This window comes from Streptomyces sp. NPDC101776 (assembly GCF_044766845.1).
Classification (GTDB): Bacteria; Actinomycetota; Actinomycetes; order Streptomycetales; family Streptomycetaceae; genus Streptomyces.
The window spans coordinates 1-56,159 of the sequence record NZ_JBIWMV010000014.1 but is presented as its reverse complement, the minus strand read 5'-3'; the positions used below and the strand labels follow the sequence as shown (position 1 = coordinate 56,159).

At 69.7% G+C, this 56,159-nt stretch carries 53 protein-coding genes and 1 pseudogene (1 of these 54 running past the window's edge); 17 read left to right on the top strand and 37 right to left on the bottom strand.

The features are described 5' to 3' along the window. Both ACIRRY_RS33870 and mscL read left to right on the top strand, forming a co-directional pair. Window positions 1-384: the 3' portion of a hypothetical protein gene (locus ACIRRY_RS33870; RefSeq protein ID WP_403980363.1), read on the top strand. Its footprint begins 195 nt before the window's first position; only the last 384 of its 579 coding nucleotides appear in the window; its start codon lies off the left edge, out of view; its stop codon occupies window positions 382-384. 159 nt (window positions 385-543) lie between these two features. After that, a complete protein-coding gene (mscL, locus tag ACIRRY_RS33865; RefSeq protein ID WP_403980361.1) occupies window positions 544-1,005 on the top strand; it encodes a large conductance mechanosensitive channel protein MscL in 462 nt (153 codons plus the stop codon). A gap of 83 nt (window positions 1,006-1,088) precedes the next feature. On the opposite strand, the gene ACIRRY_RS33860 is transcribed toward mscL, so the two are convergent. Further along, window positions 1,089-1,277, bottom strand: coding sequence for a hypothetical protein (locus ACIRRY_RS33860; RefSeq protein WP_403980359.1), 189 nt, complete (start codon window positions 1,275-1,277; stop codon window positions 1,089-1,091). A gap of 49 nt (window positions 1,278-1,326) precedes the next feature. Between ACIRRY_RS33860 and ACIRRY_RS33855 the strand changes: the two genes are divergently transcribed. The 4 genes from ACIRRY_RS33855 to ACIRRY_RS33840 all read left to right on the top strand — a co-directional run bounded on the left by ACIRRY_RS33855 (window position 1,327) and on the right by ACIRRY_RS33840 (window position 6,402). Beyond that, on the top strand, window positions 1,327-2,559 hold the full coding sequence (locus ACIRRY_RS33855; protein ID WP_403980357.1) for a low temperature requirement protein A: 1,233 nt from the start codon (window positions 1,327-1,329) through the stop codon (window positions 2,557-2,559). A 452-nt stretch (window positions 2,560-3,011) separates the two neighbouring features. Next, window positions 3,012-4,040: a P1 family peptidase gene (locus ACIRRY_RS33850; protein WP_403980355.1), complete on the top strand. Its 1,029-nt coding sequence runs from the start codon at window positions 3,012-3,014 to the stop codon at window positions 4,038-4,040. 231 nt (window positions 4,041-4,271) lie between these two features. Beyond that, window positions 4,272-5,498 (top strand): Ig-like domain-containing protein, encoded by a 1,227-nt coding sequence (locus ACIRRY_RS33845; protein ID WP_403980353.1) that lies wholly within the window; start codon window positions 4,272-4,274, stop codon window positions 5,496-5,498. Window positions 5,499-5,655: 157 nt separating this feature from the next. Beyond that, window positions 5,656-6,402 carry a DUF6227 family protein gene (locus ACIRRY_RS33840; RefSeq protein ID WP_403980351.1) on the top strand — a complete coding sequence of 249 codons (747 nt, stop codon included), beginning with the start codon at window positions 5,656-5,658 and terminating at the stop codon, window positions 6,400-6,402. A gap of 13 nt (window positions 6,403-6,415) precedes the next feature. Here ACIRRY_RS33840 and ACIRRY_RS33835 read toward each other — a convergent pair whose 3' ends face one another. The 8 genes from ACIRRY_RS33835 to ACIRRY_RS33800 all read right to left on the bottom strand — a co-directional run bounded on the left by ACIRRY_RS33835 (window position 6,416) and on the right by ACIRRY_RS33800 (window position 15,568). Continuing rightward, a complete protein-coding gene (locus ACIRRY_RS33835; RefSeq protein WP_403980349.1) occupies window positions 6,416-6,670 on the bottom strand; it encodes a hypothetical protein in 255 nt (84 codons plus the stop codon). Between the two features lie 93 nt (window positions 6,671-6,763). Further along, window positions 6,764-8,830, bottom strand: coding sequence for a fructose-specific PTS transporter subunit EIIC (locus ACIRRY_RS33830; RefSeq protein ID WP_403980346.1), 2,067 nt, complete (start codon window positions 8,828-8,830; stop codon window positions 6,764-6,766). Between the two features lie 160 nt (window positions 8,831-8,990). After that, complete coding sequence (gene pfkB, locus ACIRRY_RS33825; protein ID WP_403980344.1) at window positions 8,991-9,938, bottom strand: 1-phosphofructokinase; 948 nt, start codon at window positions 9,936-9,938, stop codon at window positions 8,991-8,993. 12 nt (window positions 9,939-9,950) lie between these two features. Then, window positions 9,951-10,712 (bottom strand): DeoR/GlpR family DNA-binding transcription regulator, encoded by a 762-nt coding sequence (locus tag ACIRRY_RS33820; protein WP_403980342.1) that lies wholly within the window; start codon window positions 10,710-10,712, stop codon window positions 9,951-9,953. 208 nt (window positions 10,713-10,920) lie between these two features. Next, window positions 10,921-11,406, bottom strand: a complete 486-nt coding sequence (locus tag ACIRRY_RS33815) for a hypothetical protein (RefSeq protein WP_403980340.1) — start codon at window positions 11,404-11,406, stop codon at window positions 10,921-10,923. Window positions 11,407-11,465: 59 nt separating this feature from the next. After that, window positions 11,466-12,503 (bottom strand): Crp/Fnr family transcriptional regulator, encoded by a 1,038-nt coding sequence (locus ACIRRY_RS33810; protein ID WP_403980338.1) that lies wholly within the window; start codon window positions 12,501-12,503, stop codon window positions 11,466-11,468. Between the two features lie 2 nt (window positions 12,504-12,505). Next, a complete protein-coding gene (locus tag ACIRRY_RS33805) occupies window positions 12,506-12,673 on the bottom strand; it encodes a hypothetical protein (RefSeq protein WP_403980336.1) in 168 nt (55 codons plus the stop codon). A gap of 1,326 nt (window positions 12,674-13,999) precedes the next feature. Beyond that, on the bottom strand, window positions 14,000-15,568 hold the full coding sequence (locus ACIRRY_RS33800; RefSeq protein ID WP_403980334.1) for an MFS transporter: 1,569 nt from the start codon (window positions 15,566-15,568) through the stop codon (window positions 14,000-14,002). Between the two features lie 91 nt (window positions 15,569-15,659). Here ACIRRY_RS33800 and ACIRRY_RS33795 point away from each other — a divergent pair, with 91 nt between their 5' ends. Then, the gene (locus ACIRRY_RS33795; protein WP_403980332.1) at window positions 15,660-16,625 is read left to right on the top strand and encodes a helix-turn-helix transcriptional regulator; all 966 of its coding nucleotides are present in this window, start codon (window positions 15,660-15,662) and stop codon (window positions 16,623-16,625) included. A 160-nt stretch (window positions 16,626-16,785) separates the two neighbouring features. Here ACIRRY_RS33795 and ACIRRY_RS33790 read toward each other — a convergent pair whose 3' ends face one another. Both ACIRRY_RS33790 and ACIRRY_RS33785 read right to left on the bottom strand, forming a co-directional pair. Beyond that, window positions 16,786-17,508, bottom strand: a complete 723-nt coding sequence (locus tag ACIRRY_RS33790; RefSeq protein ID WP_403980330.1) for a TetR/AcrR family transcriptional regulator — start codon at window positions 17,506-17,508, stop codon at window positions 16,786-16,788. Between the two features lie 478 nt (window positions 17,509-17,986). Then, the gene (locus tag ACIRRY_RS33785; protein WP_403980327.1) at window positions 17,987-18,985 is read right to left on the bottom strand and encodes an RNA polymerase sigma factor RpoD/SigA; all 999 of its coding nucleotides are present in this window, start codon (window positions 18,983-18,985) and stop codon (window positions 17,987-17,989) included. A 212-nt stretch (window positions 18,986-19,197) separates the two neighbouring features. Here ACIRRY_RS33785 and ACIRRY_RS33780 point away from each other — a divergent pair, with 212 nt between their 5' ends. After that, entirely contained in the window at window positions 19,198-19,728 is a 531-nt protein-coding gene (locus ACIRRY_RS33780; protein ID WP_403980324.1) for a GNAT family N-acetyltransferase, read from the top strand. Window positions 19,729-19,748: 20 nt separating this feature from the next. Here ACIRRY_RS33780 and ACIRRY_RS33775 read toward each other — a convergent pair whose 3' ends face one another. Further along, window positions 19,749-20,552, bottom strand: a complete 804-nt coding sequence (locus tag ACIRRY_RS33775; RefSeq protein WP_403980321.1) for a dioxygenase — start codon at window positions 20,550-20,552, stop codon at window positions 19,749-19,751. A gap of 98 nt (window positions 20,553-20,650) precedes the next feature. Here ACIRRY_RS33775 and ACIRRY_RS33770 point away from each other — a divergent pair, with 98 nt between their 5' ends. Beyond that, complete coding sequence (locus ACIRRY_RS33770) at window positions 20,651-21,157, top strand: MarR family winged helix-turn-helix transcriptional regulator (protein ID WP_403980319.1); 507 nt, start codon at window positions 20,651-20,653, stop codon at window positions 21,155-21,157. Window positions 21,158-21,269: 112 nt separating this feature from the next. Here ACIRRY_RS33770 and ACIRRY_RS33765 read toward each other — a convergent pair whose 3' ends face one another. Both ACIRRY_RS33765 and ACIRRY_RS33760 read right to left on the bottom strand, forming a co-directional pair. Further along, window positions 21,270-22,829: an MFS transporter gene (locus ACIRRY_RS33765; RefSeq protein ID WP_403980317.1), complete on the bottom strand. Its 1,560-nt coding sequence runs from the start codon at window positions 22,827-22,829 to the stop codon at window positions 21,270-21,272. Window positions 22,830-22,978: 149 nt separating this feature from the next. After that, entirely contained in the window at window positions 22,979-23,623 is a 645-nt protein-coding gene (locus ACIRRY_RS33760; RefSeq protein WP_403980315.1) for a TetR/AcrR family transcriptional regulator, read from the bottom strand. A 277-nt stretch (window positions 23,624-23,900) separates the two neighbouring features. On the opposite strand from ACIRRY_RS33760, the gene ACIRRY_RS33755 reads away from it, so the two are divergent. Both ACIRRY_RS33755 and ACIRRY_RS33750 read left to right on the top strand, forming a co-directional pair. After that, the gene (locus ACIRRY_RS33755; RefSeq protein WP_403980312.1) at window positions 23,901-25,184 is read left to right on the top strand and encodes a M6 family metalloprotease domain-containing protein; all 1,284 of its coding nucleotides are present in this window, start codon (window positions 23,901-23,903) and stop codon (window positions 25,182-25,184) included. 240 nt (window positions 25,185-25,424) lie between these two features. Beyond that, window positions 25,425-27,095: an IclR family transcriptional regulator C-terminal domain-containing protein gene (locus ACIRRY_RS33750; RefSeq protein ID WP_403980310.1), complete on the top strand. Its 1,671-nt coding sequence runs from the start codon at window positions 25,425-25,427 to the stop codon at window positions 27,093-27,095. A 387-nt stretch (window positions 27,096-27,482) separates the two neighbouring features. Here ACIRRY_RS33750 and ACIRRY_RS33745 read toward each other — a convergent pair whose 3' ends face one another. The 12 genes and pseudogenes from ACIRRY_RS33745 to ACIRRY_RS33690 all read right to left on the bottom strand — a co-directional run. Further along, window positions 27,483-28,760 carry an ATP-grasp domain-containing protein gene (locus ACIRRY_RS33745; RefSeq protein ID WP_403980308.1) on the bottom strand — a complete coding sequence of 426 codons (1,278 nt, stop codon included), beginning with the start codon at window positions 28,758-28,760 and terminating at the stop codon, window positions 27,483-27,485. A 60-nt stretch (window positions 28,761-28,820) separates the two neighbouring features. After that, a complete protein-coding gene (locus tag ACIRRY_RS33740; protein WP_403980306.1) occupies window positions 28,821-29,093 on the bottom strand; it encodes a hypothetical protein in 273 nt (90 codons plus the stop codon). A gap of 444 nt (window positions 29,094-29,537) precedes the next feature. Then, complete coding sequence (locus tag ACIRRY_RS33735) at window positions 29,538-30,848, bottom strand: acetyl-CoA carboxylase biotin carboxylase subunit family protein (RefSeq protein ID WP_403980304.1); 1,311 nt, start codon at window positions 30,846-30,848, stop codon at window positions 29,538-29,540. 56 nt (window positions 30,849-30,904) lie between these two features. Beyond that, window positions 30,905-31,870, bottom strand: coding sequence for an aspartyl/asparaginyl beta-hydroxylase domain-containing protein (locus ACIRRY_RS33730; RefSeq protein ID WP_403980301.1), 966 nt, complete (start codon window positions 31,868-31,870; stop codon window positions 30,905-30,907). Window positions 31,871-31,967: 97 nt separating this feature from the next. Beyond that, complete coding sequence (gene asnB, locus ACIRRY_RS33725) at window positions 31,968-33,770, bottom strand: asparagine synthase (glutamine-hydrolyzing) (protein ID WP_403980299.1); 1,803 nt, start codon at window positions 33,768-33,770, stop codon at window positions 31,968-31,970. 3 nt (window positions 33,771-33,773) lie between these two features. Next, window positions 33,774-35,042 carry a hypothetical protein gene (locus tag ACIRRY_RS33720; RefSeq protein ID WP_403980297.1) on the bottom strand — a complete coding sequence of 423 codons (1,269 nt, stop codon included), beginning with the start codon at window positions 35,040-35,042 and terminating at the stop codon, window positions 33,774-33,776. A 40-nt stretch (window positions 35,043-35,082) separates the two neighbouring features. Then, a complete protein-coding gene (gene sbnB / locus ACIRRY_RS33715) occupies window positions 35,083-36,090 on the bottom strand; it encodes a 2,3-diaminopropionate biosynthesis protein SbnB (protein WP_403980295.1) in 1,008 nt (335 codons plus the stop codon). Between the two features lie 75 nt (window positions 36,091-36,165). Beyond that, window positions 36,166-37,146, bottom strand: coding sequence for a 2,3-diaminopropionate biosynthesis protein SbnA (gene sbnA, locus ACIRRY_RS33710; RefSeq protein WP_403980292.1), 981 nt, complete (start codon window positions 37,144-37,146; stop codon window positions 36,166-36,168). Further along, entirely contained in the window at window positions 37,143-38,579 is a 1,437-nt protein-coding gene (locus ACIRRY_RS33705; protein ID WP_403980290.1) for a M20/M25/M40 family metallo-hydrolase, read from the bottom strand. Before ACIRRY_RS33705 ends, sbnA begins: the two co-directional genes overlap by 4 nt. After that, entirely contained in the window at window positions 38,540-38,791 is a 252-nt protein-coding gene (locus ACIRRY_RS33700; RefSeq protein WP_403980863.1) for an NAD(P)-dependent oxidoreductase, read from the bottom strand. The genes ACIRRY_RS33705 and ACIRRY_RS33700 overlap by 40 nt, the downstream gene beginning before the upstream one ends. A gap of 731 nt (window positions 38,792-39,522) precedes the next feature. Beyond that, complete coding sequence (locus ACIRRY_RS33695) at window positions 39,523-39,963, bottom strand: transposase (RefSeq protein WP_403980895.1); 441 nt, start codon at window positions 39,961-39,963, stop codon at window positions 39,523-39,525. Window positions 39,964-40,118: 155 nt separating this feature from the next. Beyond that, a pseudogene (locus ACIRRY_RS33690) lies at window positions 40,119-40,352 on the bottom strand (transposase family protein); the annotation flags it as partial. Between the two features lie 108 nt (window positions 40,353-40,460). Here ACIRRY_RS33690 and ACIRRY_RS33685 point away from each other — a divergent pair. Beyond that, entirely contained in the window at window positions 40,461-41,888 is a 1,428-nt protein-coding gene (locus tag ACIRRY_RS33685; RefSeq protein WP_403980287.1) for an MFS transporter, read from the top strand. Window positions 41,889-42,494: 606 nt separating this feature from the next. Then, window positions 42,495-43,247, top strand: a complete 753-nt coding sequence (locus tag ACIRRY_RS33680; RefSeq protein WP_403980285.1) for an SDR family NAD(P)-dependent oxidoreductase — start codon at window positions 42,495-42,497, stop codon at window positions 43,245-43,247. Here the strand turns inward: ACIRRY_RS33680 and ACIRRY_RS33675 are convergent. Then, window positions 43,184-44,071: a LysR family transcriptional regulator gene (locus ACIRRY_RS33675; RefSeq protein ID WP_403980283.1), complete on the bottom strand. Its 888-nt coding sequence runs from the start codon at window positions 44,069-44,071 to the stop codon at window positions 43,184-43,186. The genes ACIRRY_RS33680 and ACIRRY_RS33675 overlap by 64 nt on opposite strands. A gap of 513 nt (window positions 44,072-44,584) precedes the next feature. Beyond that, a complete protein-coding gene (locus tag ACIRRY_RS33670) occupies window positions 44,585-45,289 on the bottom strand; it encodes a TetR/AcrR family transcriptional regulator (protein ID WP_403980280.1) in 705 nt (234 codons plus the stop codon). A gap of 145 nt (window positions 45,290-45,434) precedes the next feature. Here ACIRRY_RS33670 and ACIRRY_RS33665 point away from each other — a divergent pair, with 145 nt between their 5' ends. Both ACIRRY_RS33665 and ACIRRY_RS33660 read left to right on the top strand, forming a co-directional pair. Then, complete coding sequence (locus ACIRRY_RS33665; RefSeq protein WP_403980277.1) at window positions 45,435-46,109, top strand: SDR family NAD(P)-dependent oxidoreductase; 675 nt, start codon at window positions 45,435-45,437, stop codon at window positions 46,107-46,109. 438 nt (window positions 46,110-46,547) lie between these two features. Beyond that, complete coding sequence (locus ACIRRY_RS33660; protein WP_403980273.1) at window positions 46,548-47,501, top strand: alpha/beta hydrolase; 954 nt, start codon at window positions 46,548-46,550, stop codon at window positions 47,499-47,501. Window positions 47,502-47,872: 371 nt separating this feature from the next. On the opposite strand, the gene ACIRRY_RS33655 is transcribed toward ACIRRY_RS33660, so the two are convergent. Together ACIRRY_RS33655 and ACIRRY_RS33650 are read right to left on the bottom strand one after the other, a co-directional pair. Then, window positions 47,873-48,343: a cupin domain-containing protein gene (locus ACIRRY_RS33655; protein ID WP_403980270.1), complete on the bottom strand. Its 471-nt coding sequence runs from the start codon at window positions 48,341-48,343 to the stop codon at window positions 47,873-47,875. 122 nt (window positions 48,344-48,465) lie between these two features. After that, a complete protein-coding gene (locus tag ACIRRY_RS33650; RefSeq protein ID WP_403980267.1) occupies window positions 48,466-49,056 on the bottom strand; it encodes a YceI family protein in 591 nt (196 codons plus the stop codon). A 100-nt stretch (window positions 49,057-49,156) separates the two neighbouring features. Between ACIRRY_RS33650 and ACIRRY_RS33645 the strand changes: the two genes are divergently transcribed. Then, entirely contained in the window at window positions 49,157-50,014 is an 858-nt protein-coding gene (locus ACIRRY_RS33645) for a helix-turn-helix domain-containing protein (RefSeq protein ID WP_403980264.1), read from the top strand. Between the two features lie 66 nt (window positions 50,015-50,080). Beyond that, window positions 50,081-50,530, top strand: a complete 450-nt coding sequence (locus ACIRRY_RS33640) for a hypothetical protein (RefSeq protein ID WP_403980861.1) — start codon at window positions 50,081-50,083, stop codon at window positions 50,528-50,530. Here ACIRRY_RS33640 and ACIRRY_RS33635 read toward each other — a convergent pair whose 3' ends face one another. The 7 genes from ACIRRY_RS33635 to ACIRRY_RS33605 form a co-directional block, all read right to left on the bottom strand. Next, window positions 50,531-50,965 carry a nuclear transport factor 2 family protein gene (locus ACIRRY_RS33635; protein WP_403980261.1) on the bottom strand — a complete coding sequence of 145 codons (435 nt, stop codon included), beginning with the start codon at window positions 50,963-50,965 and terminating at the stop codon, window positions 50,531-50,533. Beyond that, window positions 50,962-51,858 (bottom strand): hypothetical protein, encoded by an 897-nt coding sequence (locus ACIRRY_RS33630; RefSeq protein WP_403980259.1) that lies wholly within the window; start codon window positions 51,856-51,858, stop codon window positions 50,962-50,964. The genes ACIRRY_RS33635 and ACIRRY_RS33630 overlap by 4 nt, the downstream gene beginning before the upstream one ends. A 326-nt stretch (window positions 51,859-52,184) precedes the next feature. Continuing rightward, complete coding sequence (locus ACIRRY_RS33625; protein WP_403980257.1) at window positions 52,185-53,225, bottom strand: LLM class flavin-dependent oxidoreductase; 1,041 nt, start codon at window positions 53,223-53,225, stop codon at window positions 52,185-52,187. A gap of 14 nt (window positions 53,226-53,239) precedes the next feature. Further along, complete coding sequence (locus ACIRRY_RS33620; protein WP_403980255.1) at window positions 53,240-53,878, bottom strand: NAD(P)-dependent oxidoreductase; 639 nt, start codon at window positions 53,876-53,878, stop codon at window positions 53,240-53,242. A gap of 86 nt (window positions 53,879-53,964) precedes the next feature. Then, a complete protein-coding gene (locus ACIRRY_RS33615) occupies window positions 53,965-54,336 on the bottom strand; it encodes a DoxX family protein (protein WP_403980252.1) in 372 nt (123 codons plus the stop codon). A gap of 82 nt (window positions 54,337-54,418) precedes the next feature. Then, the gene (locus ACIRRY_RS33610; RefSeq protein ID WP_403980250.1) at window positions 54,419-55,099 is read right to left on the bottom strand and encodes an SDR family NAD(P)-dependent oxidoreductase; all 681 of its coding nucleotides are present in this window, start codon (window positions 55,097-55,099) and stop codon (window positions 54,419-54,421) included. A gap of 26 nt (window positions 55,100-55,125) precedes the next feature. After that, the gene (locus tag ACIRRY_RS33605) at window positions 55,126-56,064 is read right to left on the bottom strand and encodes an NADP-dependent oxidoreductase (RefSeq protein WP_403980247.1); all 939 of its coding nucleotides are present in this window, start codon (window positions 56,062-56,064) and stop codon (window positions 55,126-55,128) included. Window positions 56,065-56,159 lie beyond the last annotated feature (95 nt).

Genomic DNA, 56,159 nt, shown 5'->3' with positions numbered 1-56,159 from the left:
ACCGCCGCCGCGCTCCTGGCGGCCGGCCCGCGTGACGCGACGGAGGCCAGGCACAGCGAGCGGCCTCGCGGGCACCCGGTGGCCGATCCGGTACGGCAGCGCCGGGCGGTCGAGTGGGTGTCGGCACCGGTGCGGATCGCAGACGCCGGTACGGTCCGGCTGCTGCGGGCCGGCGACCGGGTCGATGTGATCGCCGCCGAGGAGTCGGCGGCGGGCGGTGCGGCCCGGGTGGTCGCGCGCGGGGTGCGGGTGACGAAAGTGCCCGAGCCGCTCGAAGTGGCCGACGGCGGCGGGGCGTTGGTGGTGCTGTCGGTGCCGCGCTCCACGGCGGCGCGGCTGGCCGGTGCGAGCGCCACGGCACGGTTGGCGGTGACAGTGTGTTGACCCGTGTTCTCCGCATCGTGAGCCGCACTCTCCGGCGCCTGTGCGAATTCGTGTCAAGTCCCTCGTTCGAGTTACTGAATTGGACACGACGGCCGATCCTTGACGTAGGTTGCGGAGCTGTTGGTTCCACCCCCTGCGTGTGCGAGAAGAGGCTCCGAGTTGAGCGAGCAGAAGAAGGAACCGAGCGTCTGGCAGGGCTTCAAGGCCTTCCTGACGCGCGGGAACGTCGTCGATCTGGCAGTCGCGGTCGTCATCGGCGCCGCCTTCACGAACATCGTCAACTCGGTGGTGAAGGGGATCATCAACCCGCTTGTCGGGGCGATCGGGACACAGAACCTGGACACCTACAGTTCATGCCTGAGCAGCACCTGTTCGGGCGACAAGGGCATCCAGCTGATGTGGGGCTCCGTCCTGGGGGCCGCCCTCAGCTTCGTGATCACCGCAGCGGTCGTGTACTTCCTGATGGTGCTGCCGATGTCGAAGTACCTGGCCCGGGCGGAGGCCCAGCGCAAGGCCAAGGAGGGCACGCACGAGGTCATCGAGATCACCGAGCTGGAGGTCCTGAAGGAGATCCGCGACGCGCTCGTCGCGCAGCGCGGCGAGGGGCACCGGGAGCCGTAGCCGAGATCTCGGAGCCCGGCCCCGGCTCACGCGTGGCCGACGGCTCGGGCCGCCCGGTCGATGGCTCAAGCCCGGTCGACGGCTCAGATGTGGTGGGGCGGCTTCTCGTCGAGGAAGCGCTTCAGGTCGGCCGCACTGTCGGCCGCGCTGTCGCCCTCGGTCCGCTCGCCCCACCCGCGGTCCGTGTCGTCCGAGGACGGCCGGCTCAGCGGGTCGTCGAAGACCAGCGTGGACTTCGGATCGCGCGGGTCGGAGGCGGGGGCGGTACTCATGCCTCCAGGGTACGACCCCCGGCCGACGTTATCTGCTGTGCTTGGCCTCATGACGTCCGAGATTCAAAGACCCCAGCGGCCCCAGCAACCGCTCCGCCTCCTGCGCCCGCTCACCGCCCGAGGCCGGGACGAACCGCACCGGGTCGCCTCGCCGCTGGAGCTGTTCTTCGACCTGTGCTTCGTCGTGGCCATCGCGCAGGCGGGCGTCCAGTTGGCGCACGCCGTCGCGGAGGGGCATGCGGGCGAGGGTGTACTGAACTACGCGATGCAGTTCTTCTCGATCTGGTGGGCCTGGATGAACTTCTCGTGGTTCGCCTCGGCCTACGACAACGACGACGTGCTGTACCGGGTCGTCACCCTGGTGCAGATCGCCGGAGTCCTGGTCCTCGCGGCCGGGGTCGCGCGAGCCTTCGAGCACCACGACTACCTGATCGTCTGGCTCGGCTACGTGATCATGAGGCTGGCGATGGCCACGCAGTGGCTGCGGGCGGCGCGGGCCGCGACCGGGCCGGAGCGGACGATGGCATCGCGGTACGCGGGCGGCGTGCTGCTCTGCATGGCCGGCTGGACAGGCCTCGTGGTCCTGCCGGAACCGGCCCGGGGTTGGGTGTTCCTCGTGATGGTGATCGCCGAGCTGTGCGTGCCGCGCTACGCGGAGAAGGACTTCCCTACGCCGTGGCATCCGCACCACATCTCGGAACGGTACGGGCTGTTCACGATCATCGTGCTGGGCGAGACGATCGCGGCGGCGACGGTCGCCGTGCAGTCGGGAGTGGACGAACACGACGCGCTGGGCGAGCTGTTGCCCATCGCTGCGGGCGGGTTGCTGATCGTGTTCGCCGCGTGGTGGATCTACTTCGTGGTGCCGATCCACGGGCATCTTCGGTCCAACCGGCAGGCGTTCCTGTGGGGTTACGGCCACTACCTGATCTTCGCCTCCGCGGCCACGATCGGCGCGGGCCTGGAGGTGGCGGTCACACAGGCGGTGGGCAAGGCACACATCTCCACGCTGGCGGCGTCCGCCGCGGTGACCCTGCCGACAGCGCTGTACCTGCTCAGCGTCTGGGTGCTGCACGCCCGCCACTACAAGGTGGGCATCACCCAGCAACTGGTGCTTCCGGTGGCCGCGTTGCTGGTGATCTGCTGCACCTTCCTGGGGGACTGGGCGGTGCTCGCGGCGGGCCTGGTGTCGGCGCTGACAGTCGCGGTCGGGGTGACACTGACAGCACGGACGGCTGCCGCCGGGGGAAGCGGGGCCGTGGCACCGGCGACGGCGGACTGACCGCCACCGGACCGGCCGGACGCGCTGGGCCGACCGCCCCGCCAACGCCAACGCCAACGCCAACGGCAACGGCAACGGCAACGGCAACGGCAAAACACTCTGGCCGAACCGTCAACGCAACAGCCACACACGCTGAGCCGGCCGCCATCGCATCAGCCACGCGTGGCGGCCCAACTGCCCCCGGATCAGCGGCAGGTACTGAGTCGATCATCCCCGGACCAGCGGCGCGTACTGAGCTGACCGTCACCCTCGGGTCAGCCGCCGATGCCGAACCGCCCCCCGCCGCCAAAACAGCCGCCGCGCAGGGCCAACCCCACACCCAGCCAACCCTCAACACCCAGCCAACCCCCACCGAAACACCCGCCCAAGCCGAACCGAACATCCCCACATCACCGGCCCGCCCCGCGTCGCCCATCCCCGGATCAGGAGCTCGCTGGGTGAGACTGAGCCCCATGACAGTTGACGCGTTGACGGATGTGGCCGGGGTGCGGGTGGGGCATGCGACGCGGGTGGGGGACGGTTGGCTCACCGGTACCACCGTCGTGCTCGCGCCGGAGGGTGGGGCGGTGGCCGCCGTGGATGTGCGCGGTGGTGGGCCCGGTACCAAGGAGACCGACGCGCTCGATCCGCGCAACGTGGTGCAGCGGGCCGAGGCGATCGTCCTGACCGGCGGCAGCGCGTACGGGCTCGATGCCGCGTCCGGGGTGATGGCCTGGCTGGAGGAGCAGGGGCGCGGGGTGCGGGTCGGCGTGGATCCGTTGCACGTCGTGCCGGTGGTGCCCGCGGCCTGTGTCTTCGACCTGGGGCGGGGCGGCGACTTCAGGGCCCGGCCTGACGCGGCCACCGGGCGGGCCGCGGTCGAGGCCGCCGCGATCAGCGGGCCGGGGGTGCGGGTGCGCGAGGGCTGCGTGGGCGCCGGCACGGGCGCCGCGGTCGGGCCGATGAAGGGCGGGATCGGGACCGCGAGCATGGTGCTGGAGTCCGGGATCACGGTGGCCGCGCTCGTGGTGGCCAACGCGGCGGGGTCGGTGCTGGATCCCGAAACGGGCGTCCTGTACGGGGAGTTGTTCCAGGGGCGTGTGACGTATCCGGAAGCGAGCGTGCACGAGGCCGCGCGCCGGCGCCTCGCCGAGACCGCCGCGAAGAACGCGCCTCCCCTGCTGAACACCACGCTCGCGGTGGTCGCCACCGACGCGGACCTGTCGAAGGCGCAGGCACAGAAGTTGGCCGGCACGGCGCACGACGGCATCGCACGCGCCGTACGCCCGGTGCACCTGCTGAACGACGGGGACACGGTGTTCACGATGGCCACCGGGGCCCGTCCGCTCGACGCCGAACACCCCCTCGCCCTCAACGACATCCTCGCGGCCGGCGCGGAGGTCGTGACCCGGGCGATCGTTCGCGCGGTGCGTGCCGCCGAGCCGGTGGACGGGCCGGGTGGGACGTGGCCGTCGTACGAGGAGTTGTACGGGAGGCGGTAGGCGGTAGACGCGTCCTGTGGCGGTGGGCATCCGGGGTTTCCAGAGGTTCGTCCCGGTGTTTGTCGCGGTTCTGTCACCGGATGGCGTTCGTGGGGAACGGCGGGAACCCGTGCGGGGGCGGGGACCCTCTTTGTCCACGCATCGCAGCGGATCAAGCATCACGCACAACGCGTCACCACCGCGCGCCGCGTACTTCCGCACTCCGCACACCACTCGAACCTGGAGCAGCCCGTGACAACGCCGGACATAGCAGCGCGGCGCGTACTGGGGGCCATCGCCGCCCTGGTGGTCGGCACCCTCACCCTCAGCGCGTGCGGCGGGAACGCCAGCGCGGACACCGACACCAACAGCAAGGGTGGCGGCGGGACGTCCGTGAAGACGTCGACCGCGAAGATCGTCATCTCGGCGAAGGACGGTTCGACGAACGCGTCCATCAACGCGACCGGCGTGCGGGTCAGCGACGGCAAGCTGACCGACGTGAAGATGACGGTCTCGGGGTCGGGGCAGGCGGTGGACGGGGCGATGTCCGCGGACGGCGCGAGCTGGAAGCCGAAGGAGCAGTTGGAGCGCGGGACCAAGTACCAGATATCGGCCACCGCGAAGGATGCGAGCGGCAAGACCGCCGCCGCCAACTCCATCTTCACCACGGTCACTTCGGGCAACAGCTTCATCGGGACGTACACGCCGGACAACGGGACGACGGTCGGTGTGGGGATGCCGGTGTCGTTCACGTTCGACAAGGCGATCAGCGACCAGAAGGCCGTGCAGTCGCACATCACGGTCACGTCCAGCAGCGGGCAGCAGGTCGTGGGGCACTGGTTCGGGGCGCAGCGGCTCGACTTCCGGCCGCAGGACTACTGGAAGGCCGGTTCCAAGGTCACGATGAAGATCGACCTGGACGGTGTGCAGGGCGCGAACGGCGTCTACGGCGTGCAGAAGAAGACGGTGAGCTTCACCATCGGCCGTTCGCAGGTGTCCACGGTCGACGTGAACACCCAGACCATGACGGTCGTTCGGGACGGTCAGACCCTCAAGTCGCTGCCGATCTCCTCGGGCAGCCCCGAACACACCACGTACAACGGGCAGATGGTGATCTCCGAGAAGTTCACGCAGACGCGGATGAACAGCCGGACGGTCGGGCTTGGCGGCGAGTACGACATCCCGGACGTGCCGCACGCGATGCGGCTGACCTCGTCGGGGACGTTCATCCACGGCAACTACTGGTACAACCAGGCGAATCCGCCCTTCGGTCAGACCGGCACCAGTCACGGCTGTGTCGGGCTCGCGGACGTGCAGGGCGCGCAGGGCGCGACGAACGCCAAGTGGTTCTACGACAACTCCCTCATCGGGGACGTCGTGATCGTGAAGAACTCCCCCGACAAGACGGTCGCCCCGGACAACGGGCTCAACGGCTGGAACCTGGGATGGAGCGAGTGGACCGCCGGAAGTGCCGCCTGACCGGCGGGTTTTGACGGAACTTCGGGCCGCGCGGGAACATCTCGCGCGGCCCGCGCGTTTTCCGGGCATACGTTTTCTCGGTTCACAGGAATGATGTCCGACCGAGGGGCTACGGTATGCACCCACAAGGTGACATGCAGCAACGCCGGGAGAAGCCTTGAGCGTTCCGTACGACACGGCAGCGTACGAACAACCCGAGTCGCCCGAGTCTCCGCAGGAGACCCTGGAGCGACTCCTCGGCCGTGCCCTGAACTCCTTCGAGCTGCCGGACGAGACGATAGGGCGTCTGGACTGCGCGCTGGCGCACGACAGTTCGCTGCACTCCGCGCACCACAGCGCCGGCCTGCACCGGGAGACGTACCGGCACACGTGGTTGCTCGCCGACGGTTCCGCGCTCACCCTGTGGGAGCTCGTCCACAACACCGTGCTGGGGCGTGAGACGCAGCACGAGGTGTACGTGGACGAGGAGGAGCTGCGCACCGCGACCGCGCGCCTGCCGCTGCCGCCGGACACCCCGGAGTTCGAACTGCCGGTGCTGGTGCAGTTGTCGCCGATCCCGGAGCCCCGGCACACCTACGAGTCGGACGACTCCGCGGACCACGCGCGCAGGTTATTGCGCCGGGCGGAGAACACGGACCGGCCGGACGAGGAGACGGCGGCACTGTTGGAGACGGCGTTCGCGCACCAGATCACGCAGGCCTTCGGCCGCCCGTTCCGAGCGGGCCGTACGGCGGTGTGCTTCTCGCTCTACGAGCACGCGTTCCTGTTGTGCGACGGCGCGGAGGTCTCCCTGTGGGAGGTCGAGCACACGGCGACCCCCGACGGACGTCACATGTGCGAGGTGTACGACAGCGAGGACGCGGCCCGGGACGCGATGGAGCGGCGGGCGGCGCGGGTCTTCTGACCCGGGGAGAGGTTCAACGCCCGTCGCTGAGCTGTCGTACCAGACCCGCGAAGGCGTCGTGCTCCGCAGGGGTCAGTTCGACGGACTCCAGGTGGGGAGCGGTGTCGCGCTGGTTCGGGAGGCCGTAGAGCGGTTGGGCCGCGTGCCATGCGGTGGGCTCGACGAGGGAGCGGCGCAGGATGCGGGTGAGGCCGAGCACCCAGGCGACGGTCGCCAGGGCGAGGACGGCCACACCGGTCAGCTGGAGGATCGAGACGTGCGCAGGCATGTGTTCCAGTAGACACCACGGTCCGGGACCGTGGTCCCGGACCGTGACGTATCTCGCAGTTGCCGTGAACACCTCACGGGGGCCCAAAAGTGGCTAGACGGCGACCGGCTGCTTCGTGTCCGCCGTCGGGGCCGGTATGTCCTCCGGCGCTCCGGGCGCCGTGCTGCCGGCGGCCGGCTTGCGCATGCCCTTCAGGACGACGACCAGGGCCGCGGTGACGCACATACCGACCGCGATGGCGATCAGGTAGAAGAACGCGTGCCCGATCAGCGGGACCACGAAGATGCCGCCGTGCGGGGCGCGCAGGGTCGCGCCGAACGCCATCGACAGGGAGCCGGTGATCGCGCCGCCCACCATCGAGGACGGGATGACGCGCAGCGGGTCGGCCGCCGCGAACGGGATCGCGCCCTCGGAGATGAAGGAGGCGCCCAGGACCCAGGCGGCCTTGCCGTTCTCGCGCTCGGTCTCGGTGAAGAGCTTGCCGCGCACGGTCGTGGCCAGGGCCATCGCCAGCGGCGGGACCATGCCGGCCGCCATCACCGCGGCCATGATCTTCATCGCGGAGTCACTCGGGTTGGAGACCGCGATACCCGCCGTGGCGAAGGTGTACGCGACCTTGTTGACCGGGCCGCCGAGGTCGAAGCACATCATCAGGCCGAGCAGGGCGCCCAGCAGGATGGCGTTCGAGCCGCTGAGGCCGTTGAGCCAGTCGGTCATGCCCTTCTGGGCGGAGGCGATCGGTTTGCCGATCACGACGAACATCAGGAACCCGACGATCGCCGTGGAGATCAGTGGGATCACCACCACCGGCATGATCCCGCGCACCGGCGCCGGGATCTTCACCTTCTGGATCGCCAGCACCACACCACCGGCGATCAGACCGGCGGCGAGACCGCCGAGGAAGCCCGCGTTGATGGTGGAGGCGATCATGCCGCCGACGAAACCGGGCACCAGACCGGGCCGGTCCGCCATGCCGTAGGCGATGTAGCCGGCCAGGACCGGGACCAGGAAGCCGAAGGCCACGGCGCCGATCTGGAACATCAGCGCGGCCCAGCTGTCGGTCTGCGTCCACACGAAGTGCTGCATGACCGACGGCGCGGACTTGATCTCGTAGCCGCCGATCGCGAAGCCGAGGGCGATCAGCAGACCGCCCGCCGCGACGAACGGGACCATGTAACTCACGCCGGACATCAGCCACTTGCGGAGCATGGAGCCGTAGCCCTCGCCCGCCTCGCCGCCGCGCTCGACCGGCGTGGGCGCGGATCCGCCGCTGACCTCGCCGCGCTCCGCCTTGCCGCGGACCTCGGTGATCAGTTCGGCGGGACGGTTGATGCCCGCCTTCACACCGACGTCGACGGTCGGCTTGCCGGCGAAGCGTTCCTTCTCCCGTACGGGTACGTCGTGGGCGAAGATCACGGCGTCCGCCGCCGCGATCACCGCCGGGTCGAGCCGGGTGAAACCGGCCGAGCCCTGCGGCTCCACGGTGAGTTCGACGCCCGCCGCGCGACCGGCGTTCTCCAGTGCCTCGGCCGCCATGTAGGTGTGCGCGATACCGGTCGGGCAGGAGGTGACGGCGACGATACGGAACGCACGGTCGTCGTCGGACGCGGGTGCCGGGCTCGTGGTGCCCGTGGCGGCGTCGGCGGAGGCCGCCGCCGACGTCGCCACGGAGTCTGTGGTGCCCGCGGAACCGGCCGCGGCCTCGGACCCGGCCTCGGGTGCGTCCCCGCGGATCAGGGCAGCGGCGCTCTCCGCGTCGCCGACCGCGCGCAGGGCGGAGGTGAACTCGGCGTTCATGAGCTGGCGGGCCAGTGCGGAGAGGATCGTCAGGTGGGCGTCGTCGGCGCCGGCGGGCGCGGCGATCAGGAAGATCAGGTCGGCGGGGCCGTCCGGGGCGCCGAAGTCGACACCCTCGGCGCTGCGCCCGAAGGCGAGCGACGGCTCGGTGACGTACGCGCTGCGGCAGTGCGGGATGCCGATGCCGCCGTCGAGGCCGGTCGGCATCTGCGCCTCGCGGGCGGCCACGTCGGCGAGGAAGCCGTCGAGGTCGGTGACCCGGCCCTGGGCGACCATGCGCTCGGCGAGGGCACGTGCCGCCGCCTCTTTGGTATCGGCGGACAGGTCGAGGTCGACCAGGTCCGCGGTGATCATCTCGCTCATCGCGGGCTCCTTCGCACGCGTATCGCCCGGGGGGTGTCATGGGCGGGGGTGGGGACGGGGGTACTGCGGTGGGTCGGGGAGAGGGGGAGGGCGGCGGTTAAGGGGAAGTGCCGTCGCTGGGTGGCCGGTTCGAGGGGTGACCCGGACGCCGTGGAAACGTTCATGACACCGGCTCCGTCAGGACGCGGTCCACCGGGACGTCCGCCGTGACCGTCACCGCGGCCGGGTCGAGGTCGGCCGGGGTGGGCATCACGCTGCCGGGGAGCTGGACGGCCGCCGCGCCGTGGGCGACCGCCGAGGCCAGGGCCTCCGGGCCGTGGCCGCCGGCGATCAGGAAGCCGGCCAGCGAGGAGTCCCCCGCACCGACATTGCTGCGTACGACGTCGACGCGCGCACTGCCGTACCAGGCGCCCGAGGCGTCCACGAGCAGTTGCCCGTCGGCGCCGAGGCTCGCGAGGACCGCGCCCGCGCCCAACTCCCGCAGTTCTTCGGCCGCCTTGACCGCGTCGCCGATGGTGGCCAGCGGGCGGGAGACGGCCTCGGCCAGCTCCTCGGCGTTGGGCTTGACCACGTCCGGGCGTTCGCGCAGGGCCTCGATGAGCGCGGGTCCTGAGGTGTCCAGGGCGATCCGGACGCCGGCCGCGTGCGCGCGGGCGACCAGGTCGGCGTACCAGGACGGCGCGAGGCCGCGCGGGAGGCTGCCGCAGCAGGCGATCCAGTCGGCGTCACGGGACTGCCGGCGGACCGTCTCGAGGAGCAACTCCTGTTCGGCGGCGGTCAGTTCGGGGCCGGGGGCGTTGATCTTCGTGAGGACGCCGTCCGCCTCGGCGAGGGCGATGTTCGAGCGGGTGGCCCCGGCGACCGGGACCGGCGCGACCTCGATGCCCTGCGCGTCGAGCAGGTCGGCGACCAGCGCGCCCGGGGCACCGCCGAGCGGCAGGACGGCGACCGTACGGCGGCCCGCGGCGGCGACCGCGCGGGAGACGTTGACGCCCTTGCCGCCCGGGTCCATGCGCTCGCCGGTGGCCCGTATGACCTCGCCGCGGTCCAGCGAGGGGACCTCGTAGGTGCGGTCGAGGGACGGGTTCGGGGTGACCGTGAGGATCATGCGCACTCGTTTCTAGACACACAGCACTTCCGTGCCGCCGCGCTCCATGGCGGTGGCGTCTTCTGGGCTCAGCCCGCTGTCGGTGATCAGGAGGTCCACATCGCTCAGGGCGCCGAAGCGGGCGAAGTGCTCCTGGCCGTGCTTGGCGGAGTCGGCGAGCAGCACCACGCGGCGGGCGGCGGCGACCGCCGCGCGCTTCACCGCGGCCTCGGCGAGGTCGGGCGTGGTCAGCCCGTGCCCGGCGGAGAAGCCGTTGGCCGCGACGAACACGACGTCCGCGCGGATCTCGCCGTACGCCCGCAGCGCCCAGGCGTCCACGGCGGCGCGGGTACGGTGCCGCACGCGCCCCCCGACGAGGTGGAGCTGCATGCCCGGGTGGTCCGCGAGGCGGGCCGCGATGGGCAGGGAGTGGGTGACGACGGTGAGCTCGGCCTCCAGCGGGATGATGCCCGCGAGGCGGGCCACCGTCGTACCGGCGTCGAGGATCACCGTGCCCTGCATGGGCAGTTCGGCGAGGGCCGCCTTGGCGATCCGGTCCTTCTCGTCGGCCGCCGTCGACTCGCGCTCGGCGAGGTCCGGCTCGAAGTCGAGCCGCCCCGCGGGTATGGCGCCGCCGTGCACCCGGCGGACGAGTCCCGCGCGGTCGAGGGCCTTCAGATCCCGGCGGATCGTCTCCGCCGTGACCTGGAACTCCTCGGCCAGCGAGATCACGTCCACCCGGCCGCCGTCACGGGCCAGCCGGAGGATCTCCTGCTGCCGCTCCGGTGCGTACATGTCCGTTCGCCTCCGACCTGTGCCCGAACTTGTGGTTTCGCTCGGAGGCTACGCCCAGATTTCGAGAAAGTAAACAGGTTCGGGCATCAAGTGGACATGAACGGGCAGAGAGGGATGCAACCGGCCGTGGTGGAGGAGGAGATCGGCTGGGGCGGTGGACGGGATCAGTTGTGGTGGTGGGTGGGATCAGCCACGCCGGTGGGCGGGATCAGCCGCGGCGCAGCTCCTTGATCTTCTTCTCGGCGGCGAGGATGGCGCGCACCAGTTCCCCCCGGGCGGTCTCCTGCCGCATGGCCTGGACGAGTTGGGCGCGGTGCTCCTGGACGGTGATGCGTACGGCCGTCGGGTCGGGCTCGGGCAGGGCGGTGGCGACGTAGCCCTTCACGCACTCGACGACCTTCCTCAGCTCGGTCCGGACGGCCTCGGTGTTGTCGGCTATCCCCTCGATCAGGTTGCCGATCTGGGAGATCTCGGCGAATTCGTCGGCGAGGCAGGGCTTCCGGGTGAGGCTGCACTGGGCCTTGTAGAGATCGGCGAGCCACTCGGCGGGCTTGTCGTACTCGGTGTTCGTCTCGTCCCTGCGACGCGTCCTCCGCGTCCAGGCGAAGACCTGCCTCTGGTGCTGGTACGCCAGCAGGGCGACGCAACCCCCGCCGGCGGAGAGAGTGGGCACCAAGAAGGTACTGATCGTCATTCGGTGATCCGATCGGGATGGAGCGCGAGCGGGGAGGGGGAGAGTGCACCGGGGCGGGGTCAGACCCCGGCGGCGAGGTGGCGCAGCGCGTCGACGTCGTGGACGAGGAACTTGCGGTAGCGGGCCTCGACGATCCCGTGGTAGCGCAGGGTCCGCAGCGCATTCTCCGTGGTGGAGACGGCGAGTTGGAGGGCGGCCGCGATGTCCTTCTGACCCGGGCCGGTGATGGTGGTGGAGCCCGTCCGGGGGTCGGGGACGCCCGCGGTGTCGGCGAGATGCGCCAGGAGCCGGCTGGTGCGCTCCAGGGGCGGCCGCGTGGTCAGGGTGTAGACGAGTTCGTCGTTGCGGTTGCGGTCCTCAAGGCTGCACAGGAGGGCGACCTTGGCCTTGGGCCTGTTGCTCAGCAGGACGTTGAAACGGCGCGCGCGGCAGGGGATGACCACGGTCCTGGCCAGGCACCTGGTGCGTACCGCGGATTCGAGGGCGATGAGCTTGGCCTCGCCGACCAGTTGGCCACCGCCCCGGAACCGGGTGACGGTGGGGGCGTTCTCCCGGTCGCCCAGGGGGAAGCGGTCCTGTCGTACGACGCCGTCCCAGATCATGTACACGTTCCGGTCGTCCGGGCCCAGCGGCAGGTACTCGTCCGGGCCGAAGCAGCGGCCCCGCAGGTCGTCCGCCAGCAGAAAACGCCAGTCCTCGGCGGACAGGCGTTGCAGGAAACTTCCCTCGGGCTTCTTCTCGTGGTCCTGGAGGAGGTCGGTCGGGCGGTTGGTGTCGGTGGACCAACTGGAGTCGGAGGAGCGGCCGGAGCCGGAGGACCGGTTGGTATCGGTGGACCGGCCGGAGTCGGAGGACCGGCCGGAGTCGGAGGACCGGCTGACATCGGAGGACCGGCTGACATCGGAAGACCGGTCGGTGTCCGCCCGCCGGTCGGTGTCCGCCCACCGATCGGTACCCGCCCGCCGATCGAAGTCGGTCGGCCGGTCGAAGTCGGTCGGCACCTTGATGTCGGTCGAAGGGTCGGCGTCCGCCGAACCGTCGTTGTCGATGGGCCAGTTGAAGCCGGCCGGCCAGTTGGGGTCGGAGTTCGAGGGCACGCTCACTCCCCCGTACCGACGACCGCGCCGGCGGCCGTGGCGGCGCGTGCACCGGCGTACGCGCCCTGATGCGCGCGGTGGTGACGGTGTGTCACGAACTGGGGGCCGCGAGTGGCGCGGAGGCCGCGGCGCGACAGCGGGAATACGCCGTCGTCGTTGACGGTACGCATCAGGTCCATTCCTCGTAGTGGCTACGGGTGGAAGCCCCGCTGGTCAGCGGGGTTCCGGGTGGTGGGTCCGGAGGATTCCGGGAGGTGTGGCACCGTCAGGCTGGTGAGGTCCGGCGGGTGGAAACTGTGATGCGAGACAAGACGGTACCCCTCGCCAGGAGTGAAGAGCCAGTCGTGTTTTCGAGGGCGCCCACGAAGAATGTGGATCTTGCCGACAACCCCTTGCCGTGGGGCTTTATTACAGAAGATCGCGGGTACTTTGAAGGGGAAAGCAATTACCTTTCACCTCATTGCCTATCGCGACCGCCCCGGCTGTCCGGGCCCCTTTCCAGGGAGGCGGGGGACTCTTCTCGGGTGACCGAGATATGACGCCCGCACAAACCGACGGTAAAGACAGGAGGCCCCAGGGGAACCACCCCCAGGACCTCCCGGAATGGTCCGGACCCACCAAGGATCAGACCGGTGCCCAGTAAACACCACGGATGCCGTTTGGGTCACTCCCCGTCCGACAACATCAAGCCCGCAGCGGTGGACAGCCGGACAGAACCCCTACGGGCGGGGTTTGTCACCGACCGCACACCTCCCCGTACGCGCCGTCGGAACACCTCGACCGGCCGCGCTTTTTGCCCTCTTTGCCCCCACGCGAACAAGGCATCCTCGCCCTCCACGGGGACATGACAGCGTTATCAAATGATTGCCAACGATCAAGAGTAAACAGATTCGGCCAACACCAACCCGCCCGACCGACACCCCCGGCAATCAGAAGCGCGCCCGGCAAAACATACGGAGCGAGCCGCTCCGACCCGCTCGATTAACCGGACCCCGTCACGGGAATTTCTTTTCGCGCGGCAATCCGAGCCGACAGGAAATGCGGTGGGCCGGGGCGGTAAGCGGAACCCCCGACCGAAATCAACGGTTCGCCGCCGCACATCGTAAAGGTCGACGAATGGATAAGGGCACTGTCCCCGGTCCGCCCCCGGTGGCGCGCCGGCACCCTCGCCACCCGCACCCGGCCCGCCCGTCACATCGTCAACTCACGCACTGTCAGTTTTCTTGCGGCACAGGCGAGTTGGACACACGGTGAGTACACGAGACACCCGAAGTCGGCGTGTTCCCCACAGAACCGTTCATTCAGGGACGTAGTGCGGCGTTCGCCCTGGAGAGCGCCGTCGGACCGCCCGGCGTACGCCTCCTTGCGAGCACCGGCGTACGCCATCGTCCGGGAGTTCACGTCGAGCGCCCCGCCCCCGTACTGCTTCGGGGCGGGGCGCTGTCGTACACCGGAACGCTTTCGCGAGTCGGGCGGGTCGGGTCGGGTAGGCGGCATCAACTCCCGCTCGGGGAAGCCGACTTCTCCAGGGCTTCCGACTCTTCCATGGCCGCCGACTTCTCGGCCGCCGCCCGCTTCTCCACCGCAGCCGCCCGCCCCGGCAGCGCGAACATCAGCAGGAAGATGACGCCCATCACCGCGGCCACCCAACCCAGCGCGTTCTGGAAGGCGTTGACGAACGCCGGGCCGACCTCGGCCGGGGTCAGCCGGTCGCCGATCGAGCCGAAGAAGACCACCGACACCAGCCCGAGCCCCAGCGCATTGCCCATCTGCTGAACGGTGTTGATGAGTCCGGACGCGGAACCCGCGTGCTCGCGCGGCACTTCGGAGAGGATCGTGTCGGTCAGCGGGGCGAAGATCAGGCCCATGCCGGCGCCCATCACGACGAGCGGCAGCGCCATCTGCCAGGAGGCGATGGCCAGTTGGTACCGGTCGGCCTCCCAGAGGTAGAGCAGCACGCCCACGACCATCACCAGCGCGCCGGCCTGGAGCACGTTGCGTCCGCCGACGCGCGGGACCAGCTTCTGCACGGACATCCCGGCCGCCACCGAGACGGCGATCGAGAACGGTACGCCGGTCAGCCCGGCCCGCAGCGGGCTCCAGCCCAGCCCGATCTGCATGTACAGCGTCCAGACCAGGAAGAAGATGCCGAGCCCGATGCCGAACACGGTCTGCACGGCGATACCGGCCGCGAAGCTCTTCACCTCGAACAGCGACAGCTCGACGAGCGGGGCACCGTCCTTCGCGGCCTTGCGCTTCTCGTACGCCACCAGTCCGGCGAAGACCCCGATCGAGCCGGACATCGACACGAACCCCCAGGCGGGCCAGCCCAGTTGGTCGCCCCGGGTGAGCGGGTAGAGCAGCATCAGCAGGCCGAGGGTGACCAGGGCGACGCCGACGAGGTCCAGCTTCAGGGCGCGCGCGGCCTTCGACTCCGTGATGAAGCGGCTGCCGAGGACCAGGCCCGCGATGCCGACGGGCAGGTTGATCAGGAAGATCGGGCGCCATTCGAGGCCGAAGAGGTTCCACTCGGTGAGCAGGGCGCCGAGGAGTGGTCCGGAGACTGCCCCGAGTCCGACGATCGCGCCGAACAGCCCGAACACCTTGCCGCGTTCGTGCGCGGGGAAGGTCGCGTGCACGATCGACAGCACCTGCGGCACCATCATCGCGGCCATCCCGCCCTGGAGGATGCGCGAGGCGACCAGCATCTCCGGGTTCGCGGCGAAGCCGCACAGCGCGGAGGCGAGCGTGAAGCCGCCGATCCCGAGGAGGAACAGCCGCTTGCGGCCGTAGATGTCGCCGAGCCGCCCGCCGGTGATCAGGCCGGCGGCGAAGGCGAGCGCGTAGCCGGCCGTTATCCACTGGATCTGGCTGAAGGACGCGCCCGCGTCCCGCTGGATCGAGGGGATCGCGACATTGACGATCGTCACGTCGACGAGGTCCATGAAGGCCGCCGTCATCACGATCGCGAGGGCGAGCCAGCGCCGCCGGTCGCCTGCGGCGGGCGTGGGAGCCTCGGGTGCTGCGGGGGCCGGGCTGTCCACAAGGGTTTCGGTGGAGGTCATGTCTCGAAGCTAGGACCTCATTAGGTCAGATCGTGTCCTAGTTCTGCGGCATCCTCGAATCCATGGCGAAGACGGCGACGACGGAGAACTCATGACGACGGACACCCCGGCCCGGCTCCTCCAGCTTCTCTCCCTCCTCCAGACGCCCCGCGAGTGGCCCGGCGGCGAGCTGGCCGACCGGCTCGGGGTGTCCCGGCGCACGGTCCGCCGCGACATCGACCGGCTCCGCGAGCTCGGCTATCCCGTGCAGGCGACGCTCGGTTCCGACGGCGGCTACCGGCTGGTCGCGGGCAAGGCGATGCCCCCGCTGGTGCTGGACGACGAGGAGGCGGTGGCGATCGCGGTCGGGCTGCGCGCGGGCGCCGGGCACGCGGTGGAGGGCGTGGACGAGGCGTCGGTCCGCGCCCTGGCCAAGCTGGAACAGGTCCTCCCTTCCCGGCTGCGGCACCGGGTCGCCACCCTCCAGGCCGCCACGACCCCGCTGACCAGTGGCGACGGCGCGAGCATCGCCCCCGAGACGCTCACCGTGATGGCCTCGACGGTGGCCGGGCAGGAGCGGCTGCGCTTCGACTACCGCGCGGGCGACGGCACGGAGTCGCGCCGCGTGACGGAGCCGTACCGGCTCGTCTCGACCGGCCGACGCTGGTACCTCGTCGCCTACGACCTCGATCGCGAGGACTGGCGGACGTTCCGGGTCGACCGGGTGAGCCGACCGTTCGCCACCGGGGCGCGCTTCACCCCGCGCGAGCTGCCGACGGGCAGCGCGGCGGAGTACCTGCGGCAGTCGATGTACCACCGCCAGGAGACCTACGAGTACGTCGTGACCGTCGCCGCCCCCGCCGACGCCGTCACCGCACGCGTCCCGGCCTGGCTCGGCACCCCGGAGCCCCTCGACGACCAGAGCTGCCGCCTACGCGCCACGACCGGCGACGCGGTGCACTGGCTGGCCGTACGACTGGCCATGCTGGAGTGGGAGTTCACGGTGCACGAACCGGCCGAACTGGTCCGATGCGTAAGGGAGTTGGGGGAGCGTCTCAGCCGCGCGGGCGGCGCGTGAACCGGTCTCGGGCCGGGGCCGGCGCCTGCCCTCCATCCCCCTTGGAGAAACGGCTCAGCCGCACGAGAGCGCGCGAGCACGCTTCAGGCCGGCCCCGACACCCACCCGAACTCCCCCCGGAGGGAACCGCTCAGCCGCGCAGGCGCTACCTGAACGCGCCTCACACCCTCCCCGGCGCCCGCCCCATCTCCCCCCACGGCAGGTGCCGCAACACCCGCAGGTTCCGTAGCGCCAGCTCCGCCGGGCCGGACCGGGCGTCCGTTCCGGTCGGCTCGTCCTCGAACGCCCAGCCTTCAACAGCCGTGCGTACGGCCGCACTTGCGACGGCGGCGGCGAAGCGTAGTTCCGGGGAGGTCGCGGGCGGGAGTTGCGCGGTGTTGGCGTCTTCGGCCTTGGCCATGCGTTCCGCGAGGACCTCGCCCAGGGCGCGTTCGCCGGTCTGGCAGACCTCCGCCCAGACCTTGCGCAGGCCGGAGCTGGACTCCGCCATGCGGATCAGTGGGCGGACCCAGGTCCAGGAGTTGACGGAGACGCCGACTCCGGGGGTCAGCGTGTGGAGTGCCCCGTGTTCCAGGGCCTCCGGTACCGACAGCGCGGGCGGGGCCACGCGGACCGCCTCCGCCCAGCGCTCGGCGCCGGCCGCGTAGAGCGGGGCGACGGCCTCTTCCTTGGTGGCGAAGTAGCGGTAGAAGGTGCGGGGCGCGATGCCCGCGGTCTGGGCGATGTCCTCGGCGCGGGTGGCCCGCAGCCCGTGTTTCACGAAGAGTCCGGCCGCCGCCCGGGCGATCTCCATCCGGGTCTCGGCCTTGCGCCGCTCGGTCAGCGAGAGCGGGGCGGAGGGGGAGACGCGGCGGGAATCGGATGCTGGGGTGGGGCTGCTCACTTCGGCAGGCTATGCCTCTGTGGCACAATCTGCCATTCGGCGGGCCACCCCGGGGTTCAGGTACGGGGTGCCCCGCCGTCCTGGCGTGCCCGACACCTCAACCGCCACTCGCCCGACTTCTCCCCCACCTGTCCCGCTGTCCCTTGTACAAGAAGAACCGGACCTCGGCGCCTGGGGGGACAGACACCGAAGTCCGGTTCGGGAGAGTCCCGGCGCCGGGGGGGGATTGCGTCGGGACTTGGCTCAGGGGGGCCTGGAGGCAGCGGCCGTGACCCCCAACTCCTGGGCCCTGGAGTCTTGTTCCCAGAGCTCCGCAGGTTGAAGCGGCGTTCCACGGCCATGTTTGCGCGGTCTCCCGCCACCGGGCGCACGCGGACCAGCGCGCACTGCATTCGTGCACGCCCCCGCGACTGCCGGGCCGGGGGCCGGAGGCTCACGCCCCCGGCACCATCACCCCGCACTCACGACCGCTCGCCGCCTACGCCGCCGCGTCGAACCCGGTCTGGCTCGCCAGCTTCTTCAGCTCCAGCAGGGCGTGCTTCTCGATCTGACGGATGCGCTCGCGCGTCAGGCCGTGCTCCTTGCCGACCTCGGTGAGCGTGCGCTCCCGGCCGTCCTCCATGCCGTACCGCATCTTGATGATGGAGGCCGTACGCTGGTCGAGGCGGCCGATCAGGTCGTCCAGTTCCTCGCTGCGCAGCAGGGTCATGACGGACTGCTCGGGCGAGACCGCGGAGGTGTCCTCCAGGAGGTCACCGAACTGCGTGTCGCCGTCGTCGTCCACCGACATGTTCAGCGAGACCGGGTCGCGCGCCCAGTCCAGGACGTTCGTCACGCGCTCCGGGGTCGACTCCAGCTCGGCGGCGATCTCGGCGTGCTCGGGCTCCCGCCCGTTCTTCCGGTTGAACTCGCGCTGCACGCGCCGGATCCGGCCCAGCTCCTCCACCAGGTGGACGGGGAGCCGGATGGTCCGGGACTGGTCGGCGATGGAGCGGGTGATGGCCTGGCGGATCCACCAGGTCGCGTACGTCGAGAACTTGAAGCCCTTGCGGTAGTCGAACTTCTCGACCGCGCGCACCAGGCCCGCGTTCCCCTCCTGGATCAGGTCGAGCAGGGGCAGGCCGCTACGGGGGTAGCGACGGGCCACGGCCACGACCAGCCGGAGGTTCGACCGGATGAAGACGTCCTTGGCCCGCTCGCTCTCGGCGACCAGGGCTTCGAGCTCCTCGCGGGAGGCGTCCGCCTGGGACCGCTCCTCGCCGTCGAGGACCTGGCGCGCGAACACGCCCGCTTCGATGGTCTGTGAAAGCTCGACTTCCTTGGCGGCGTCGAGCAGCGGTGTGCGCGCGATTTCGTCGAGGTACATGCCGACCAGGTCGCGGTCGGCGATCTCGCCGCCATGGGCGCGAACACTGCGCGCCACGCCGGAGGTCTCGCCGGAGGCGGACTTACGACGGGCTACGGCACGGGTTGCCATGCGTGCTCCCTTGCGAATGGGGGTCCCCCCAGGCCCTTTGGCGCTGGGGGAGGGTCAGCAGGTGTTCGTCAGGTGTTCCTGTGATGCCTCGGCACTCTTCTCGGGTGCCCTGCATCTGATGGAAACAACGACTGGAATCCGGACAGAATTCCCAACCCGTTCCCCTATTTTTCTGATCTTGCAGTACCCTGTCCGGCCACAAGGAGGTAACGATGCTGTCGGAACGTACAGAGGTGCAGGTCAGGCCGGGAGTCGACAGTGACCTCGACGCCCTCACCGACCTCTACAACCACTACGTACGCGAGACGCCGATCACTTTCGACACCGTCGCCTTCACACCGGAGGAGCGCCGCCCTTGGCTGCTCTCCCACCCTGAAGACGGGCCATACCGCCTGAAGGTTGCCGTCGACGGGACCTTCCAAGGAAACTCACAGCGAATCCTCGGGTACGCCACATCCAGCCCTTACCGGACGAAGCCCGCCTACTCGACCTCGGTCGAGCTCACGGTCTACCTCGCCCCGGACGCCGCCGGCCGCGGCATCGGAACGCTGCTCTACGAAGCCCTGTTGGCGGACCTGGCGACCGAGGACGTCCACCGGGCGTACGCGGGCATCGCACAGCCCAACGAAGCGTCCACGCGGCTGCATGAACGCTTCGGGTTCCGGTACATCGGCACCCACCGGGAGGTGGGCCGCAAGTTCGGCCGCTACTGGGATGTCGCCTGGTACGAGAAGGAGTTGTAGGTCCCACAGGTCCTACGGCATCAGCCGAACTGCACCGACCGCTTCGCCATCCCCATCCAGAAGCCGTCGATCACGGACGGGTTCAAGGCCTCCGGGGCGTCCAGCTCGCCGCTCGCCTCCGCCGCGCCCATGGTGACGAACAGCGGGGCGAAGTGCTCGGTGCGCGGATGGGCGTAGCGCCCGGCCGGTGCCTTGTGCAGGAAGTCCAGCAGGCCGTCCCAGTCGCGGGCCTCCAGCGCGCGCCTGCCCCAGTCGTCGAACTCGGAGGACCAGGTGGGCACTCCCCCGCCGGTGTGGCGCAGCGCGGCGAGGTTGTGGGTGAAGAAGCCGGAGCCGACGATCAGGACGCCCTCGTCGCGCAGCGGCGCGAGTTTGCGGCCGATGTCCATCAGCTTCGCCGGGTCGAGGGTCGGCATCGACACCTGGAGGACCGGGATGTCGGCGGCCGGGAACATCTCGACGAGCGGGACGTACGCCCCGTGGTCGAGGCCGCGGTCCGGGACGTCCTGTACGGGGATGCCCGGGGCACGCAGCAACTTCCTTACGGACGCGGCGAGTTCGGGGGCACCCGGGGCGTCGTAGCGGACCTGGTAGTAGTGCTCGGGGAAGCCCCAGAAGTCGTAGACCAGGGGGACCGGGTCGGTGGCGCCGAGGGCGAGGGGGGCCTCCTCCCAGTGGGCGGAGACCATGAGGATCGCCTTGGGGCGAGGGAGGCCGGCGGACCAGGCGGCGAGTTCGCCGGGCCAGACCGGGTCGTCCGCGAGGGGCGGCGCGCCGTGGCTGAGGTACAGGGCGGGCATGCGCTCCGGTGCGGCGGTGGACATGTCGGTCACTCCCCATGCTTGAACTCTCAAATTCCCTGTACCGAAGCTTACGCCTCGTTTGTTTAACTTTCAAGGAGAGCTCTCGTACAGTGGAGTGCATGAACACGGCACCCACTTCCGCAGAACCCCGCTGGCTCACCGCCGAGGAGCAGCAGGTCTGGCGCTTCTACATGCACGCCAGCACCCTCCTGGAGGACCATCTGGACCGCCAGCTCCAGCGGGACGCGGGCATGCCGCACATCTACTACGGCCTGCTCGTCCAGCTCGCCGAGACGCCGGGCCGCCGGCTGCGGATGACCGAGCTGGCCATGAACGCGAAGATCACCCGCTCCCGGCTCTCGCACGCGATCGCGCGGCTGGAGAAGAACGGGTGGGTGCGCCGCGAGGACTGCCCCTCCGACAAGCGCGGCCAGTTCGCGGTGCTGACCGACGAGGGCCACGGCGTGCTCAGCCGTACCGCGCCGGGCCATGTGACCGCCGTACGGCAGGCGTTGTTCGAGCGGCTGAGCCCGGAACAGCAGAAGTCCCTCGGCGAGATCATGGAGATCGTCGCCGAGGGACTTCAGCCGAACGAAGCGGGCGCGGATCTGCCCTGGCTCCGCTGAGCCGCTCAACTCAGCTTGAAGCCAGGGCAGTTCCTGGGAGTCGTACGTACGGGGCGTCCCCTTCCCCGTACGTACGGATGGTGCGAAGGGGGTACGACCGGGTCGGGCGTCGTCAGTGGGCGACGACCGGGATCTTGAACTCGTCCTCGACGCCGTCACCGGAGGCGACCGGGTCCGAGCTCTGCTTGCCGGCGTTGACGAGGACCGAGACGATGACCGCGGCCGTCACCAGCATGCCGACGGCGAACCAGATGGCGTTGGTGTAGCCGTGCACCTGACCCTGTAGCGCGACGAGCTGCTGCTGGGTCTTGGAGGTACCCGCGCCGGCGATGTGGTCCTTGATGTACGCGGTCGTCGCGGAGGCGGCGATCGTGTTCAGCAGGGCCGTACCGATGGCGCCGCCCACCTGCTGCGAGGTGTTGACCATCGCGGAGGCGACACCCGCGTCCCGGGGCTCGACGCCCAGGGTGGCCAGGGACATGGCCGGCATGAACGCCGTACCCATGCCGAGGCCGAGCAGCAGCATCGCGGGCAGGATGATCGAGGCGTACGACGAGCCGATCTCCAGCTGCGTCATGAAGAGCATGCCGACCGCGGCGACCAGGAAGCCGGGGCCCATGAGCAGGCGGGCCGGCAGGCGGGTCATCAGGCGGGTGCCGATCTGGGTCGAGCCGACCATCATGCCGACGATCATCGGCATGAAGGCGAAGCCGGTCTTGATCGGCGAGAAGCCCTTGACGACCTGGAGGTAGTAGGTGAGGAAGAGGAACGTGCCGAACATCGCGATGATGGCGATGCCGAGCGAGAGGTAGATACCGCCGCGGTTGCGGTCGGTGACCACGCGCAGCGGCAGCAGCGGGGCCTTGACCTTCGCCTCGACGACCACGAACGAGATCAGCAGAACAGCGGACGCGATGAACAGCGCGACGGTCGAGGAGTCGCCCCAGCCGTTGGACTCGGCGCGGGTGAAACCGTAGACGAGCGAGACCAGGCCGAGGGTGGAGAGCAGGACACCCGGGATGTCGAGCGGGTTGCGGTTGCGGCCGCCCTCCGGCTCGCGGATGACGAAGTACGCGCCGAGCGCGGCGACGATCGCGAACGGGATGTTCACGAAGAACGTCCAGCGCCAGTCGAGGTACTCGGTCAGCACACCGCCGAGGATGAAGCCGACGGCGCCGCCGCCACCGGCGATCGCGCCGTAGATACCGAACGCCTTGGCGCGTTCCTTGGCGTCCGTGAACATCACGGCGAGCAGGGAGAGCGCGGCGGGCGCGAGCAGTGCGCCGAAGGCGCCCTGGAGGGCACGGGCGCCGAACATCATGGCGCCGGTGGTGGCCACACCGCCGAGGGCGGACGCGGCGGCGAAGCCGGTCAGACCGACGACGAAGGCGCGCTTGCGGCCCCACAGGTCGGCTATGCGACCGCCGAAGAGCAGCAGACCACCGAAGGCGAGGGCATAGGCCGTGACGACCCACTGCCGGTTGCCGTCGGAGATGCCCAGGTCGGTCTGGGCGGACGGGAGGGCGATGTTCACGATGGTCGCGTCAAGCACGACCATCAGCTGGGCGAGCGCGATGAACGCGAGCGCCTTCCAGCGGTTGGAATGGGCTTCGTGCTCGGCCTCGGAGGCCTTGTCGAGAGCGCCGGGGGCGCTTCGAGCTGTTTCAGACATGGCGGTACCCACTTCGGGACTTCGTGACGGAAAAATACGGAAGAAGGACGTGGAAAACGTTGGAAGGACGTGGTCGGGGACGGCTCGTCTACGTCGACGAGAGCCGGAAGCCTGTTGTTGAGACTGGCGTGACGCTCTGAACTGATCGGTCAGGGCTGCCGGAGATCCTCCATCGTCGCGGCCGTACCGGGCAGGACCGAGCGGGCCGGAGCCCGCAGTCCGTCCAGGAACAGCTGCAGGTGTCGGTGTACGAAGCGGTCGGCGCTGAGGCAACCGGTGCCGGCCGGGGGCCGGCTGAGCTGGGCCACGGCGACCATCACGTCACCGACACCCACGTCGGACCGGAGCTGCCCGGTCTCCCTGGCCCGTTCCATGACCTCGCCGATGAGCTCCTCCACCCGCTTGCGGGCGGCTTCCAGATCCGGATGGAAGTGGTCGAACGTGCTGGCCATCATCGGGCACAGCGCGCCGACCCGTTCGTCCGCGGAGTCGTGGACGAAGCGCTCCAGCGCGGCGAAGGCGTCGCCGGTCTCGGCGAGTGCCACCTCCGCGCCCTCCGCGATCCGGTCCATGACCGAGCAGACGACCTCGCGGACGAGGGCGTCGCGGTCCGGGAAGTTGCGGTACAGCGTGGCGTTGCCGACGCCGGCCCGGCGGGCGATCTCGTCGAGCGGCACATCGGGCCCGAACTCGACGAACATCTCGCGGGCGGCGGTGACGATCCGCTCCCGGTTGCGCAAAGCGTCGGCGCGCGGCCGGGTCACCTTTCGCTGTACGGGGGTCGCGGTCGTCACGGCGTACTCCTTGGATTACTCGGGGCGATCCGGGGAGGCAGTCCCCGTTTCGCTCGGACACATGACCAAACGGGGAAACGGTCCCCGGTTATTTCCCACTCAGTGGGACATTTGATGTGACCTGGGTCACATTCCGTTTGGACCCCTCCTCAGCTCCGTCTTCCGGAACCACACGGTCGGTCTCCTCCAGCGCGCGCCCTCGCCCCCCACGACTCAGGGTGATCGAAAGGGTGCAGCCGGAGACCGGCGGCTGCCGTGGCGCGAAGGGTCTCCCTGCATGCAGCCCAGCCGTCGGATACGCCCGCGCCGCGTGGCCGCCCTCGCGTCCGTGACCGTCCTGACCCTCGCGGTCAGCACCTCGGCCGGCACCGGACACCTCACCCCGGGCACCATGACGGCGGCGGGCCCGGTCGCGCTCGCCCGCACCTCCGCACTCGGCCCCTGCATGATCAACGGCCCGCTGGACGTCCAGATGTCCGAGGGCATCCCCACCCCCGGCGGCTACTCCCGCTCCACCGGCACGGTCCACGCCCTGACCCTGATGGTCGACTTCTCCGACGCCCCCGGCCAGGGCAGCGCCATGGACCGCTACCACGAGTTCTTCCCCAAGACCCAGGAGTGGTTCGCCACCAGCTCCTACGGCCGCCTCGACTACCGCCCCGAGACCCCGGTCACCCACTGGCTCCGCATGCCCAAGTCCTTCAGGTCCTACGGCATAGAGCGCGGCGCGCCCTTCGACCCCGGGTACCGGCAGCTCGTCCAGGACATCGTGGCCGCGGCGGACCCGACGGTGGACTTCCGCCGCTACGACCTCCTGAACGTCCTGGTCACCCCGAACGCGGGCCCCTCCGCCCTGGACACGGTCCTGTCGGTGACGTTCGCGGGCAACACGGAGGCCCCGGTGGCCGACGGCGTCCCCGTCTCCAACGCCTCCTTCGTCTACTCCCGCCAGGACGACGGCTCCGGCTCCTACGCGCAGACCGGCTACCGCGTCCTCCCGCACGAGAACGGCCATGTCTTCGGCCTGCCCGACCTCTACACCCAGGAGGGCGGGGGCGCGGTCGGCCACTGGGACATCATGAGCGAGGACTGGGGCGCCAACAACGACCTCCTCGGCTGGCACAAGTGGAAGCTCGGCTGGCTGGACCCGGCCCAGGTGAACTGCGCGATGAGCAGCGGGACTTCGGAGTACACGCTGACCCCGCTGGAGCGGCCGGGCACCGACGGCACCCGACTCGTCTTCGTCCCGCTCTCCCGACGGACGGGCTACGCCCTGGAGCTGCGCACCCCCGAGGGCAACGACGAGGCGGTCTGCCGCCCCGGCGTCCTCATCTACAAGGTGGAGGCGGACGTCGACACGGGGATGGGCCCGGTGAAGGTGTACGACGCCCACCGGGACAGCGGGGGCTGCACCCGAAGCCCCAATGTGCACGCCGAACTGTCGGACGCACCGTTCACGGCGGGCGAGATCTTCCGCGATCCGGGGCGGGGCGTCCGGGTGGCGGTCGTGGGGGCGGACACGGCGGGGAACTATCGGGTGACGGTGACGCGGACGCGGTAGCGGTGGAGCGACTCGGGGGCGGTCACGGGTGGCACGGTCGCGGTCGCCCGGCCCGGGTGGTGGAGCACGGCACTGTGGAGCAGAGCTCTGTGGAGCACGGCTCTCCTAAAGCCGGTGTCGCGGGTTCGGCGGCACCCGACTGGCCCGACAGGAGCGGGCTCCCGGTAGCGCCGTCGGCGATGACCGCACCGGCCGCGGGCTTACCGTAGGGCTGCCCGAGATCGTCGTACCGGAGAATCGATGCCCGCCGAGCCCACGCTGGACGACCGTGCCGCCGCCGTGCCCGCCGAGGCGGTCGCGCCGTTGATCCGCGGGGTCGCGGTGGTGCGCCAACTGACCGATGCGGGCGGTGTGTTGAGCCTCAGCGGACTGGAACGGGCCACCGGGCTCGCCCGTTCCACGGTCGACCGGATCACCGGGACGCTCGCGCGCATGGGCTACGTCCGTCTCGACGGCCGGGACGCGGTTCTCACGCCTCGGATCATGGAACTGGGCAACGCCTATCTGGCCGCCCTGCGCCTGCCCTCCGTCCTGGACGCCCGCGCGGACGCCCTCGCCGACGAGTTGGACGAGTCGGTGTCCTTGGCGGTCCCCGACCGGGACGGCATCCGCTTCATCCACCAGGCGACCCGCCGCCGCGCGATGTCCCTCAGCTTCCGCATCGGCGACCTGCTGCCGGCCGAACGCACCGCGCCGGGCCCGCTGTTCGCGACGGAGTGGACGGAGCCGGACTGGGCGCGCTGGCGGGAGCGGCGGACGGCGGACCCGGAGGACCGGGAGTTCCCGGCCGTACCCCCGCGGTCCTCGTCCTCCCCGGGCCCCGACTTCGAACGGGCGGCCGCGCGGGCACGCCAGGACGGCTGGGCGCTGGACGACCAGTTGATCGAACCGGGGCTGGTGGCGGTGTCCGTGCCCGTGCGGGACCCGCGTACCGGCACGATCGCGTGCGTGGCGAGCGTCGTGAGCCACACGAGCCGGCACACGGCGGCGGAGCTGCGCAGCACGCTGCTGCCGCGGCTGCGGGCGGCCGTCGGGGCGATGGAGGACGATCTGCGCGCGCTGCCCCGGACCGAGTCCGCCGCCGCCCCGTCCGGGCTCGCGACCTGGACGGGGGCCTCGAAGCAGGAACTGGGCCGGGAGTTCGTCGAGTCCCTGGCCCGCGGGCTCACGGTCCTCACCGCGTTCGGCGAGGGCCGCGCCGAGCTGACCCTGACGGAGGTCGCCCAGGCGACGGGCCTGCCCCGGGCGACCGCCCGCAGGGCCCTGATCACCTACGAACACCTGGGCCTGGTCGCCCCGTCCGGCGACCGCCGCTTCACCCTGACACCCCGGGTCCTGTCCCTCGGCTTCCCGCCCCTCTCCCGTACGACCCTCGCCGACCTGGCGCTCCCCCACCTCACCGCCCTCACCGCCCGCATCCACGAGTCGGCGTCCCTGGCGATCCTCGTGGGCGACGACATCCAGTACACGGCGAGGGTCGCGACGAGCCGGGTGATGAGCGTGAACATCGCGGTCGGCACGCGTTTCCCGGCGTACGCGACGGCACTGGGCCGCGTGCTGCTGGCCGACGCCGACCCGGCCCGGCTCCGGCAGGCACTCGGCGGCCTGCGCCCCCTGACCCCGCGCACCCTGACGGACCCGGCGGCACTGACGGCGGCCCTGGAAACGGTCCGCGCGCAGGGCTACGCCCTGGTGGACGAGGAACTCGAAGCAGGCCTCCGCTCGATCGCGGTACCGGTCCACGACCGCACGGGCCGGGTCGTCGCCGCGCTGAACACGGCGACCCATGTGGCCCGCCGGTCGGTCGAGGAGTACGTCCGGGACATCCTCCCGGAACTGAGCACGACGGCGAGCGCGATCGAGGGGGATGTGCGGGTGGCGGGGCGCTTCACAGGTCTGCCGACGTCCTGACCCTCCACACCCACGGAACCGAACGGCACCCTGTCCTGGGCCGCCTTGCGGGGTGGTTCCCGTCCCGCCTTCGTGGGCCTTGCGGAAAATTGACAAGCCGCAGGCCAGGGTGGCCCTCTCGCAGAGTCGGTCGGGAACGCGGCTCCTTGATTCCGGGAACGCGTCCGGCGTCGGTGCGGGTCAGCATGGTCGCAGCGCGCCGCTGAGAGACGTCGCGGTTCTCGGCCTGGTGTGCCCAGGCGTCGGGGGCTCGGGCAGAGCCGCCAACGGGCTGACACACCCGAGCCACACCCGGCACCCTGGGCCTGCCGGTCCTACGAGGGACCGGGACCAACCCCGCCAACCACGTAAGGAGAACACCTCGCAGTCATCGGGCCCGTGGCTTCATCAAACTGATTCCCTGTCAATGATTGCCTCATACATCGAAGCCTCAATTTCTCGAACCTGACGCACCCGACCGTTGAGCTCTTCCTGAGTTTCGGCAGTCAGGAGGACCACTCCTGCGGCAGTGATCGCATCCTTCGTTATCATTTGGCGGTCACCCGGCGCATACTGATAACTGATGTGCATCACGCCGCCGACGCTGAGGAATTTGGAGAGATCGGCTTCTCGAACTCGCCCCTCCGTCTTGGCAATCAGGTACACGTAGGCAGCCCGCTGGGACCGCGGGACAGGCGGCAGGAGTTCCCGAGCTTGAGTGAACGCGACGGGGTTCAGTGAAGCCTGTACCAGCCACCTGACCTGCGAGTGCCCCAGGCAGCTCTCGACAACATACGGATCGGCACCACCCGCGATACGCGCTCCGACCTCGATCAATACGGGCCCCCTGTCCGTAAGCATCACCTCGGCATGGAAAGGACCGTTCACAAGCCCGAGTGCGCGGCATGCGTCACCGACGTACTCGACTATCTCCGTAAAGCCCGGATCTTCTTCACAGAAGAGGTACTGCGTGTCGTAGACATGAAATCCGTGGTTGTCGACCTTGTCGGATTGCCATGCATCCGTGAAGGAGTAACGCCCTTGGCAGGCCATGCCGTTGATCACATACTCGACACCGACCAGAAACTCCTGGCATACCGCCGCATCGTTCCGGTTCCCGAACAGGTCGGTACTCCCGATGATTACATCGAGGGCTTTATGGGCTTCAGCCTGCGAGTGACACACAAACACGGATTCTGTCGCCGCACTGAGCAGCGGCTTGACCACAACGGGATATGCCTCATGTGAGGTCAGCCAGGCATCAAGTTCCTCCGCATCGGTGACGCGAGCCTGCTTGATGCTCGCCACGCCCGCCTGTCGGAGCTGGTCCTGCATGTCGAACTTGTCGCGCCGCGCCATGGACAGTTCCGCGTGATTGCGAAATGGCAGGTCCAAGCTGTCTGCCAGTTGATCGGCAAGGAGTACTCCACCCTCACTCCCCGCCAGCACAATCCGCGTGGACGCCGCACGCAGAGTCTCGACCAATGCGCTGACGTCGCCATCGTTGACCAGGTGAATGTCGGCGCGGGCCGCCGCCACTTCGTTGTCACGAGAAAAGGGACCAACCGATCCAGACTGAACGTGAACGACTGGATATCCAAGAGCTTGGAAGGCCGGGATCAGGTATCGGCCGCCCGAGTAGGCGTCCACAATTACTACGTGTTCTTTTTGGGTCAGTGTCGGCATGGTGACTCTTTCGTTCGGAGCGTTGGATGTGCAGATGGAGCGGGAACGGGACAGGACGTGCTACTCGGGGCGCGCGATGCGGTACCGGGTCATCAGCAGGGCGGCGAGAGTGCCGTCCCGCAGCAGCTTGGGCAGTTCAGCCAGGGGCACCACGGCACGAGGTTCGAGGGACGGCACGAGGAAGATCACAGCAGCGAGTATCAGGACGCCGATCCCGGCGATCGCCCAGAACGCGATACGCCAGTTGGACCGACCGATGAAGGTGCCGAACGGCACGCCGAGGACGGATGCGATGGAGATACCGCTGAAGACGACCTGGTTGAAGTGCCGCACGGCACACCTCGGTGAGCGAGCGCGGGAATCCGGTACTCGGGTGTGCCGGCGGAGTGATCCTGCAAGGGCATGGCCGCGGCGGCCATGCCGCCGCGGCCGATCGTCTCCGTGATCGGACTCCCGCCGCCGGCGTACGCCGGGTCGTCGGTCGTCCGGCCGTCACAGAATCGGCCCCGCAGGGTGGCCTCCGGCGCCAGAGGAGCCGTGAACCGGCACCGCCCGAGCCCGAGGACCCGTAGCCCGAACCGCTTGCCGTCGAGGTGTGTCACGGTGACAGGCGGGCCGCCGACGACACCGGAAGCATCATCGGCAGCGGCCTTCGCGGCCGCCCCGGCACGGGTGGCCCGGAGACAAGAATCGTCCGCGCGGCAAATCGGGCCACCGCCTGTGCGTCGGCGACGTCGCACACCGCACGGGCGGTGTCGGCAGTGCCGGTGCGGCCGGTCAACGCACGACTTCTTCCGGCGCCTCGACAGGCACGGTATGGATCGTGATGGACCAGGTCGCCCCGAGCACGGCGGCGTCGATGTCGTCGTCGAGCGGAGCGTCCACAACGACGGAGACCGACCGGCCTCTGGAGTCGGACTGGTCACCCAGCACGTCGCCGTGGTGCCGACTCACCAGGACCGCGTGCCCCCGTGCCGGTGCCTCCTTCGGGATCGGCAGCAGGTCCGGCCACTGGCCCCGCTCACTGACCCAGTGCACGGGTACGCCGTCCGCGGTCACGTCCGCGAGGAGGCCCCGGGGGTGGTCGAGATAGGCCTGCCGGGCCCGACGCCGCGGTGACGCGATGACCGGTTCGATACCGAGCACGAGGTCCAGCAGGGCCGCATCAAGATCCATACCAGTGGCCAGCCGCCACAGGCGCGTGATGGCGTCACCAGGCGGCCGGGCAGCGGCCTCCATCAGGACGACCCGGTCATCGGTGGTCAGCCGGAACTCGGCGTGGCTCATGCCGGTGCCGAACCGGACAGACCGCAGGAACTCCGCGTTGGCCCCGAGCAGCAGCCGCTCCTGGTCCGGGGTGAGATGGGGCGCGGGCGAGGTGTGGCCGGTCTCGGTGAAGAACGAGGTGTCGGATTCGTTGGTGTCCTTCGCCGTGATGCCCGCCCACAGCACACTGCCGTCACGTACCAGTGTCTCGACGGAGAACTCACGGCCTTCGATCCGCTCCTCGAGCAACAGCAGCTCGTCCGCACCGTAGTCGGGCAGGAGCGGGCGGATGCCGGCCGGCCCCATGACCGCTCGGACACCCGAACTCGACATCCGCGAGGCCGGTTTGAGTACGGCGGGGAACACCTCCCAGCCATCCGCGGCAGTACTGCGCGTCGTATCCAGCAGGGTCCATCGCGGGGCCAGGGCGGGCGCTGCCAGACGCTGGAGCACCTTGTTGCGGCAGACCTGCGCCGCATGCGTCCCGGGACCGGGCAGGCCGAGGGTCTGGGCAAGAGCCCCGGCGGCTTCCACGAACACCTCACCGACGTTCAGCACCGCACGCACCGCGTGTTCGCGCAGCCATGGCGTGACCGCGCGCAGCACCGTCTCGAGCGATGTGTCCGTGACGTGGCGAAGGCCCTCGTCCGGGATGCGGGAGAGCGGGTGTGCCGGGTCACTGCGGTGCCGGGCTAGTTCCTCGGCGGGTGTCTCGGGCCCGAACACGAACAGCGGTGTCACGCCGCGCTGTTCGGCCAGGTCCAGAAGACGTAGATGCTTGGCCAGTACGACCAGGTCGGTGATGACGACAACGGCTGTCATGGCTTCCCTCAGTCGGGTGCGGGACGCGAGCGCGTCGCGTCCCGCACGGTGGTGGATCAGGCGGAGAGGCGTTCGGCGGACAGGGTCAGCTCGCGGACCTGGCTGCCCTCACGGGTGCGCAGGACGACCCGGGGGTCCGGCCCGTCAGGAAACACCTGGATGGTGCGCTCCTCGCTCCAGCCGGCGAAGCGGTATTCGTGTTCACCGATGTGCACCAGCGCGAAGACCCGGTCACCCGGCAGGCGCAGGACCATGTGCTCGCCGTCCTCTGCAAGGGTCGCCGTCTCCTGGGGCAGGTCGGCCGAGAGTGCGGTGTCGTCCTCCCACAGGTGGAACGTGGCAGGCAGGGAGAAGCGGGTGGTTCCGAGCCGTCGGCGTTCTTCGACGGTCTGCGGCCACTCCTGACGGTTGAAGAGGATCTCGCCGTCGCGGAAGTACTCCTGCCAGGCCTCGGGGAAGAGAGCCACCAGTCCCGGGGTGACCAGGACATCGATGACCAGGTGCACCCGGGCGTCGCTCCCGCTGTTCTGTACGCGGTGGGTGCGGCTGAAGTCGCCGAACCAGAATTCGCCCGGCTGCCAACGGTGCTCGACACCGTCGAGGACGAGCACGGCTTCGGGGTTGGTCACGACCGGCACGTGCAGCCGGCCGACACCCCAGCGCGGCCCGTACTTGGGGTCGGTGTGGTCGATTCCGACTGTGTCCGGGCCGAGCGCCATGAACCGGACCGCGTGCAGTGGAGCCGGGATGGACTCCAGGATGTCGCGGACGTACGGGATGCGGTCGAGCCAGACGGTGTCCGCGAAGTCCTGCGGACCGGGACCGCCCGGGTCGGTGCGGTCGCCATCGCCGCCGGGGCTGCGCAGGGCGAGGCAGCGCCAGTCGACGTCGGTCGAGGCGCCGACGCCGTCCTCGGTGTAGACGCGCTGCTGGTCCCAGGTGTGCTCACGCACCGAGGTGAGTTCGCGCAGCAGCCGGTCGGCGTCGAAGGTGCGCTTGAGCCGGGCTGCCTCAGCCGGCATGGGCACGGTGCCCAGAAGTGATGCAGAGGGTGACACGGCGGTTCCTTTGCTCAGTTACGGATTCGGACAGGCAGGTGGTCGGTGGAGGGCCTGGGCGTCAAGCGTGGGCAACGGCGGCCTTCTCGCGGGCCGTGCTGTCCTCTTGCAGTTGGTGCCAGCGCTCAAGCATGTAGAGCGTCCACAGCGCGTAGCTGTGCTCGGGGCGGAAGTCGTGAACCGTGGAGCGCAGGGCATCCGGGTCGAAGTAGCCACGTTCCAGGGCGGCTTCGGATGTCAGCGTGTCGCTGATCGTGGACCGCAGCTCCGTGCCCAGCCAGCTCTCCAGGGGCACGGCCAGTTCCTGCTTGCGGCGGTCCAGGACCTGTCGGGGCAGGTAACGGGCGGCCACCCGCTTGAGCGGGGCCTTCTCCTCGCGGCCGACAAGCTTGCGGTCCGCGGGAATACGGGTCACGAAGTCGATCAGCCGGTGGTCGAGCAGAGGGCTGCGGGGTTCGACGGAGTGCGCCATCGACATCCGGTCGATCTTCACCAACTGGGCGTCGGACAGCCAGAATCCGCTGTCGACCTGCATGGCGCGGTCCAGGTCGGGGACCGAGGGGTCGGTGCGGTCGAAGCGGGCCCGCAGGTAGTTGTGCGGCTGGCGCGGCAGCCGTGCGGCGAAGTCGGCCGCGTACAGTCGACTCTTGAGCGCGTGGGGAACGCCGTCCAGCAGGACGCCCTCGTAGCGATCGGCGAGGCTCCCTCCCGCTGAGAGGTCGCGCAGCCGCTGATACCGGCCGTAGCCGCAGAAGATCTCGTCGGATCCGTCACCGGTCAGCACCACGGTCACGTACTGCCTGGCCAACTTGTACATGCAGGAGGCCGCGATCGCGGAGGGGAAGGCGTACGGCTCCCCCATGTGGCTGAGGATGGTGTCGACGGCCTCCATCGCGTCCTGCGGACCGATCTGGTACGTGTGATGCCAGGTGCCGCAGTGCTCGGCCATGGCGCGGGCGTGCACCGACTCGTCGAAGGCAGCGTGCTCGAACCCGACGGAGAACGTGTGCAGGGGCCCACCGAGCTGCTTGGTGGCCATGGCCACCACGAGGCTGGAGTCGAGCCCGCCGCTGAGCATCGCGCCGAGCGGCACCTCCGACTCCAACCGGTCCTGCACGGCCTGCTGAAGCAGCGCATCGATGCGCTCGTCGATATCGGCCTGCGGCAGGTCGGTGAGCTCGGCGGTGAAGTCGAACTGCCAGTACCTGCGGCGCCGTTCGGGCCGACCCCGTTCCAGGACCAGGGTCGTCGCCGGCTCCAGTTTGCGGACGTCCTGGTAGATCGTGTGCGGTGCGGGGACCACCCGGTAGCCGAGGTACTGGTCCACGGCGAGGGGGTCGATGTCCCGGCCGATGCCGGGGTGCAGCATCAGCGCGGGCAGCTCCGAGGCGAACGCCACCGAATCACCATCGGGCTTCGCGTAGAACAGCGGCTTCTTGCCGACCCGGTCGGTGGCCAGGACGAGCCGGTCGGCACGGGTGTCGTACACGGCGACGGCGAACATGCCGTGCAGCCGCTCGACGAAGTGCTCACCCAGTTCCTGGTAGAGGTGCGGCAGTACCTGCGCGTCGCTGCCGCCGTGGACCGGGCGTCCTCGCGAGGCGAGGAAGGCGCGCAGTTCCTGGTGGTTGTAGATCTCACCGTTGAGGACGCAGACGACCGTGCCGTCGTCGCTGAAGACGGGCTGGGAGCCGTCGTGCAGGCCGATGACCTTCAGCCTGCACATCGCCAGGGAGGCGTCCGATGTGGTGAAGGACCCCGTCTCGTCCGGGCCTCGGTGCGTCATGGCCGCGCAGGCGGCGAGGGCGTACGAGGTGTGGGCAGAAGCATGTCCCAGGGACACTGTTCCAGCTATTCCGCACACCGGTCAGCCCTCCTTCAGGTCGAGGCGTCGCTTGGCCTGGCCCGACCGCAGTCCGTCCGGCGTGACGGCCTGCACACGCACCGGTCCGACCAGTCCGGACGCGATCATCTGCGCGACATCGGGAGCCCGCCGGTCCACGGCCGCGCGGACCGCGGCTACCTGGTCGTCGTCCACCGTTTCGGCGACGACTCTGATGACCAGGCCGTCGTCGTCACCCGCCTCGAACGGGCGGCCGGGGAAGACCTCCGCCATGATCTGCGTCAAGTCGTGGTTGCTGATCCGCTCACCGTGCTTGAAGTCGCCGGCGAGCCGCCCGTCGATGCGTTCGAACGCGAACACCTCGCGGCCCTCGTGATGGATGCGGCGCAGACCGGTGACGGCGTCGCCGGTCACGTAACGCACCGCGGGGAAGTAGTCGCGGGTGAAGGACGTGAGCAGGAGCGCCCCGCTGCCTTCCTGCCGGGACGGGACCAGTTCGTTCTCGGTGTGCCGGCTCAGCTCTTCGGGAGTCAGGACTTCGGGAACGATGTGGTCGTGGAAGTGGTACAGGCCCGTCTCGGCGCACGAATGCCCGATGGCCCCTATCTCGATCGAGCCGAACACGTCCAGGACGTCCTCGGGCCGCAGGCCGAATCGTTTCGCCACGTGGGCACGCCATGCGGGGGGCGCGACATCGCCCACGACCATGATCTTCTGCGGCCGGATGTCCAGAGCGGGCCGGGCTTGGAGGAGCCGGTCGAGGATCATCGGCATGGTGAAGAAGACGTCGGGTCGCCACGCGTTGAGTTTCGCGACGTGCTCTTCCACAGGACGGGTGAAGTCGATGTCGTGAGCCTCGTAACCGAGTTCCACAAAGACACGTCGGGCCGAGGCGGCGGCATGGCCGGTACCGAGGTCCGCGACGGCCACCGCGCCACGCGGTACCACCGCGGTGAACTCCCCGAACAATGCGCGACGTTGGGCGATGTACGCGTCGTCATCGGCGGTCGAGTAGAGGATGCGCTTGCGCTGTCCGCCGGAGGTTCCCGAGGTGTGGTACGCAGAGGCATCCGGCAACTGGGGGTAAGCGGCGGTGTAGTAGTGCGCGCCGAGCAGACCGGTGTCCACGAGAGGAAGATCGGACAGGGCTCCGGAGCCCAGGGCTCCGCGGCGCAGGAGGAGTTCGCGGTACCAGGGGAATCGCTGAGCGTGGCCTGCCGCGAGGGCGGCCAGTTCCGCGCTCTGCGCGGATCGGGAGGCGTTGAGAGCGGCAAGGGAAGTGGTGTTCGGCATGGCGGCCTTTCGTGAGACGGGAAGTAAGCGCGTGCGAGCGTCAGCTCCAGCGCTCCGTCTCGCCGAAGAAGTCCGGCACCGAGACCGCGAGGCCCTTGTCGACGGCCTGCCGGTAGAGGCGCTGTCCGACGGCGAGGTCGAGGACACCGAGGCCGAAGGGCGAGAAGATGCGCGGTCGGTCGGCCGCGGGGGCGACCTCGCCGCGGATCACGTGCGCGAGGGTGCCGTCGATGAAGTCGCGGTGCCCGAGCTGCTGTTCCGCCAGGTGCGGGGAGGTATTGGCCGTCAGACAGTGGTCGACGTCGTCGAGGATGTTCTGCGCACCGGCGATGACGTCCGCGCCGAGGTCTCGCAGCGAGATGTTGAGGACGGTCTGTCCGGCGGCGAAGGCATCGGTCCGGGTCACCCAGGGCTCGGGCGCGGTCGTGGCGAAGACGACGATGTCAGCGTCTGCCGTGGCCTGTTCGAAGGAGTCCGCGCGCTCGGCACCGTATCCGAGTTCACCGATGTGCCGGGTGAGCGCATCCGCGTAGGAAGGGTTCTGGTCGTGCACGACGAAGCGGTTCACGGTCCACGACTGCCCGGCGAAGAATTCGGCGATGTTGCGCGCGATGATCCCCGCGCCCACCAGGCAGATCCGGTCCGCGGTACGGCCACCCGTCAGTTCCTGGGCACCCAGGACGGCAGACGCGGCGGTGCGGGCGGAGCTGATCTGGGACGCCTCCAGGCAGGCGAAGGGGTAGCCCGTCTCGTAGTCGTTGAGCAGCAGTGTGGCCGAGGCGCGTGGAATGTTGCGCTCGATATTGCGCGGGTAACTGGCGATCCACTTGATCCCTGAGACGCCGTAGTCGCCGCCGAGATGGGCGGGCAACGCGATGATGCGGGCGTCCGGCTTCTCCGGGAAGCGCAGGAAGTAGCTGTTCGGGTTGACCGAATCGCCGTCACCGTGGGTGAGGTAGGCGGAGCGGACCGTCTCGACGATGTCGGGACGCGAGGCGTCGATGAGGGTGCGCAGGGCGGCGCCGCCCACGACATGGAAGTCGAACATGCAGAGGTTTCCCTTGTCTCGTTGCTGGTCTCAGCAGGGGTGCGGGTCTGGCCTGGCGGGGACCCAGGCATCGGGTCACACGGCGACGGGACGTCCGGCGGAGTCGTCGAGGACACCCGCGCCGAAGGTGTCGGCCACCCACATGTCGTCGTAGATCGTCTTGACGTAGCGGTCGCCCATGTCCGGGGAGAGCGCCACCACGCGCGAGCCGGTGGGGACCGTGTCGGCAATCGATTCCAGGGCGGCGAGCACCGATCCGGTGGAGCCGCCGAGCGGCAATCCGTGTTCACGGGCCATGCGTCGGCACATGCGTACGGCGTCGCGCTCGTCGACGAGGACCACCTCGTCCACCTGCTCGGGCCGGCACAGTTCGGGACGGCGGCTGGTGCCGAGGCCGGGGATGTGGCGTGGGCCGGGCGGACCGCCGAAGGTGACCGATCCGGCGGTGTCCACCGCGACGATCCTCGTCCAGGGGGAGAACATACGGAAGTGACGCGTGCAGCCCATGAGGGTGCCGGTGGTTCCAGCGCCGACCAGCAGGGTGTCGACATGCCCGATGTTCTTGAGTATCGAGGTGGCGGTCCGCCGCGCATGTGCCTGCGCGTTGGCGGGGTTGGCGTACTGGTTGAGCCACACGAGGTTCGGGTCGGCCTCGGTCATCTCACGGATACGGGCGATACGGGTGCCGAGATAGCCGCCGTTGTGGTCCCTCTGCGTGACCTGGAGGACCTCGGTCCCCAGGGAGCGGATCAGGGCCAGACTGTGCGGGGAGATGTTCGGGTCGGTCACGCAGGTGAAGTCATATCCGCGCGAGGCGGCGATCACGGACAGGGCGATGCCGAGGCTGCCGGAGGAGGACTCGACGATCCGGCCGCCGGGCAGGAGCACGCCCTTGCGTTCGGCGTCCTCCACCATGCCCAGCGCGGACTTGAGCTTTACCGACCCGGCCGGGTTCATCCCTTCCAGCTTCAGGAAGAGGTGACGGTCCGGCAGGAGGCCGTCCAGTTCGAGGAAGACCTCGTCGGTGACGATTTCGCAGGCGTGCTGGTAGATCATCGGTCCTCCTGCAGGCCGGCCGACGACGGACGGGGAGCGTCTTCACCTGATCTGCGCGGGTTCGCCCGGAGGGTGGCAAGGCGGCGCAGGAAGAGGACTTCGGCATGAGCCAGCGAGGCGATCTCGCTCGGGCTCACGCTCTCGTCCGTACCGTGGATCTGCGAGGGCGGGTCCTCGACGCCGCACAGGAGGATCTCCGTGTCCGGATAGAGCGTCCGGAAGACGGAGCAGACGGCGATGGAGCCACCGGCCCCCACGTCGCGGACCGGTACGCCGAAGGCGTCGTGCAGGGCGTCGCGCATCTCGGCATGGGCCTGTCCCCCGGAGTCGGCGAGAAAGGACGGGCCGCTCGTGACCCGCCGGATGTCCAGGTGCGCACCCCAAGGCACCTGCCGACGCAGGTGATCGGCCAGTTCATCATGGACTCGGGACACGTCCGCACCAGGCGGGGTGCGCACACTGACCAGCGCTTTCGCCGAGGGCAGCAACGCGGGAACGGCGTCGTCGAGTTGCGGCGACTGCACGGCGAGCACGGTGATGGCGGACCGGCTCCACAGCCGGTCGGCGATGCTGCCGGTACCGATGAGCGCGACCCCGTCCAGGACGCCGGCATCGGCGCGCAGGTCCGTCTCGGAGTACTCGGCGGCGGCACGGGGTCGCGCCGTCTCACCGGTGCCGGGCCCCGGCACACAGGGTGTCCCCCGACTGTCGTGCAACGTGGCCAGGAGACGGATCAGAGCGGTCATGGCGTCGGGCACGGGGCCGCCGAACTGGCCCGAGTGCAGCGTTTTGGACAGCGTGGAGAGCTCGATCTCCACTACTGCCATGCCTCGCAGGGAGGTGGTGAGGGTGGGGATGCCGGACTCGACGTTCCCGGTGTCGGCGACGACGACCACGTCCGGCGTCGGCAGGTCCGGATGGGCTCGCAGTACTTTCTCGAGGCTGCCGTCGCCGGGCTCCTCACAGCCGTCGACGATGACGGCCAGGTCGACGTCCGGGTAGGGCTCGTGAGGCAGGGCTTCCTGGAGCGCGCGCAGCGCCGTGAGGTGCATGACGATGTTGCCTTTGCAGTCCGCACTCCCCCGGCCGTACCAACGCCCCTCGCGTTCGGTCAGCTCGAACGGGGGTGTACGCCAAGAGCTTTCGTCCTGCGCAGAGACGACGTCGTAGTGCGCGTAGAGCACCACGGACGGTGCACCGGGTGGTCCGGGGCGGCGGGCGTACACCGTCTTGGGGCCCTCATCGGTGGAGAGCAGTCGGGTCTCGGGGAAACCGGCATCCTCGAGCATCGTGGCAATCCGGTCGGCCGCGCGATCGAACTGGTCCGGGGGTGAGATGCCGACGACGGTGCGCAGCGCGACCAGTTCCGCGAGGTCGTCGCGGGCTCTGGGTATCAGGGAGCGCACGGTGTCGGCCGAGCAGGGAGCAGACAAGGTTTCTCCAACATGCGGGGCAGGGGCGAATGCTCAGGCGGTGGTGGGTGTGCCGGGACCTGAACGGGGGCCGGTGCGGCGAGGACCTTGCGGATGGCGTCCTGGCCTGTGCGAAGTGCTTCGACGAGCACGGACTCATCGTCGAGGCCGGCACGTGCCGTGTTGACCAGGTGCGCAGTGGGCCGCATCGGCGACAGATCCTGGGCCCTGATGAACCTGCGGTACCGGTGGTCTACGACAGATACATAGGCACGACGTTGTTCGCCGCAAAGAGCCCGTCAAGTGCGCCGAAGCGGAGGTCCTCGTAGACGGTGTCGGCGTATGGGGAATACACGAGGAAACTCACGGCGCGACCTGCCAGTTCGAGGAATGCGAAATTCCTCTGCGTCACTCGCCGGCTTAAAAGGAGCCTTCCGCAACCATGAGGCGGTAGCGGAGGCAAGAAATGAGGCCCAACGTGAATTCGGGCACGCTCAAGCAGCGCTGCGCGCGATGCGGAACATCCGCATCAGGCAGCGCTACGAACAGGGCCGAGTCGCCATGGCCTCAACCTGGCGAACGTCACATGCGACCTTCGGGCCGCGAACAGCAGTATCGATAAGTTCGTTATTCAACATCACTAACGGTGAAGACATGGAGCTCCCCCTGCAAAGCGGCTCAGAACGGTCGACTGGTTCCGACAGCCGAGTGTTCGTTCGTTTCCAAAAAGAAGATTAGCGCCTGGACCGATCTTCGGGAAGGGCACCCTGCGTCAGGACTCAACCAATTTCCGTAGCCATGCGGATTGTTGGTTATGTCCAGGATAGGGAGCTCGCCGGGTTTTATCGCGGATCGCCCGAGTGGTCTTGGCAACGTTGTCGGCTCCCAGGGTTTTCAGCACGCCGATGGCTGACCTCCCTGATGTGGTGCGAGGGGTTCTCCACTCCCCCGTGCCCACCGATCGTTACGGCCGGCTCGGCCGGGCGGGTCCGGTGGGCGTCGAGGCTGGTGCCGGCGTAGACACTCTCGCGGGTCTCACGCCCGCCGGTCTGCCGGTGACGGCGGTGGACGCGGAGGGCCGGGCGGGCATCAGGAAGGCGATTCCGCGCATCTTGATCGAGCGGGACTCGCGGCGTCCGCGTCCGGCCCCGGACGCGGTGCGCTGGACCGCGATGGACTGCCGGGGCAGGGCGGCGAGTTGGGCGTAGGCGGTGAGCTGATGGGTCTTGATCACGGCGATGCGGTGGGCCCTCTTGGTCTCGGCCGGCCAGGAGACATCCGCCTCGAACGAGTGCAGGGCGCCGAAGGTGACGGCGGTACCGGTCAGGTCCAGCGGTGCCGGCAGCGGACGGAAGCGTGTGGCTTCGTTCGTCCTCGCGCCGGCCGCCACCCGGGCGAGGGGCACGACGGTGCCGTGAGTGACCGCGGAGAGCGGATGCCGGCGCGTCGCGGCGGGACGGGCTGATCCCTTGAGTGCTTTGCCGTCGACAGCGATCGCGCGCGAGGGCCCGGACGCGGAGGACGACGGTGCCTGGGCGGGTCCGGTGGCGGCACGGTGCCGGTCGGAGAGGAGATCCCGAACAGCGGCCCGAGTTGTCGCATGGTCAGGTTCGTGCGGTAGCAGACGGCCACCACCAGGATCCGCCCGGCCGGCGGAAGGCTCCAGGGCCGACCGTGCGAAGTCCCGTTGCCCCCACGATCTCGGACTGCCCTCACCAGCCGGCCGAACTGATCCATCGGCAGCCCGGTGAACGTCTCCACCCGTATCCGCCCGGCCATCAACACCCCAGCCATACAACGGAGATGCTCAGCTCACGGCCTTGCGCAACACCCTTTGGGCCGCCGGCCCCTCCATCGAACCCCGGATCTGCGGGCCGAGGCCCGGCTGAGAGAATGGTTGACATGGCCCAGACACCTGCCGACACCCGCATACCCGCACGCTCGTCCCGCAAGACCGTGCCGACCTGGGCGGTGGTGCTCACGGTGTGCGCGGGACAGTTCCTGGTCGTCCTCGATGTGTCGGTGGTCAACACCGCGCTGCCGTCGATGCGGGCCGACCTGGGGCTCAGCGCGATCGGGCTGCAGTGGGTGGTCAACGCGTACTCGATCGCGTTCGCCGGGTTCATGCTGCTCGGCGGCCGGGCCGGGGATCTGTTCGGGCGCAAGCGGATGTTCCTCGTCGGGCTCTCCCTGTTCACGGCCGCTTCCCTCGGGGGCGGACTCGCCCAGGAGAGCTGGCAACTGCTCGCCGCCCGGGCCGTCCAGGGCCTCGGCGCGGCCGTGCTCGCCCCGTCCACGCTCACCCTGCTCACCTCGGCCGTGTCCGAAGGGGCCGCCCGGGTACGGGTCATCGGGACCTGGACGGCGGTCGGTGCAGGCGGCGGTGCGGTCGGCGGCGCGGTCGGCGGAGTGCTCACCGATCTGTTTTCATGGCGCTGGGTGCTGCTCATCAACGTGCCCGTCGGTGTGCTCGTCCTCGCGGCGGGCGTCCGCTGGCTGACCGAGAGCCGGGGCGACGAGCGGCGGCGGCTCGATCTGCCGGGCGCGCTGCTTGTCACGGCGGGCCTCGCCACACTCGCGTACGGGATCGTGCAGACCGAGGTCGAAGGGTGGACGGCGCCCGCGACGCTCGTGCCGCTCGGCACAGGGGTGCTGCTCATCGTGGCGTTCCTCCTGGTCGAGGCGCGGACCAAGGCTCCGCTGATGCCGCTAGGGCTCTTCCGGGTGCGGTCGGTGGCGGCGGCGAACGCGACGATGATGATCTCCGGCGCGGCCATGTTCGCCATGTGGTTCTTCATGACGGTGTACGCGCAGAACGTGCTCGGCTACTCGCCGGTCCAGGCCGGACTCGCCCTCGTACCGTCGTCGTTGACGGGGGTCGTCGGCTCGAAGCTGGCGCCGCGCCTGATGCCGCTGATCGGGGCGAAGAACGTCACGGTCGTCGGGCTCCTGGTGGCCGCGGCCGGGGTCGGCTGGCAGTCGACGATGACCCCGGACGGCTCGTATGTCACGTCGATCCTGCTGCCGGGCATGCTGATGATGCTCGGTGCGGGCCTGGCCTCGACGCCTCTCTCGTCCCTGGCGACGTCGGGCGCTGCGCCCGGTGACGTGGGTCTGGTGTCCGGCCTTATCAACACGTCGCGCACGATGGGCGGCGCGCTCGGCCTGTCGATCCTGTCGACGGTCGCGGCGGCGCGCACGGCCGGAGCGCCGGGTGCGGCGGCCCTCACGAACGGGTACGCGGCCGCGTTCCGCACGAGTGGGCTGATCCTGCTCGGCGGCGTGGTCCTCGTCCTGCTGTGGATGCCCGGGGCCGACCGGGAACGGTGACTCGTCGGATCGACCGGAGGCGCTGACTCCACCAATCCGTACGGCAGTTACCCGTATGACATGTGTCCCGCCGAAGACCTGACAGTTGATTCTGCCGCCGGGCGCCCCCGCCTCCGTACCGTCGGGGCATGACATCGGCCGTGGAACTCGGCGGGGTCGTCCGGACCTTCGACGACGATCGCGCTCCTCCTCGCCCAGAACGCCACCAGCCGACGCGTCTTCGTCGAGCGACCAAAGGCCCTGGCCGCCTGGCCCCTCGGCTTCCTCACCTTGACGGCCTCGGCCCGGACCGGCCCACGAAGGCTCGACCGTGCCGGGGAATCTCTTCGCGCCCGCTCAGGGCGCGGGCACTGCCCTCGTCCCCAGCTCCCGCTGCCGCAAGTCGCGCTCCTCGGGTGTGGACACCTCAGGGATCCGTACCGCTGTGACAGAACTGGCTCCCCGGTCTGTGATGTCCTCGCCCGGGCATGATCGGCTGACGGACCGCGGAGGTCCATGGCCCCGGGGAGCGGCAGGCACGACCACGCATGACCGATACCGGCCGGGTACCGCTGTGATGCCGAGACCGTCATTGTTCTGGCAGGTCAGCGGTGTTGGACTCACGTCATGAAGAGGCTCAGCAAGAAGGTCGCGGTCATCACCGGCGGCAGTTCGGGTATCGGGCTCGCCACGGCGCAGCGGTTCGTCGAAGAGGGCGCGGTGGTCTATGTGACCGGCCGCAAGCAGCAGGAGCTGGAAGCCGCCGCGGCGAAGGTGGGCGCGATCGCCGTCCAGGGCGACGCGTCGAACCCCGCGGACCTCGACCGGCTGTACGAAACCGTCCGGGGCGACGGCCGTCGGATCGACGTGCTGGTCGCGAACGTCGGGACCGCCGGAGTCGCCAGGCTCGAAGACGTCACCGACGAGCACTTCGACAAGACCTTCACCGTCAACGTCAAGGGCACGCTCAAGACCGTCCAGAAGGCTCTCCCGCTGCTCAACGACGGCGCGTCGATCGTGCTGGTCGGCTCGGTGTCGGGAAGCACGGCGGCGCCGGGGTTCAGCGTCTACGGCGCGTCGAAGGCCGCGATCCGCTCGTTCGCCCGGGGATGGGCACAGGAACTCAAGGGGCGGAACATCCGGGTCAACACGCTGGCACCGGGCACCACGGACACCCCCGGCATCGGAAGCGGAGTCGATGACGACATCAGGCGCGATTTCATGACGAACCTCGCGTCGCAGGTCCCGCTGGGGCGGTGGGGGCGGCCGGAGGAACAGGCCGAGGCGATCCTGTTCCTGGCATCGGCCGAGAGCAGCTACATCACTGGCTTCGAGTTGGTCGTCGACGGCGGCGCCACCCAGCTGGGCGTTTTCGGCTGAGGAGCCCACATCCCGGCCGCCACACCCTCGGCCGTACGCACGAACGCGTCACGCGTCCCGGCCGGGATGCCCTGCCTCCAGGTCAGCACCACCCGTGTCGGTGGCGCATCGACGACGGGAACAGCCACGACGGCGGATCCGATCCGGTCGGTCGCGCTCGCCCCCACCGTCACGATCAGTTCACCTATCGCGACCTTCTCGATGATCTCGTCGAGCACGATCTCCGGCGCCTGCTCCGGCCACAGCGGCCGGAAAAGCTCGTCCTGCACGACATCGGCGACCGAAACAGTCGGTTTCATCGCGAGGGAATGGTCCAGCGGCAACAACGCGACTGTCTGCACCTCGGCGAGCTCGGAGAATTCCAGTCCGCCAAGAGGGACGTGGCCGCACATCAACGCGATGTCCGCCGCACCGTTGCGGACCAGGCCGACCTGGTCCCGGGTGAACAGGACCTCGACCTCGGCCGCACCCGGCCGTCGGCGATAGGCGCGCACCACCTTGGCCAGCAGCCCGGACCCGGTGCCCTGCCGCGCGGCCACCACCAGCCGGTGCGGGCGGACGTTGTGCCGGACGCGCGACACGGCGATGTCCAGCGCAGTCAGCGCTTTCCGGCTTTCGACCAGGAAATCCGCACCGGCCGACGTGAGAACGACCCGCCGGCTGTTGCGCGTGAACAGTTGAACGCCCATCCGGCGTTCCAGCCTGCCGATCGCCCTGGACAACGGTGGCTGCGTGATACCGAGGCGTTCCGCGGCCCGCCCGAAGTGCAGTTCCTCGGCGACCGCGACGAAGTATTCGAGCTCGCGTGTTTCCGGTCGTTCCATGCCCACAGTCACCCATCAGTTGCCCGAGGAGAAGTTCGCCGAGAGCCGCATCAGCTTCCCCGGTCCGGTCCGGCATCAGGACCCTCAGCATTGGCCGCGGCGTTCCATCCGCAGGAAGAGAACCAGGCCCCCTCGTCATACCTGCCGATGCGGTCAGCAGGGCAGTGCGCACTGGTCCGACGTGAGATCGACCAGCGCGCGGCACGTCAGGAGCCCGATGCCCCGCCGACGGCGGACGGAGTCAGTGGCAAACAAACAAGTGGGCTCGCCGCTCCGCCTGACGCTACTCCAATCGGAACGCCTTATCCATATCTTCCTGTCACCGATACGACGCAGGGACACAGAGCGGTCGGCCGACACCCTGGAAGCCGCACGCCGCGCGAGGAGAGCCCGGATGACGCCCGCAGCAACAGCACCCACCAGGCTCACACGGAATGAGGAAACGCCGCTCAAGCGCAGATCACGGCGAACGCGGCGCGGGATCGAGCATCACAAGACGGCTCCAGCCCCGAGTCAGTTGTCACCCGCATCCGGCTCCGTCTCCGGCGCTGCAGCAGCCGGACCAGCGCGGAGCATGGCCCGGTACAGGGCGTCGTGCTCGGGCGAGGCAGGCAGAGGGCCACGGGCCGGGGTCTCGAAAGACTGGACCAGCAGAGCGACAACGCGGCGCCAGGCGTCGGGGGCGGCGTCGCCGGTCGCGTTGACGACACCGGCGTTGGCCATATGCAGCAACACCAGGTCCGAGGAGTCGAAGTCCTCGCGCAGCCTGCCCGTCGCCTTGGCGCGGCTGATGAGCTCCACCATGTCCCCGTAGGCCTCGTTGCGGCGCCGCTCCAGGGCCTTGGCGGTGGGGAAGGTCGTGATCAGGACGTCCGCGAAGCCGCTGTCGGCGGCCTGCATCGCGCAGGCGGTCTCGATGTAGCCGACGAACCCGTTCCAGGGGTCGGGGTCGTCCAGCGCGACGGCGACCGCGTCGGCGTAGGCGTCCATGCGGTCGATGAAGACGGCGTCGACCAGCTCCTCCTTCGTGGGGAAGCGGCGGAACATGGTGGCGATCCCCACCCCCGCCTCGCGGGCCACGGAGGCCATCGAGGCACCCAGACCGTCACGCGCGAACACCTTGCGGGCGGCGGCGGCGATCCGCTCCCGATTGCGCTCGGCGTCGCTGCGCAGGGGCTGGGCGGCGGGGCCGTCGGGATGCTGGGTGGCAGGGGTCATACCAGGGAGTCTAGCAATCGGATTGCCCTATCCATTTTTGGTGGTACGGTGGCACCAGCGAACCGGTAAGGCCTATCCGGATCGAGATACGGATAGGCCTCTCCAAATATTTGCTTCCTTCGACCAGCTTTTTGAAAGGATCGCTGTGACCAGCATCGCCATCATCGGAGCCGGCCCCCAGTTGGGCCTTGCCATCGCCCGGACCTTCGGCGCCCAGGGCCTGGACGTCGCCCTGATCTCCCGCAACCGCGAGAACCTCGACGGTCTCGTCGGCAAGCTCACCGCCGAGGGCATCACCGCCGCCGCCTTCCCCGCCGACGTCCTCGACCGCGACTCCCTCACCCAGGCCCTCGAGGACGCCGCCGCGAAGTTTGGCGGCATCGACGTCCTGGAGTACTCCCCGGTCGCGGCCCTGACCACAACGATGGTCACCCCCGCCGAGGCAGAGCCGGCCCACGTGCAGCACGAGATCGAGTTCCAGCTCTACGGTGCCATCGCCGCCACCAAGGCGGTGCTGCCGGCGATGCGGGAGGCCGGCGCGGGCACGCTGCTCTACACCACCGGCGCGGGCTCCATCGATCCCGTGCCGCAGGTCGGCAACGTCAACGCGGCCGCCGCAGCTCTGCGCAACTGGGCGATCAACCTCCACAAGGAGCTGGACGGCACCGGCGTCCAGGCCGCCCACATCGGCATCGACGTGTCGATCGGCACGCCGGCCGTCCCCGGCTTCCCGACCGCCCAGCCCGAGGAGATCTCCCCCGTCTACTGGGACCTGCACACCACCAGGCGCGACCAGGCCGAACTCGTCTTCAGCCTCTGAGACCACACCGGGGCTCCGCCCTCCCCTTCTTCCTCGGAGCCGGATCGCGCCATCGCGCTTCACGCTGCGGCGGCGCGGTCCGAAAGAGAGTTCCCACCGCGTTCACGCCTCCCGACGCCTGCGGTGGGGGTGTATGCCTCCGCTGGTGTGCTGATCGGCGTCATCAAGCGCACCGACGTCCTCGGGCTGCACCGCCCGAGGACATCTCCGTCCACGCTGTGCCGCCCGTCCTCGCGTCCATCGCGCTGGGGCTGGTCCGGGTTCCATCGATCGCGTGAGGCGCTCCGACCTCGACAGGTGAAGACCCTGGTCACCGTCCGACAGCTGGCCCCGCCGCGTCGGCGCACTCAACGACCGCCAGTACCGCGACACCGGGTCCCACGAGATCGCCCGTCACAGCGCCACCGGATCCTCGCCCGACCTCGCCAAGGAGGCTTCATGACCTACGCGTACGACCCCGAGATCACACCCTGGCTCGACCTGTTCCCCAACGGACCGTTCGCCGACGTCCATGAGCTGCGCGCCATGGGTGAGGCAGCGGTCCGGGGCGGCCTGCCGGTCTACGAGCCGGACATCCCCATCGGCATCCACGACGCTTCCGTTCCCGGGCCCGACGGCGCACCCGACGTGATGGTCCGGGTCTACGCGCCCGCCGAGCGTGACGGCCTGCTGCCCGGTCTGCTGTTCCTCCACGGCGGTGGGTTCATCATGGGCAGCGTCGAGCAGTTCGACGCCACCGCCACCCGCATCGCCGCGGAGGTCGGCACGGTCGTGGTCTCCGTCGGTTACCGGCTCGCCCCCGAACACCCCTTCCCCGCCGGGCTGGAGGACTGCTACGCCGCACTGGCGTGGACCGCGAAGTCGGCGAGCGAACTGGGCATCGACCCCGACCGCCTCGGCATCGCCGGGGAGAGCGCGGGAGGCGGCCTCGCCGCCGCGGTGACTCTCCTCGCCCGCGACCGCGGCGGGCCCCCGCTGTGCTTCCAGTACCTGGGCGTCCCCGAACTCGACGACCGCCTCCAGACACCGTCGATGCGCACCTACGACGACGTACCGCTGTGGAACAGCCGTGCAACACAGGCCAGTTGGGACTGCTACCTCGGTGAGGGACGCCGGGCCGCCACCGACGTCTCCCCCTACGCCGCACCCGCCCGCGCCCAGGACCTGTCCGCACTGCCTCCCGCGTTCATCTCCGCCTGCCAGTACGACCCGTTCCGCGACGAGGACATCGACTACGCCCAGCGCCTCGCACACGCCGACGTCCCCACCGAACTCGCCCTCTACCCAGGAGTCCTGCACGGAGGCCTCACCCCGGAGTCCGCGGTAGGCAGACGCGTACTCGCCGACATGCTCGCCGCGCTGCGCCGAGGCCTGGGCACACAAGGCAGTTGACGAACACCCTGCCGGGATGGAGACGGCATCGGCGACGGTGACGACTGAGTCGGTCTTGCCCGCAGGGTCGGCCGGCGCCCGCCGAGGAGAGTTCCGCGGTCCGGCGGCCCCACCGCGCCACAGCGCTGGGCTCCGCACATCAGCGGCGGACCGCCGGTACGCCGCTGATGGGGAGATGCTCATCTCGGCTCGGCCTGCGCGACGGACGACCCGCGGGGACATGATCGACCGGCGGCAGCCTGCCGTGAACGATCAGCCGGACGTCACCTCGGCACACGCAGACCTCCGCGCGGTGCAGTACGTCCAGCTCTACCCCACCGGACGTCCTCGCCATGATCAAGCCCGGCGAATGTCAACGACACTCGTGATCACTATGCCTGGGCGGCGGGGGGTGGGTTGTCGTGGATCACGAAGCCGTACTCCTCCAGGAGGCTGTGCGCGGTGTCGCTGCGAGTGTCGGCGGCCCCGGCCTCATGGAAGAAGCCTTCGATGGCTCCGGGGTTGATGACGCAGAGGAGTTCCGCGGTCGAGGTGATGGCCTGGTAGGTGTGGGGGACCGATCGGGGACCGAAGACGAAGGCGCCGGGCTCGGCCTCGTGCACGTCGCACTCGTCGAGCGAGGTCGATCCGGTCCAGAACCGGACGCGGCCGGACAGGATGATCCAGCTCTCGTCCTCTCGGGCGTGGGTGTGCAGGGGCGGCGCCTGACCGGGGCGCACGACGGCACGCGACACCGTGATCAGTCCGCCCGTCTCGGCGCTCGTCACCACCTGCTCGATCTCGTTGTCGTAGTAGCGGAAGTTGTTGCCGTCGCCTGGATTCCGCACGAGGGCACTGCTCATGTGAGGTCCTCCTCACGACGCGAGGCCGCAGGTCGTCGGCCCCTCGTCGAAGTCGAAAGGTGGCTGGTGCGTCGATCGTCGCGTCCGCAGAAACGCCCCGCGACGCGCCGCTCATCGCTCGGTCAGGCGTCCTGGGTCTGCGGTCCGACGAACTGCATGTCCAGGTTGATCTTGACGACCTGACCGAGGAGTCCGGGGAAGAAGTCCAACCCGAAGTCGTCGCGCCGGATCTCGCCCGACGCCTCGAAGCCGGAGTGCTTCCTCTGATCCAGAGGGGAGTCCACCACCCCGCCGAACTCGACGGCGAGCGTGACCGGGCGGGTGATGTCCCCGATGGTCAGGTCCCCCGCCAACGTCCAGTCCTCGCCCTCCCCGGAGATCCGCGTCGAGCGGAACGTCATCGTCGGACGCTTCTCCACGTCCAGCAGCTCGGCCGAGCGGGTGTGCGCGTCGCGGTCGGCGTTCCCGGTGTCGACGGAGGCCAGGGCGATCTCGGAGGTCACCCGCACGGCGTCGAGGGTCTCACCGACGTACAGCCCGGCCGTGAACTCGGTGAACCGGCCGCGCACCTTGGTGATCCCGAGGTGGCGGACGGTGAAGCCGACCGATGAATGGTGAGGGTCGAGCTCCCAGTCGCCGGGCGTGAGCGGCAGCACGGTGTCGGACGCGGTGGTGGACGTGGCAGCGATGTTGGGGGAGGTGTCATTGCTCATGGCCCCATCGTGCGGGCCCCGTGGTGAGACAGGGAGTCCGGGCGAAGAGTGGTAGTGGCACGGCCACCCTCCGCGACAGCACACGTTGTACGTTCGACAGGTGATGGACAACGAGCTGGGTACCTTCCTGCGCACCCGCCGCGAGGCCGTGACCCCCGCGGAGGTGGGCCTGCCCGCGGGCCTTCGCCGCCGCACGCCGGGGCTGCGCCGTGCCGAGCTCGCCACCCTCGCCGGCATCAGCGTCGAATACCTCACCCGGCTCGAACAGGGCCGTGACCGCAACCCCTCGCCCAAGGTCCTCAGCTCCCTCGGCGACGTCCTGCGCCTGTCGGTGGCGGACCGCCTCCTGTTCACCCGACTGGCCAAGGAACACAGCGCGGGCAAAGAGCTCTGTCAGTCGGACTCCGCACCGCCGCTGCGCACGGTGCGCGCCACCCTCCGGGCGCTCCTCGATCAGTTGGAACCCGCCCCCGCCGTCGTGCTCAACTGGGTGGGGGACATCGTGGCCCGCACCCAGGGCTACGAGCGGTATGCCCGCCCGCTCGGCCTGCTCGACGGCGAGCCACCGAACATGGTGCGCTACCTGTTCACCGATGGCCGGGCTCGTGATGTGTTCCCCGGATGGGACAGGCTGGCCGACGAGCAGGTCGCCCATCTCCGCAACGAGGCGCCGCCGCACGACCCCCACGTGGCCGCCCTGGCCCAGGAGCTGACGAGGACGGCGGGAGCCCCGTTCAGCGACCGTTTCGCGGCCATACCCGCCATGCCCTCACGGTTCGGGACCCAACTCGTCGAACACCCCGAGGCGGGCCGGCTGCGCCTGTCGTACGAGACACTCGCGCTCCCGGACGAGGGCCAGCGCCTGGTGGTGCACCTGCCGGCCGACCAAGCCACGGCCACCGCGCTCGACCGTCTCAACGGCCGCAGGCCAGGGGCGCTGCGAGCGGTGAGCGGCTGACCCGGGCGGTCCCGCTGCCTACGGTCGCCGCCGGCCGCGGCCTGCCGACAGCGCCCGGCATAGCGGCTGGGCGTCATCCGTATCGTGCACCCGGTCGTCGGCACGCCCGAGTTCGACCACCACACGCCGACCGTGCCCGCACGTCCCGATCGCTCACTGCTCAGCTACCTGCCGCGGCCCGGTTCACCGACGGCCGAGGCCCTCGGGATGCTGCTGAGCTGGGTTGCCGATCGCCCCGACGTGGTCGGCAAAGATGTTCGCCCCGCAGCAGAGGAGCCGACGGGAAGGCGAACTCGACGTCGGTCCGCTACCGGTCGAGAAGGAGCCGGCCGCACTGGCAGCTCGGCCGGACTCCGCGCGATGTCCTGCGAAGGCTCTGAGCGCGTGACGCGTCCCGTGTCCGGTGGTGATCCGCCGCCGGTGGCCGCGGCTCTTCGTCCCAACGGGAGGATGCCCGTCGGCGGGAACCGCCATGGCCGTTCCCGCCGACGAGACACGACGACACCGCGGGGGTGATCAGTCGGAGGCTGGGGCGAGGATCGTGTCGACCACTCGGTGGGCGATCTTCCAGTGCCCGTTGTCGAGCCGGTAGTGGTCGTTCAGTTCGACGATGTGTCCGGCGTTCGCGGCCGGATAGAGGGCGGGACCCTCGTCGACGGGGGTGGGGCCGCCGTAGGCGAGCAGGGAGACGGTGGCCTGGGCGGTCCCGTCCGCGATGGTGTGGAAGTGCTGGTTGGTGACGAGGTGCCGGACCGTCACCTCAGGACCGGAACGAGCGTCGAGCACCTCTCGGATCTCGACATGACCGCGCAGCTTGAGTCCACGGACCTCGTACAGGGCGTCGGGGGCGAACAGTTCGAGCAGCTCGTCGTACTCGCGACGGTCGTAGTGGTGGAAGAAGGCCGTGTTCAGCCGAGCCAGTGACCAGGCCGCGGCCTCTTCGGGAGTCACGCCTTCCGCTCTTTCGGGGTGATGGTGGCCGGGCTGGTGCGGGTCTTGAGGACGAAGTCGAACTCCATGCTCCGGTAGGGGCCCTGGAACCCGTGTCCGGCCATGTCCTCGGGGTCCTCGGGGTCCTCGTGCAGGGTGGTGTCCGCCTGCAGGGCGGGGTGGGCGATCTTCGAGCCGACGAAGTCGACCGGGATGACGGGGTCGCCCTTGAAGTAGATCTCGCCGAACCAGGGGGTGACCAGCTCAGGGTGGTGGACCTCGTAGTGGATGTGGGCCGGACGGTAGAGGCTGCGGCCGAGGGTCGCGGCGGCCTCGACCACCCTGTCGACCGCCATGGTGGCGGCATCGGCGTAGGCGACGGGGGTGATGGTGGTGAAGGTGTAGCGGCCGTCGGCATCGGTGAACAGGTGCCCGCGCAGGTTGTACTTGGGCACTCCGTCGTCCCACAGACCGGAGTAGTTGCCGTTGTTGGCCGCGTGGTAGATCTCCAGCTTGGCGCCCGCGAGCGGCTGACCGTGGCCGTCCACGACGCGGCCGGACACGACCAGCGGGATACCGGGCTCGTCCGCCCGCATCGGCAGGGTGCCGGGGTTGTCGACACGCGGGGAGCCGGGGATGACGGTGGGGCTCTTGACGTCCTCGGAGGGGGTGTAGCCGTCCCGGCCGCCCTGGAAGAGCTCGCCGTACAGGGGCATGGCGGCCAGCGACAGGGGGACGCCGGTGGCCTTCTGCATCTGCTGCAATGCGTCGGTGACGGCGTTGAGGTCCTCGAAGGTCAGTCCTTCCTCGTCGCGGAGGCGGGCCAGGGCGTCCTTGAACGCCTCGACGAGACGTACCGCGCGGGGGTTGATCAGTGCCGGGTCGACGTAGGACGGATCGGTGGTCGTGGTCATTCCGGTCTGCTCCTTCATGGTGGGGGGATCACTGTGGGCGGGCATCAACTGCGCCGGTCGTGAGGAGAGTTGGAGGGGCACGAGTGCGGAAGCCGGCGGTGACGGTCTGCACGCCGCGGTCTCTTCGGGTGTCGGGGCGGGTTCCCCGCGGACGGCGAGGGCGCCTTGGGTTGCGAGGAGTTCGACGGTTCAACGGCTCGACGGCCGTAGGCCATGGGCGCACCGCAGGCCCGCAGGCGCCTCACCCACTGACCGGGGCCGCCGAGCCGTCGTATGACGGAGATCGGGAGACGGCAGGTGGACACCGCGTCGGGGACGGCTCCGGCTCATGGTTTGGCCAGTTCGGCGCGGAGTTGGGGGAGCACTTTCGTGCCGAGGAGTTCGATGCCGCGCAGGAAGTCGCGCTGCGGCATGCCGCCGACGTCCATCTGCAGGATCTGGCGGGTGTGGCCGAGCAGCCCGTGCAGGTGGAGGACGCGGTCGGCGATCTCGTCGGGGCCGCCGACGAAGACCATGCCGTCGGGGCCGTAGTTGGCGGCGCGGTCGGCGCGTGAGGGGGCGGGGCGGCCCAGTTCGGCCATTCCCTCGGCCATCATGCGGTGCTCGTACTCCAGGTACGTGGACCGGGCCTGGGTGTCGGACTCGGCTACGAACCCGTGCACGGCGACCGCGATGTCGGCCTGCTCGGCGGGGTGGCCGGCCTGGGCCCAGGCGGCGCGGTAGGCGTGCCCGTAGCGCGCCCAGTGCTCGGGGGTGCCGCCGAGGACGCCGAGGAACATCGGCAGCCCCAACGCAACGGCTCGGCCCACCGAGTGGGGGCTGCCGCCGGTGCCCAGCCAGATCTTCAGCGGCTCCTCGGGGCGGGGGAAGACGGTGGCGTCCCACAGCGGCCGCTTGCGGTGCGGGCCGTGCCAGGTGACGTTCTCGCCGGCGTTGACCGCCATCAGCAGGTCGAGTTTGGAGGCGTACAGCATGTCGTAGTCGTGCTCGTCGCGGTCGAACAGCGGGAACGTGATCGTCGACGATCCGCGTCCGGCGACCAGTTCGACGCGTCCGGGAGCGAGGGACCCGGCGGTCGCGAGCTGCTGGAAGACCCGGATCGGGTCGTCGGTCGACAGGACGGTGACCGCGGTGCCGAGCTTGATCCGGTGAGTGACGGCCGCGGCGGCGTTGACGACGGAGGTGGGCGAGGACAGCGGCATCACCCGCATGTGGTGCTCGCCGACCCCGAAGAAGTCGAGTCCCACCTCGTCGGCGAGCTTGATGGCCTCCAGCACGTCGCGGAGCGCCTGGGCGGTGGGGCCTCGGCTGCCGTCGGGCAGACGCGGGGTGTTGCCGAAGGAGTAGACGCCGATTTCGAAAGGCATATCTGTTCTCGGCCTCAGTTGCTGATGGCGGGCATGGCCCGCCGGTAGCGGGTGTCGGTGAGCTGGGAGACGAGGAACGCGGCGATGTCGGCGCGGCTCATGGCGGAGCCGACCTTGTCGTGGCCGAGAAACCCGGAGCGGATGCGGCCGGTGGCGGACTTGTCGGTGGGGTTGGTGATGCGGGCGATGGTGTAATCGAGGCCCGAACCGGTGACGGCCTCGGTCATGCCCCTCAGTTCGGCCAGCGCGTTGGGGAACATCAGCCCGGCCGCGACGGGCAGCACCTTGTGCTTCCAGTGCGGCTTGTCCTGCGGGTCGGCCAGTGAAGGCGTGGCCAGGCCGACGAAACGGGTGATCTTCCGCGCCTCCATGACCTGCGCGATGGTGCGGGTTCCGTCGGTCACCTGGGTGCCGGTCGTAGAACGCTTCAGGGAGGGGCCGAGCGCGCTGATCACCGCGTCGGCGCCGCTGACGGCCTGCTCGACGGCAGCACGGTCGGACAACTGCCCGGTGACGACCCTGAAGTGGGCGTGGGTGAGAGTGAGCTTGGCGGGATTGCGGACCAGGGCGGTGACCTGGTGGCCGTCGTCCAGCAGTTTCTGAACAACCAGGCGGCCGATGGCGCCGCTCGCGCCGAAGACGGTGACACGCATCAGGGGGTTCCTCGCGGTGGCGGTCGGACGGGGCAGTCAGACACGGCAGTCAGACACGGCGGTCAGACATCGGGGTCAGACACGGGTCAGAAGCTGTACGGGCCGAAGCGTCCCCAGGCCACCAGGGCGGCCAGGATCAGCAGGACGGCATTGAAGGCGATCGCGCTCGGTTCCTTGCGGCGGGCGTGGGTGATCGCGGCCAGCACCATCACCACGACCAGGCCGCTCGCGGCCAGCGGGGTCAGCACGGGGGCGATGTCGGTGGCACCGGGCAGGATCAGTCCAAGAGCCGCCGCGAACTCGACGATGCCGATGAAGCGGACGGTGCCCTGCGAGAAGTCGGCCGTCCAGGGCAACTGGCCGACCAGCTTCTCCTTGGGCTGGATGGACTTCATGACGCCGGCCATGGCGAACATGGCGGCCAGCACGGCCTGGACTATCCACAAGAAGACGTTCACGTACGGATTCCTTGGGAGAAGGGGACGAGATGGGAGGGAGCGGGTGCCACCTGCCGGGAGCGGGGTGGAGTGGGCCGGCCGGTCAGGCCTTGAAGACGGCCTCGGAGCGGTCGCGGTTTTCGTGCAGGTCCCAGTACAGGGGGGCGATCTCCTCGGCCGAGGCCGTCGGGAAGCCCTCCGGGCCGCCGTCGCCGATCCAGACGTTGATCGCCACATGCGCGACGTGCACGCCGCTGCCGGCCAGCTCCTTGCCCAGGTTGATGACCCAGTTGCGCAGGGCCGCGCCGGCGGCGTTGACGTTGCCGAGCATGGGGATCGGGTCCACCGAACCGCCGCCGCTGGTGAACAGCAGGGTGCCGGCGCCGGCCTCGCGCATCGCGGGGAGCACCGCGCGGGCGGCGGCGACGGCGCCGTAGAAGACGTACTCGATCTGCGGCTGCAGATCGTCCACGGTGGCCTCCGAGGGGGCGACCAGGGTGAGGCCGGGCACCGGGGAGTGCGCGGCCGGCGAGTACTCCAGTACGTCGATGCCGCCGAAACGGGCCTTGACGGCGTCCAGGGCGGCGGTCAGGGAGGGCCGGTCCAGGACGTCGGCGGTGAACGCCTCGGCGGTGATGCCTTCCTGGCCGAGCCGGCCGACCAGCGTCTGGAGCTTCTCCTTGGTACGGGAGATCAGGGCGACGTCGAAGCCGCGGCTGCCGAAGGTGCGGGCGATGGCCAGGCCCATACCGGGGCCGGCGCCGACGATGGCAATGGTGGGCATGGTCGTTCCTCTTCCGTCGGCGTGGGTCAGGAGCAGGAGACGGCGATCTTGCCCGGGGTACTGGCTCCGAAGGCGGCGAACGCCTCCGTGGCCTGCTCCAGCGGGTAGGTGGCGGTGACCGGCACACGCAGTGCGCCAGAGGCGACCTGCTCGGCCAGGGAGGTCAGGATCCGGACGTCGGGGTTGGCCATGATCGTGTGGACGGTGACGTCCTGCCCCTTGACGTCGTCCTGGGTCAGCCCGGTGGCGGACGCGAGCTGTCCGCCTGGCCGCAGCAGAGCGGCCAGCGCCGCGCCGTCGCCCGCCAGGTGCAGCAACGCGTCCACACCCTCCGGGGCGATCGCGCGGACCTGCCCCTCCAGGTCACCGGTGAAGTCGACCACGTGGATCTCCGCGTCGGTCAGGCCGGTGACGAAGTCGGTCTGCGCGCCGGGGCGTGCGGTGGCGATCACCCTCGCGCCACGGGCGGCGGCGAGCTGCACCGCAAGCGCACCCACCCCGCCGGAGGCACCGGAGATCAGCAGCGTGTCGCCCTCGCCCAGGGCCACCGCGTCCAGGCTCACCACGGCAGTGACACCGGCCACGCCGAGCGCGCCCGCGTCCCCCGACGTCACGCCCGCGGGGATGCGGGCGACTCCGTGTCCGGCGGCCACGGTGACGTACTGCGCCAGCGCCCCGGCGCCCAGGTACGGCTTCGTCACGACACCGAAGACCGCGTCGCCGACCGTGAAGCCCTCCACGCCCTCGCCGAGCTCCTCGACGGTGCCCGCGAAGTCCTGGCCGAGGACCAGCGGGAACCGGTGCTCCATAAACGCCTGCGTGAAGCCGGCGGCGGTGGCGAGGTCGATGCCGTTCAACGAGGCGGCGGCCACCTTGACCAGCAGTTCCCCGGCCTCCGGGCGAGGAGTGTCCACCTCGGTCACGGCCGGGGCCGAGGGAACGGATTCGAGTGTGACAGCGCGCATGAGGTGAGTCGGCGGCGGGAATCTCACCCACCGCCGCTCTCAGAACCGTGCGTGAACCTCGCGACTCACACGGCTCCCATTGTTGAACCAGTGGG

What these genes read in the sequence shown, in the direction of transcription:
- ACIRRY_RS33860 (WP_403980359.1), bottom strand. Translation starts at nt 1,277, where the DNA reads ATGAGTACCGCCCCCGCCTCCGACCCGCGCGATCCGAAGTCCACGCTG.
- ACIRRY_RS33855 (WP_403980357.1), top strand. Translation starts at nt 1,327, where the DNA reads ATGACGTCCGAGATTCAAAGACCCCAGCGGCCCCAGCAACCGCTCCGC.
- ACIRRY_RS33850 (WP_403980355.1), top strand. Translation starts at nt 3,012, where the DNA reads ATGACAGTTGACGCGTTGACGGATGTGGCCGGGGTGCGGGTGGGGCAT.
- ACIRRY_RS33835 (WP_403980349.1), bottom strand. Translation starts at nt 6,670, where the DNA reads ATGCCTGCGCACGTCTCGATCCTCCAGCTGACCGGTGTGGCCGTCCTC.
- ACIRRY_RS33830 (WP_403980346.1), bottom strand. Translation starts at nt 8,830, where the DNA reads ATGAGCGAGATGATCACCGCGGACCTGGTCGACCTCGACCTGTCCGCC.
- pfkB (WP_403980344.1), bottom strand. Translation starts at nt 9,938, where the DNA reads ATGATCCTCACGGTCACCCCGAACCCGTCCCTCGACCGCACCTACGAG.
- ACIRRY_RS33820 (WP_403980342.1), bottom strand. Translation starts at nt 10,712, where the DNA reads ATGTACGCACCGGAGCGGCAGCAGGAGATCCTCCGGCTGGCCCGTGAC.
- ACIRRY_RS33815 (WP_403980340.1), bottom strand. Translation starts at nt 11,406, where the DNA reads ATGACGATCAGTACCTTCTTGGTGCCCACTCTCTCCGCCGGCGGGGGT.
- ACIRRY_RS33805 (WP_403980336.1), bottom strand. Translation starts at nt 12,673, where the DNA reads ATGCGTACCGTCAACGACGACGGCGTATTCCCGCTGTCGCGCCGCGGC.
- ACIRRY_RS33800 (WP_403980334.1), bottom strand. Translation starts at nt 15,568, where the DNA reads ATGACCTCCACCGAAACCCTTGTGGACAGCCCGGCCCCCGCAGCACCC.
- ACIRRY_RS33795 (WP_403980332.1), top strand. Translation starts at nt 15,660, where the DNA reads ATGACGACGGACACCCCGGCCCGGCTCCTCCAGCTTCTCTCCCTCCTC.
- ACIRRY_RS33785 (WP_403980327.1), bottom strand. Translation starts at nt 18,985, where the DNA reads ATGGCAACCCGTGCCGTAGCCCGTCGTAAGTCCGCCTCCGGCGAGACC.
- ACIRRY_RS33780 (WP_403980324.1), top strand. Translation starts at nt 19,198, where the DNA reads ATGCTGTCGGAACGTACAGAGGTGCAGGTCAGGCCGGGAGTCGACAGT.
- ACIRRY_RS33775 (WP_403980321.1), bottom strand. Translation starts at nt 20,552, where the DNA reads ATGTCCACCGCCGCACCGGAGCGCATGCCCGCCCTGTACCTCAGCCAC.
- ACIRRY_RS33770 (WP_403980319.1), top strand. Translation starts at nt 20,651, where the DNA reads ATGAACACGGCACCCACTTCCGCAGAACCCCGCTGGCTCACCGCCGAG.
- ACIRRY_RS33765 (WP_403980317.1), bottom strand. Translation starts at nt 22,829, where the DNA reads ATGTCTGAAACAGCTCGAAGCGCCCCCGGCGCTCTCGACAAGGCCTCC.
- ACIRRY_RS33755 (WP_403980312.1), top strand. Translation starts at nt 23,901, where the DNA reads ATGCAGCCCAGCCGTCGGATACGCCCGCGCCGCGTGGCCGCCCTCGCG.
- ACIRRY_RS33750 (WP_403980310.1), top strand. Translation starts at nt 25,425, where the DNA reads ATGCCCGCCGAGCCCACGCTGGACGACCGTGCCGCCGCCGTGCCCGCC.
- ACIRRY_RS33745 (WP_403980308.1), bottom strand. Translation starts at nt 28,760, where the DNA reads ATGCCGACACTGACCCAAAAAGAACACGTAGTAATTGTGGACGCCTAC.
- ACIRRY_RS33735 (WP_403980304.1), bottom strand. Translation starts at nt 30,848, where the DNA reads ATGACAGCCGTTGTCGTCATCACCGACCTGGTCGTACTGGCCAAGCAT.
- ACIRRY_RS33730 (WP_403980301.1), bottom strand. Translation starts at nt 31,870, where the DNA reads ATGCCGGCTGAGGCAGCCCGGCTCAAGCGCACCTTCGACGCCGACCGG.
- ACIRRY_RS33720 (WP_403980297.1), bottom strand. Translation starts at nt 35,042, where the DNA reads ATGCCGAACACCACTTCCCTTGCCGCTCTCAACGCCTCCCGATCCGCG.
- sbnB (WP_403980295.1), bottom strand. Translation starts at nt 36,090, where the DNA reads ATGTTCGACTTCCATGTCGTGGGCGGCGCCGCCCTGCGCACCCTCATC.
- sbnA (WP_403980292.1), bottom strand. Translation starts at nt 37,146, where the DNA reads ATGATCTACCAGCACGCCTGCGAAATCGTCACCGACGAGGTCTTCCTC.
- ACIRRY_RS33685 (WP_403980287.1), top strand. Translation starts at nt 40,461, where the DNA reads ATGGCCCAGACACCTGCCGACACCCGCATACCCGCACGCTCGTCCCGC.
- ACIRRY_RS33680 (WP_403980285.1), top strand. Translation starts at nt 42,495, where the DNA reads ATGAAGAGGCTCAGCAAGAAGGTCGCGGTCATCACCGGCGGCAGTTCG.
- ACIRRY_RS33675 (WP_403980283.1), bottom strand. Translation starts at nt 44,071, where the DNA reads ATGGAACGACCGGAAACACGCGAGCTCGAATACTTCGTCGCGGTCGCC.
- ACIRRY_RS33670 (WP_403980280.1), bottom strand. Translation starts at nt 45,289, where the DNA reads ATGACCCCTGCCACCCAGCATCCCGACGGCCCCGCCGCCCAGCCCCTG.
- ACIRRY_RS33660 (WP_403980273.1), top strand. Translation starts at nt 46,548, where the DNA reads ATGACCTACGCGTACGACCCCGAGATCACACCCTGGCTCGACCTGTTC.
- ACIRRY_RS33655 (WP_403980270.1), bottom strand. Translation starts at nt 48,343, where the DNA reads ATGAGCAGTGCCCTCGTGCGGAATCCAGGCGACGGCAACAACTTCCGC.
- ACIRRY_RS33650 (WP_403980267.1), bottom strand. Translation starts at nt 49,056, where the DNA reads ATGAGCAATGACACCTCCCCCAACATCGCTGCCACGTCCACCACCGCG.
- ACIRRY_RS33630 (WP_403980259.1), bottom strand. Translation starts at nt 51,858, where the DNA reads ATGACCACGACCACCGATCCGTCCTACGTCGACCCGGCACTGATCAAC.
- ACIRRY_RS33625 (WP_403980257.1), bottom strand. Translation starts at nt 53,225, where the DNA reads ATGCCTTTCGAAATCGGCGTCTACTCCTTCGGCAACACCCCGCGTCTG.
- ACIRRY_RS33620 (WP_403980255.1), bottom strand. Translation starts at nt 53,878, where the DNA reads ATGCGTGTCACCGTCTTCGGCGCGAGCGGCGCCATCGGCCGCCTGGTT.
- ACIRRY_RS33610 (WP_403980250.1), bottom strand. Translation starts at nt 55,099, where the DNA reads ATGCCCACCATTGCCATCGTCGGCGCCGGCCCCGGTATGGGCCTGGCC.
- ACIRRY_RS33605 (WP_403980247.1), bottom strand. Translation starts at nt 56,064, where the DNA reads ATGCGCGCTGTCACACTCGAATCCGTTCCCTCGGCCCCGGCCGTGACC.